The 56,924-nt window shown below is 61.0% G+C and carries 57 protein-coding genes, 1 tRNA gene and 2 pseudogenes (1 of these 60 running past the window's edge); 29 read left to right on the top strand and 31 right to left on the bottom strand.

The window, feature by feature from the left end:
- A pseudogene (locus K328_RS0110395) lies at nt 1-2,070 on the top strand (calcium-binding protein); the annotation flags it as partial.
- 17 nt (nt 2,071-2,087) lie between these two features.
- Here K328_RS0110395 and K328_RS0110400 read toward each other — a convergent pair.
- The 8 genes from K328_RS0110400 to K328_RS0110435 form a co-directional block, all read right to left on the bottom strand.
- A complete protein-coding gene (locus tag K328_RS0110400) occupies nt 2,088-3,011 on the bottom strand; it encodes a glycosyltransferase family 2 protein (protein WP_028465925.1) in 924 nt (307 codons plus the stop codon).
- Nucleotides 2,998-4,047 carry a glycosyltransferase family 2 protein gene (locus tag K328_RS23470; protein ID WP_051284781.1) on the bottom strand — a complete coding sequence of 350 codons (1,050 nt, stop codon included), beginning with the start codon at nt 4,045-4,047 and terminating at the stop codon, nt 2,998-3,000. The genes K328_RS0110400 and K328_RS23470 overlap by 14 nt, the downstream gene beginning before the upstream one ends.
- A 276-nt stretch (nt 4,048-4,323) precedes the next feature.
- Nucleotides 4,324-5,172 (bottom strand): polyamine aminopropyltransferase, encoded by an 849-nt coding sequence (speE, locus tag K328_RS0110410; protein WP_028465926.1) that lies wholly within the window; start codon nt 5,170-5,172, stop codon nt 4,324-4,326.
- A complete protein-coding gene (speD, locus tag K328_RS25785; RefSeq protein ID WP_051284782.1) occupies nt 5,169-5,678 on the bottom strand; it encodes an adenosylmethionine decarboxylase in 510 nt (169 codons plus the stop codon). The genes speE and speD overlap by 4 nt, the downstream gene beginning before the upstream one ends.
- A 285-nt stretch (nt 5,679-5,963) precedes the next feature.
- Nucleotides 5,964-6,362, bottom strand: a complete 399-nt coding sequence (locus K328_RS0110420) for a RidA family protein (protein WP_028465927.1) — start codon at nt 6,360-6,362, stop codon at nt 5,964-5,966.
- 15 nt (nt 6,363-6,377) lie between these two features.
- Entirely contained in the window at nt 6,378-6,605 is a 228-nt protein-coding gene (locus K328_RS26335; protein WP_084608231.1) for a DUF1289 domain-containing protein, read from the bottom strand.
- Nucleotides 6,606-6,715: 110 nt separating this feature from the next.
- Nucleotides 6,716-7,285 (bottom strand): DJ-1/PfpI family protein, encoded by a 570-nt coding sequence (locus K328_RS0110425; RefSeq protein WP_028465928.1) that lies wholly within the window; start codon nt 7,283-7,285, stop codon nt 6,716-6,718.
- A 366-nt stretch (nt 7,286-7,651) separates the two neighbouring features.
- A tRNA-Gly gene (locus tag K328_RS0110435) sits at nt 7,652-7,725 on the bottom strand.
- Between the two features lie 170 nt (nt 7,726-7,895).
- Here K328_RS0110435 and K328_RS26650 point away from each other — a divergent pair.
- The 7 genes from K328_RS26650 (at nt 7,896) to K328_RS0110470 (ending at nt 16,140) form a co-directional block, all read left to right on the top strand.
- Nucleotides 7,896-9,212 carry a calcium-binding protein gene (locus K328_RS26650; protein ID WP_051284783.1) on the top strand — a complete coding sequence of 439 codons (1,317 nt, stop codon included), beginning with the start codon at nt 7,896-7,898 and terminating at the stop codon, nt 9,210-9,212.
- Nucleotides 9,213-9,433: 221 nt separating this feature from the next.
- Nucleotides 9,434-9,826 carry a Co2+/Mg2+ efflux protein ApaG gene (gene apaG, locus K328_RS0110445; RefSeq protein WP_028465929.1) on the top strand — a complete coding sequence of 131 codons (393 nt, stop codon included), beginning with the start codon at nt 9,434-9,436 and terminating at the stop codon, nt 9,824-9,826.
- A gap of 89 nt (nt 9,827-9,915) precedes the next feature.
- Nucleotides 9,916-10,560 carry a GTP cyclohydrolase I FolE gene (folE, locus tag K328_RS23485; protein ID WP_084608234.1) on the top strand — a complete coding sequence of 215 codons (645 nt, stop codon included), beginning with the start codon at nt 9,916-9,918 and terminating at the stop codon, nt 10,558-10,560.
- A 134-nt stretch (nt 10,561-10,694) separates the two neighbouring features.
- Entirely contained in the window at nt 10,695-12,146 is a 1,452-nt protein-coding gene (locus K328_RS0110455) for a TrkH family potassium uptake protein (RefSeq protein ID WP_028465930.1), read from the top strand.
- 25 nt (nt 12,147-12,171) lie between these two features.
- Nucleotides 12,172-13,341 (top strand): acetylornithine deacetylase, encoded by a 1,170-nt coding sequence (gene argE / locus K328_RS0110460; protein ID WP_028465931.1) that lies wholly within the window; start codon nt 12,172-12,174, stop codon nt 13,339-13,341.
- Between the two features lie 122 nt (nt 13,342-13,463).
- Nucleotides 13,464-15,212, top strand: a complete 1,749-nt coding sequence (gene araD, locus K328_RS0110465; protein ID WP_028465932.1) for an L-arabinonate dehydratase — start codon at nt 13,464-13,466, stop codon at nt 15,210-15,212.
- A 178-nt stretch (nt 15,213-15,390) separates the two neighbouring features.
- A complete protein-coding gene (locus K328_RS0110470) occupies nt 15,391-16,140 on the top strand; it encodes a sensor histidine kinase (protein ID WP_028465933.1) in 750 nt (249 codons plus the stop codon).
- Nucleotides 16,141-16,149: 9 nt separating this feature from the next.
- Here the strand turns inward: K328_RS0110470 and otnK are convergent, their stop codons facing one another.
- A complete protein-coding gene (gene otnK / locus K328_RS0110475; protein ID WP_028465934.1) occupies nt 16,150-17,418 on the bottom strand; it encodes a 3-oxo-tetronate kinase in 1,269 nt (422 codons plus the stop codon).
- A gap of 131 nt (nt 17,419-17,549) precedes the next feature.
- Here otnK and otnI point away from each other — a divergent pair, with 131 nt between their 5' ends.
- Nucleotides 17,550-18,329: a 2-oxo-tetronate isomerase gene (otnI, locus tag K328_RS0110480; protein WP_028465935.1), complete on the top strand. Its 780-nt coding sequence runs from the start codon at nt 17,550-17,552 to the stop codon at nt 18,327-18,329.
- Complete coding sequence (gene denD / locus K328_RS0110485; protein ID WP_028465936.1) at nt 18,326-19,318, top strand: D-erythronate dehydrogenase; 993 nt, start codon at nt 18,326-18,328, stop codon at nt 19,316-19,318. The genes otnI and denD overlap by 4 nt, the downstream gene beginning before the upstream one ends.
- A 5-nt stretch (nt 19,319-19,323) precedes the next feature.
- On the opposite strand, the gene K328_RS0110490 is transcribed toward denD, so the two are convergent.
- Genes K328_RS0110490 through K328_RS0110500 form a run of 3 tightly spaced genes read right to left on the bottom strand, consistent with a single transcriptional unit; the run spans nt 19,324 to nt 21,334 of the window.
- A complete protein-coding gene (locus tag K328_RS0110490) occupies nt 19,324-20,013 on the bottom strand; it encodes a protein tyrosine phosphatase family protein (RefSeq protein ID WP_028465937.1) in 690 nt (229 codons plus the stop codon).
- Nucleotides 20,014-20,051: 38 nt separating this feature from the next.
- Nucleotides 20,052-20,345, bottom strand: coding sequence for a hypothetical protein (locus K328_RS0110495; RefSeq protein ID WP_028465938.1), 294 nt, complete (start codon nt 20,343-20,345; stop codon nt 20,052-20,054).
- A gap of 59 nt (nt 20,346-20,404) precedes the next feature.
- Entirely contained in the window at nt 20,405-21,334 is a 930-nt protein-coding gene (locus tag K328_RS0110500; RefSeq protein ID WP_028465939.1) for a VOC family protein, read from the bottom strand.
- An 80-nt stretch (nt 21,335-21,414) separates the two neighbouring features.
- On the opposite strand from K328_RS0110500, the gene K328_RS0110505 reads away from it, so the two are divergent.
- Nucleotides 21,415-22,647 carry a glycosyltransferase gene (locus K328_RS0110505; protein ID WP_028465940.1) on the top strand — a complete coding sequence of 411 codons (1,233 nt, stop codon included), beginning with the start codon at nt 21,415-21,417 and terminating at the stop codon, nt 22,645-22,647.
- 84 nt (nt 22,648-22,731) lie between these two features.
- Entirely contained in the window at nt 22,732-23,208 is a 477-nt protein-coding gene (locus tag K328_RS0110510) for a hypothetical protein (RefSeq protein WP_156901265.1), read from the top strand.
- Between the two features lie 95 nt (nt 23,209-23,303).
- On the opposite strand, the gene bfr is transcribed toward K328_RS0110510, so the two are convergent.
- Both bfr and K328_RS26350 read right to left on the bottom strand, forming a co-directional pair.
- A complete protein-coding gene (gene bfr / locus K328_RS0110515) occupies nt 23,304-23,786 on the bottom strand; it encodes a bacterioferritin (RefSeq protein ID WP_028465942.1) in 483 nt (160 codons plus the stop codon).
- Nucleotides 23,787-23,915: 129 nt separating this feature from the next.
- Nucleotides 23,916-24,110 carry a (2Fe-2S)-binding protein gene (locus K328_RS26350; RefSeq protein WP_084608235.1) on the bottom strand — a complete coding sequence of 65 codons (195 nt, stop codon included), beginning with the start codon at nt 24,108-24,110 and terminating at the stop codon, nt 23,916-23,918.
- Nucleotides 24,111-24,467: 357 nt separating this feature from the next.
- Between K328_RS26350 and K328_RS0110520 the strand changes: the two genes are divergently transcribed.
- The 3 genes from K328_RS0110520 to K328_RS0110530 are packed head-to-tail and all read left to right on the top strand — an operon-like array spanning nt 24,468 to nt 27,028.
- Nucleotides 24,468-25,937, top strand: coding sequence for a cobyric acid synthase (locus K328_RS0110520; protein WP_028465943.1), 1,470 nt, complete (start codon nt 24,468-24,470; stop codon nt 25,935-25,937).
- A gap of 49 nt (nt 25,938-25,986) precedes the next feature.
- A complete protein-coding gene (locus K328_RS0110525; RefSeq protein ID WP_036553861.1) occupies nt 25,987-26,517 on the top strand; it encodes a peptidylprolyl isomerase in 531 nt (176 codons plus the stop codon).
- Between the two features lie 46 nt (nt 26,518-26,563).
- The gene (locus K328_RS0110530) at nt 26,564-27,028 is read left to right on the top strand and encodes a peptidylprolyl isomerase (RefSeq protein ID WP_245577482.1); all 465 of its coding nucleotides are present in this window, start codon (nt 26,564-26,566) and stop codon (nt 27,026-27,028) included.
- Nucleotides 27,029-27,115: 87 nt separating this feature from the next.
- Here K328_RS0110530 and K328_RS0110535 read toward each other — a convergent pair whose 3' ends face one another.
- Entirely contained in the window at nt 27,116-27,457 is a 342-nt protein-coding gene (locus K328_RS0110535; protein WP_028465946.1) for a DUF1491 family protein, read from the bottom strand.
- Between the two features lie 159 nt (nt 27,458-27,616).
- Here K328_RS0110535 and K328_RS0110540 point away from each other — a divergent pair, with 159 nt between their 5' ends.
- The 10 genes from K328_RS0110540 to K328_RS0110585 are packed head-to-tail and all read left to right on the top strand — an operon-like array spanning nt 27,617 to nt 37,538.
- Entirely contained in the window at nt 27,617-28,609 is a 993-nt protein-coding gene (locus K328_RS0110540; protein ID WP_028465947.1) for a BMP family lipoprotein, read from the top strand.
- A 19-nt stretch (nt 28,610-28,628) separates the two neighbouring features.
- Nucleotides 28,629-30,230, top strand: coding sequence for an ABC transporter ATP-binding protein (locus K328_RS23490; protein WP_245577484.1), 1,602 nt, complete (start codon nt 28,629-28,631; stop codon nt 30,228-30,230).
- Nucleotides 30,227-31,333, top strand: coding sequence for an ABC transporter permease (locus tag K328_RS0110550; RefSeq protein WP_028465948.1), 1,107 nt, complete (start codon nt 30,227-30,229; stop codon nt 31,331-31,333). The genes K328_RS23490 and K328_RS0110550 overlap by 4 nt, the downstream gene beginning before the upstream one ends.
- 9 nt (nt 31,334-31,342) lie before the next feature.
- Nucleotides 31,343-32,320: an ABC transporter permease gene (locus tag K328_RS26655; RefSeq protein ID WP_028465949.1), complete on the top strand. Its 978-nt coding sequence runs from the start codon at nt 31,343-31,345 to the stop codon at nt 32,318-32,320.
- On the top strand, nt 32,317-33,141 hold the full coding sequence (locus K328_RS26660) for a purine-nucleoside phosphorylase (protein ID WP_028465950.1): 825 nt from the start codon (nt 32,317-32,319) through the stop codon (nt 33,139-33,141). Before K328_RS26655 ends, K328_RS26660 begins: the two co-directional genes overlap by 4 nt.
- On the top strand, nt 33,134-33,874 hold the full coding sequence (gene deoC, locus K328_RS0110565) for a deoxyribose-phosphate aldolase (RefSeq protein WP_028465951.1): 741 nt from the start codon (nt 33,134-33,136) through the stop codon (nt 33,872-33,874). The genes K328_RS26660 and deoC overlap by 8 nt, the downstream gene beginning before the upstream one ends.
- A 12-nt stretch (nt 33,875-33,886) precedes the next feature.
- On the top strand, nt 33,887-35,200 hold the full coding sequence (gene deoA / locus K328_RS0110570) for a thymidine phosphorylase (protein ID WP_028465952.1): 1,314 nt from the start codon (nt 33,887-33,889) through the stop codon (nt 35,198-35,200).
- Nucleotides 35,200-36,423, top strand: a complete 1,224-nt coding sequence (locus tag K328_RS0110575) for a phosphopentomutase (protein ID WP_028465953.1) — start codon at nt 35,200-35,202, stop codon at nt 36,421-36,423. The genes deoA and K328_RS0110575 overlap by 1 nt, the downstream gene beginning before the upstream one ends.
- A gap of 10 nt (nt 36,424-36,433) precedes the next feature.
- A complete protein-coding gene (locus K328_RS0110580; protein WP_028465954.1) occupies nt 36,434-36,958 on the top strand; it encodes a DUF2937 family protein in 525 nt (174 codons plus the stop codon).
- On the top strand, nt 36,951-37,538 hold the full coding sequence (locus K328_RS0110585; RefSeq protein WP_028465955.1) for a uracil-DNA glycosylase family protein: 588 nt from the start codon (nt 36,951-36,953) through the stop codon (nt 37,536-37,538). The genes K328_RS0110580 and K328_RS0110585 overlap by 8 nt, the downstream gene beginning before the upstream one ends.
- Before the next feature lie 9 nt (nt 37,539-37,547).
- Here K328_RS0110585 and K328_RS23495 read toward each other — a convergent pair whose 3' ends face one another.
- The 6 genes from K328_RS23495 to K328_RS0110615 all read right to left on the bottom strand — a co-directional run bounded on the left by K328_RS23495 (nt 37,548) and on the right by K328_RS0110615 (nt 42,468).
- Complete coding sequence (locus tag K328_RS23495) at nt 37,548-38,465, bottom strand: DMT family transporter (protein ID WP_156901267.1); 918 nt, start codon at nt 38,463-38,465, stop codon at nt 37,548-37,550.
- 163 nt (nt 38,466-38,628) lie between these two features.
- Nucleotides 38,629-39,804 carry a YeeE/YedE family protein gene (locus tag K328_RS23500; protein WP_051284786.1) on the bottom strand — a complete coding sequence of 392 codons (1,176 nt, stop codon included), beginning with the start codon at nt 39,802-39,804 and terminating at the stop codon, nt 38,629-38,631.
- Between the two features lie 12 nt (nt 39,805-39,816).
- On the bottom strand, nt 39,817-40,299 hold the full coding sequence (locus tag K328_RS0110600; protein ID WP_028465956.1) for a DUF302 domain-containing protein: 483 nt from the start codon (nt 40,297-40,299) through the stop codon (nt 39,817-39,819).
- A gap of 93 nt (nt 40,300-40,392) precedes the next feature.
- Complete coding sequence (locus tag K328_RS0110605; protein WP_028465957.1) at nt 40,393-40,809, bottom strand: nuclear transport factor 2 family protein; 417 nt, start codon at nt 40,807-40,809, stop codon at nt 40,393-40,395.
- Nucleotides 40,810-40,848: 39 nt separating this feature from the next.
- Entirely contained in the window at nt 40,849-41,595 is a 747-nt protein-coding gene (locus K328_RS0110610; RefSeq protein WP_028465958.1) for an SDR family NAD(P)-dependent oxidoreductase, read from the bottom strand.
- Nucleotides 41,596-41,619: 24 nt separating this feature from the next.
- Entirely contained in the window at nt 41,620-42,468 is an 849-nt protein-coding gene (locus K328_RS0110615; RefSeq protein ID WP_028465959.1) for a fumarylacetoacetate hydrolase family protein, read from the bottom strand.
- A gap of 102 nt (nt 42,469-42,570) precedes the next feature.
- On the opposite strand from K328_RS0110615, the gene K328_RS0110620 reads away from it, so the two are divergent.
- Entirely contained in the window at nt 42,571-43,488 is a 918-nt protein-coding gene (locus K328_RS0110620; protein ID WP_028465960.1) for a 2-dehydro-3-deoxygalactonokinase, read from the top strand.
- Nucleotides 43,489-43,512: 24 nt separating this feature from the next.
- Complete coding sequence (locus K328_RS0110625) at nt 43,513-44,424, top strand: NAD(P)-dependent oxidoreductase (RefSeq protein WP_028465961.1); 912 nt, start codon at nt 43,513-43,515, stop codon at nt 44,422-44,424.
- A gap of 134 nt (nt 44,425-44,558) precedes the next feature.
- Here the strand turns inward: K328_RS0110625 and K328_RS0110630 are convergent, their stop codons facing one another.
- The 4 genes from K328_RS0110630 to K328_RS0110645 form a co-directional block, all read right to left on the bottom strand.
- The gene (locus K328_RS0110630; RefSeq protein WP_028465962.1) at nt 44,559-45,611 is read right to left on the bottom strand and encodes an SDR family oxidoreductase; all 1,053 of its coding nucleotides are present in this window, start codon (nt 45,609-45,611) and stop codon (nt 44,559-44,561) included.
- Nucleotides 45,612-45,730: 119 nt separating this feature from the next.
- Entirely contained in the window at nt 45,731-48,403 is a 2,673-nt protein-coding gene (gene ppdK / locus K328_RS0110635; RefSeq protein WP_028465963.1) for a pyruvate, phosphate dikinase, read from the bottom strand.
- A gap of 10 nt (nt 48,404-48,413) precedes the next feature.
- Nucleotides 48,414-50,480 (bottom strand): glycine--tRNA ligase subunit beta, encoded by a 2,067-nt coding sequence (gene glyS, locus K328_RS0110640; RefSeq protein ID WP_028465964.1) that lies wholly within the window; start codon nt 50,478-50,480, stop codon nt 48,414-48,416.
- A complete protein-coding gene (locus K328_RS0110645) occupies nt 50,473-51,399 on the bottom strand; it encodes a glycine--tRNA ligase subunit alpha (protein ID WP_028465965.1) in 927 nt (308 codons plus the stop codon). Before K328_RS0110645 ends, glyS begins: the two co-directional genes overlap by 8 nt.
- 93 nt (nt 51,400-51,492) lie before the next feature.
- Here K328_RS0110645 and K328_RS26865 point away from each other — a divergent pair, with 93 nt between their 5' ends.
- Nucleotides 51,493-51,990: a hypothetical protein gene (locus K328_RS26865; protein ID WP_169721198.1), complete on the top strand. Its 498-nt coding sequence runs from the start codon at nt 51,493-51,495 to the stop codon at nt 51,988-51,990.
- Between the two features lie 62 nt (nt 51,991-52,052).
- On the opposite strand, the pseudogene K328_RS26360 reads toward K328_RS26865, so the two are convergent.
- The 6 genes and pseudogenes from K328_RS26360 to K328_RS0110680 form a co-directional block, all read right to left on the bottom strand.
- A pseudogene (locus K328_RS26360) lies at nt 52,053-52,211 on the bottom strand (glycine--tRNA ligase subunit alpha); the annotation flags it as partial.
- A gap of 229 nt (nt 52,212-52,440) precedes the next feature.
- Nucleotides 52,441-53,196: a class I SAM-dependent methyltransferase gene (locus K328_RS0110660; protein ID WP_028465967.1), complete on the bottom strand. Its 756-nt coding sequence runs from the start codon at nt 53,194-53,196 to the stop codon at nt 52,441-52,443.
- A 51-nt stretch (nt 53,197-53,247) separates the two neighbouring features.
- Complete coding sequence (locus K328_RS0110665; protein ID WP_028465968.1) at nt 53,248-54,318, bottom strand: phytanoyl-CoA dioxygenase family protein; 1,071 nt, start codon at nt 54,316-54,318, stop codon at nt 53,248-53,250.
- 232 nt (nt 54,319-54,550) lie between these two features.
- Entirely contained in the window at nt 54,551-54,988 is a 438-nt protein-coding gene (locus tag K328_RS0110670) for a hypothetical protein (protein WP_028465969.1), read from the bottom strand.
- A 79-nt stretch (nt 54,989-55,067) separates the two neighbouring features.
- On the bottom strand, nt 55,068-55,490 hold the full coding sequence (locus K328_RS0110675; RefSeq protein ID WP_028465970.1) for a hypothetical protein: 423 nt from the start codon (nt 55,488-55,490) through the stop codon (nt 55,068-55,070).
- Between the two features lie 5 nt (nt 55,491-55,495).
- The gene (locus tag K328_RS0110680; protein WP_036553867.1) at nt 55,496-55,870 is read right to left on the bottom strand and encodes a DUF4170 domain-containing protein; all 375 of its coding nucleotides are present in this window, start codon (nt 55,868-55,870) and stop codon (nt 55,496-55,498) included.
- Between the two features lie 164 nt (nt 55,871-56,034).
- On the opposite strand from K328_RS0110680, the gene K328_RS0110685 reads away from it, so the two are divergent.
- Nucleotides 56,035-56,924, top strand: the 5' portion of a protein-coding gene (locus K328_RS0110685; protein ID WP_028465972.1) for a UbiD family decarboxylase. The gene runs 619 nt beyond the window's last position; the window shows 890 of its 1,509 coding nt (coding positions 1-890); it begins with the start codon at nt 56,035-56,037; the stop codon falls past the right edge of the window.

The following is a 56,924-nucleotide window of genomic DNA, read 5'->3' on the forward strand; positions in this document are numbered from 1 at the left end:
GGCGGCACGGACGTGCTGGCCCTCAATGGCGGCGGTGCCTTTGACCTCTCCAGCGCAACGCTGAACAGCGTCGAGCTGATCTCCGGCTCTACCTCTGTCGATTCCATCACCGGCACAAGCGGTGCCGATACCATTGCCGGTGGCGGCGGTGCGGATGTTATCAATGCGGGTGACGGCGCCAATCTGGTCTCCGGCGGTGCAGGTGCAGACAACCTGATCGGCGGTACGGGCGCGGACACCTTTGCCGCGATTTCCGTAGACATCACAGGCCTTGCCGAGACCGTCAACGGCGGTGGCGGCACGGACGTGCTGGCCCTGAATGGCGGCGGTGCCTTCGATCTCTCCAGCGCCACGCTGAACAGCGTCGAGCTGATCTCCGGCTCTACCTCTGCAGATTCCATCACCGGCACAGGCGCGGCCGACACGATCAACGCGGGCGACGGGGCAAACCTGGTCTCAGGCGGTGCTGGTGCGGACGTGATCTCGGGCGGAACGGGCGCGGACAGCCTGTTCGGACAGAACGATAACGACACCCTTTTCGGGCTTTCCGGTAATGACTTTCTCGATGGCGGCAGCGGCGCGGACGTCCTCGTTGGCGGGGACGGCAACGACACGTTCTCCGGCAACGCGACGGAGATGAACAGCGACACGATTTCCGGCCTCGCAGTCGGCGATGTCATTATCGTTAACGGCCAGGATCTAAGCGCCTTGAACGGGACAACGCTCGGAAGCTCGATTGCCGTTACTGGTGGTGCCATCTCACTCGCTGACGCCGCCTCGAACCTTGCGATCTCCACGAGCGTGACCGGAGGCAACACGACTCTGACCTTCTCTGTCTCGGCATCAAGCGGCTCCTCCGGCGGCGGCTCTTCCGACAGCGGCCTGACGGTGACCAATCAGACCACTGCGGACACCGCCGGCACCGCCACCGGGCGCACCCTGGCGAATACCAGCGGCAGCACCGCGACTGGCGCACTCGTGCAGAATACCGGTAATGGCAACCTGGTGACGGCAACACTGCCGTCCGGCGTCTCCCTGACGACCTCCGGCACCTCCAGCGCGCAGCCGACCAGTACGGCCAGCACCACCCTGACCGGAGAGATCCAGGCAACCGAACCCGCCGCAAGCGCACAAACCTTCCTCAATGGGCACGGGCAGACCTTCATCTCCGGCTCTGGCGGCGTTAATCTCGACATCCGCTCGATCACCTTCTCCGGCGGGGGCTCCACGGCGCAGACCGTCCAGCTCACTGGCGGTACCGGGACATCTACCGGCTCGGAGGCTTTCGTCATCGATACCTCCGGCTTGCCAACGGGCTCTATCTTGCAACTCGACAATATCGAGTTCGCCGCCATCGTCGGCAATGCGACCGTCAATGGTGGCGCGGGCCAGAACTATGTGGTCGGCGACGATGCAACCCAGTTCATCTCCCTCGGTGCCGAGGACGATACCCTGGCCGGCGGCGGCGGAAACGACACAGTCGGCTCCGGCTTCGGCGAGGATATCGTCTACGGCAACCAGGGTACCGACTCCGTCTTCGGCGGCGGCGGCATGGACACCGTCTATGGCGGTCAAGGCGAGGACACTGTTCTCGGTGGCAACGATAATGACGTCGTCTACGGTAACAAAGGCAACGACACCCTTTACGGTGGAGAGAACGAAGATCTCCTCTATGGCGGCCAGAACGAGGACGTTGTCTATGGCAATGCCGGGAACGACACACTTGCCGGCAATCTAGGCAACGACACGCTCTATGGCGGACAGGGCTCGGATTACGTGGCGGGTGACAGCGGCGCAGACCTGCTCTTTGGCAATGCCGGAAACGACACACTTGTCGGCGGTGGCGGGGCGGACACTTTTGTATTTGCGTCAGGTGGCGGAAACGATCAGGTCAACGACTTCCAGGCGGGGATTGACAGCCTGCAATTCCAGGATGGGTTGACCTACACAGCAACGGAAAGTGACGGGAATACGCTGCTCACACTCTCCGATGGTGGAACAGTCACCCTCATAGGCGTCAACCAAAGCGCCCTCGGATCTGCTGCGACAGCAGGCTGGGACCTGATTTAACGCACGTGGTTCGCGGTTTATCCGGAACGATGTGATGCACGTCCCGACATAGCGTGCATCACACCACGGCCTATTCCGGCAAGTTTCTCCAGCTTGTTGTCCTCAAGCAGGATGAGCTTGGCGAGGTCGATTGCGATCGACGCGGCCTCGAAGGCGAAGAAGGCGGGCAGGCGCAAGCCGTGTGCCCGCCAGACGCGCATGCGGTTGCGGTAGATATAGTACCGGCGGAACCCTGAATGGCTGTTGAAGCGGAAGTCACGACCAAGTAGCCGCTTGTGTTCGAACTCGCCAAGCCGGTGTTCCAGCCCGGCATCGCCGACTGCGACCAGCCCCCAGCCGAACCGCCGCATGCGAAAGGCGAATTCGAAGTCGATGTAATCGACGAAGAAATCCTCGCGCATCAGGCCGATCTCTCGGAACACTTCCGCTTTCACCAGGCTGCCCGAGGCCATGACAAAGGCAACGTTGTCGAGCACATCGCCTGGCCCGAACCGGACCCGCCGGAAATCGAAAGCATGTTTCGAGACATAGGCGCGGGCTTTCAGGGTGCATTCCGCATCGTGCAGACGCGGCGCGACAAGGCCGATCCGCTCCGGTGCCGGATGGTTGGTATGGGCAGCCAGCAGGGCCTCGACCATGCCCGCGTCGGGAATACTGTCATCGTCGAGCAGTAGAACCCATTCCGCACCTTCTTCCAGCACCAGCCGAATGCCCTGATTTTGGGCAGCCGCTAGGCCGACATTCTCGTCATTCAGGACCAGCCGGACTTTGTCCCCGTCGGCTTCAGCCACTTCCTTCAGTTTTTCCGTCACCTGATCGCCAGAATCATTGTCGACGACAATGATGCGCCCAACCTGCGGGGCCAGCGCTTCCAGCCCACGGAACAGCCGTTCATCGGGTCGATAAGAGACAATAACGGCGGCAACGCTAGTCTGCGGCATGTTCCACCCCGGTTGGCGAGACTGGTCCCGCTCTGTTTTCGCGCCGGATCGGCCGACGGTCGCCTTCGCTGGTGAAGAGTTTTGCAGGATTCCAGCTCAGCGCGGAAAGAAACGTGCAAACCCCCACCTTTCGGCTGGCCTGAATTGCGGCCCGCTGTTTCATGACGGCAGGAAAGGCGGCAAGCGCATCACGGATCGCCCGCACCCGGACAGCACTGTCGCCGCGCACAGGGCCAAGCAGCACAATGAGCGCGAGCTGTGCCAGCAGCAACGGCAGAATCAGATGGAACGCCGGCGCGGGCATCGTGCGCAGGAACGTCCAGATCCGGTTCCGTGTGATGTGGTAGCGGGAGAATTCCGAGTTCTCACCGGCAATGGCCGAGGCGACATGCCGGACCCGGGCACCGGCAAGCTGAATACAGCGCTCGCCGGCAAGCCGCAAACGCAGCCCGAGTTCGACATCCTCGTAGTAACAGAAATAGGTCTCGGCAAAACCGCCGACCTGCTCGAAGACATTTTTGCGATAGAACGCAGCAGCGGCACAGGGGCCCATCACCTCGGCATCTTCCGATATCAGAGATGCGGGCTTCAGCCGGTCACCCCGCCAGGCAAGACCGAGCGGGCTGTAATGATCCCCGGCACCGTCGAGCAAGCCCGGGTCGCTGTCGAGAAGCTGGGTCGAGCCGAAGACGGAGATGCCGTCATAGCGAGCGACAGCATCCGCGAAGGCCTGGAGCCAATCCGGCTCGGCAAAGGCATCCGGGTTCAGCAAGGCGAGCCAGGTCCCCCGCGCCTGCCGGGCAAGCAGATTGTTGCCGGCGGCAAAGCCGATATTCTCCGGGCTGCGCACCAACTCGGCCGGGACGCCGAGATCGCCCAGGTCAATATCATCTCCGTCCGGAGACCCGTTATCGAGCACCAGGATTTCGAAATCGCGGAATGTCTGCGCTTCCAGCGCCGTCAGACAGCGGGGCAGGTACGCGCCCGAGTTATAGGCGACGACAAGGACGGAGATCAGTGGCGCTCTGGCTACCATGCGAGTCTGCAATTGGCTGATTTTTCATGACCATAGCATGGCCTTATCTCCGCTTTCGAGCACGGAGACACAATCCGCGCAAACAAAAGGGGCTCGTCAGCGACGAGCCCCGTAGGGAGAGTCTCGGAAGGATCACTTCGCCAGGTTAGGGGGATGCGCGAAAACGCTCCTGGACGTGATTGCTACCGCTGGGGGAAACGGCGCTTCCTTGCAACTCAATGTAGTGCGCAGCGGTAAAGAAAGCCTTAAGCGAGCAGCAGAAAAATAGCGGTCGGGCTAAACCAGCAGCTTGCGGATGAATTGCGGCAAGCCGAACGCACCGGCATGGGCTTCCGGCGTATAATAGCGGCAGGCGATGTCGGCCGCTTCGAACCGCTTCGCAATCTCCGGGACGGGAAGCTGGCGCAAAGACTTATCGTCGCTGGCCCAGCCAAAAGCCATCAGCCCGCCCTGATAGGTCGGCACCGCTGCCGTGTAGAACCAGACATCGGCAAAATGCGGGCTGAGACGGTTGAAGCTGTTCGTCACCTCGCCGCCCTGCACAAACGGCACGCCGTTCTGTGTAAGCAGGATACCGCCGTCGGTGAGGCACCGCTTGCAGGCCCGGTAGAAGCTCTCCCGGAACAGCACCTCGCCCGGCCCGATGGGATCGGTCGAATCGACGATGATCACATCCCAGCGCCCGTCCGTCTCCTCGACGAACTTCGCCCCGTCGGCGAATTGCAGATCGAGTCGGGGATTATCGAACGCTCCGTTGCTGAGAGACGGCAGATGCTCGATGCACATGTCGACGACGCTGCGATCGAGCTCGACCATCGTCACCTGTTCGACCGATTTGTGACGCAGCGCTTCACGCGCCATGCCGCCATCGCCGCCGCCGATGATCAGCACGCGCTTCGCCCGGCCATGGGCCAGGATCGGGACATGCGTGAGCATCTCGTGATAGACGAACTCGTCGCCCTCAGTGGTCTGGACGATGCCGTCGAGCGCCATCACCCGGCCGAAAGCACGGTTTTCGAAGATGATCAGATCCTGATGCTCCGTCCGTTCCCGGAAGAGCACCTTGTCGATCACCAAACGTTGCCCGTAGCCGCTGTGGAGGGTTTCGCAGAACCACTCGCTCATACGGTCAGGCCCCGTTTCAGGTCGTTGAGCTGAATTGAGTCAGGTCGGAAGGCCCGGCGCAGCACCGCGATCGCCTTGTGCGGTTCGGCATCCCCGCACATGAACACGTCGAGCGCGGCATAACCCCGCTCCGGCCATGTGTGGATGCTGATATGCGACTCAGCAAGCACCGCAACACCCGACACACCGCCGTTCGGCGTGAAGTGATGCAGGTGAATGTGCAGCAAGGTCGCCCCGGAAACCTCGACGGCTTCGCGCAGGGTTTCCTCGACATGTGCGAGGTCATCCAGTCGCGAGGCGCCAACCAGATCGATGATCAGGTGCGTGCCGGCAAAAACCAGCCCGTCCTTCTTCACGAAATGATCGAGAGATGCATCCGAATGCGTCGGTGCCCATTGAACGACCGTGCCATCATTATTGGCCGTGCCGGTGGTGTCGGAATTGGTTCTGCTCGGTTGAGTATCCGAGTCCATCCCCAAATCAGCGAAGGCGACGTTTTTATCCATCAACCCCTCCTATCCAGTAGATGTCCCAGTTACCCCGTCGCATCCCGCTTGCCGCAACACCGTTGGGCGGAATGGTCTGGCGTTCCTTTCGCTCCGCACGAAGCGGATATAAGCGCGGCGTTCTGAGGCTTTTAGCCCCCCGTAGCAAGTTAATTCTGACCCGCCGCTCGAAAAAGTTCGACCGGAAGCGCCCCACTTCATCGCGGTGCCCTGCCGGTCGTGTCTTTCTGGATAAAAAATGCGCAATAAGTGCGCCCGCGTCAAGAGGAGAACCCGACAAATTTTTCAGCGCGGCCGCAAGGCGATGCAATCGATTTCGACAAGCGCCTTCCGGGCCAGCCCGGTGACCCCGATACAGGTCCGTGCCGGCCGCGTTTCGGCCCCGAAATACTCCGCATAGACCGCGTTCATCGCATCGTAGTCACGCTCAAATTCCGTCAGGAACACGCGGGCGGAAACAACGTGACTGAAATCGAGCCCGAGCCCCTCAAGTACCAGCCGCAGATTTTCCATGGTCCGGCGGGTCTGCGCCTCGACGCCATCCGGCAGCAGTCGCGCATCATCGTCGGGATCGGTCGCAAGCTGACCCGTAATCAGACACCAGTCATCGACCTCGACGGCATGGCTGTATGGCGCAACCGGAGCGGGCGCCTGATTGAACAAATGAAATACCGGTCCCGCCATGATGCGTCTCCCCAATCACTCCGCGCTGGTCGCCGTACCGGCCCTGCGCCGGTTTTTGCGCCTTTGCCGAGGCACGGTCGCGCCGCGTCGATCATGCAGTTCGGCAATGATCTGAAGTCTGCGATCACTGTCATACCGTGACCAGCCCGAAATCTCCTCGATCGTTCGCCAGCAGCCGAGACAACGACCGCTCTCGCGGTCGATCTGGCAAACGGCAACGCAGGGAGATGGAATATCGGGCATGACGAAAATCTACCGACCACAGTTTCAGAACATCGAAGCATTGCAGAAAAGAAAACGGCGTGGATCAAAAATCCACGCCGTCTGCGTCGGTTTATAGTCCGGAAGCGGCGTTAAGCTGCTTCGGTCACATTGCTTTCGAAAGCATTGATCAGGGCTGCGAAGCTCTGGATCATCTCAGCGATACCTTCGGTGCCGCTGGCGGTGACCAGGTTGCCTTCGGTCACGGAAGCGACCTCTTCCCAGCTGGCACCGGCGGCTTCGAGAGCCTCACGGGTGTCGGCGGAGGAGGTAACGGTCCGGCCCTTGGCATCCTCGATGGTGATCATCAGGGACGTGGCATCGCCGATCAGGGCAACCGGCATACCGGCGCGCATGAAGGCCTTCAGGACGCGCTGGGCATGGGGGTCTTCAGCCAGCTTCTCAACGCCACGGACACCGCCCGGGACAATGAGGCCAGCATAATCGACGGCCAGCGTGTCAGCCAAGTCCGCGTCAACCGGGAAGAAATGGCCCCAGGAACCGTCGTACCAGCCATTGACGAGGCCGGTGGCGCGGGAAACGGCTTTGACCGTCGCGCCGGCGGCAAGCAACTGCTTTTGGGGCTCGACGAATTCGACTTCATCGAAACCGTTGGCGACCATGATTGCAATATTTTTTCCGGTGAGCGGCTTGTCCTGCATTTAGTTCTCCTTTTTCTAGCGTCTCGTCGGGTGCGGCGGGGCCGGAACGGTCCTGGATCAAGACACTCCCGGGATGCGCCGAAAAATCGGACTCCAGAAAGCAAGTCTCATCAAAACGCCGAATGTGGGCTGGATCCCTCAACACCCGGTCAAGGCCGGGAGCGGGATCGAAACAATTGAAACCGACGAGCATTAGCTCGCGGCGTCGGAGATAGCGAAAATCCAGACGAAATTCAAGTCAAGAGATGTGCATGGCTGCGTTGCGCGGATAATTCCGGGCCGGGATGCTGGCAAATTCCCAATCCGCCGAACACCTGATCATCTCCACGCCAACTTCAACATAAGTTGAGGCGCGATTGGCATCACTGGAGCGGGTGAAGGGAATCGAACCCTCGTATTCAGCTTGGGAAGCTGATGTTCTACCATTGAACTACACCCGCGACACCGCCAAAGATGCGCAAGCAGCGCCCTGCTTACAAGTGAAATCGTTTGTTAAGCATTTCTCTCTAAGTAGATGCATATTGAATTGAAAATCGATAAAGGTTCTCACTGAACTTACGATTGGCAGATTTGCGGCAGCCGAAGAAATCGACTGCAGCGGAGGTAATAGATGGTCTCCACAACCGTTGAAGATATCGGCTCTCTCACAGAGCTTTCATCGGACTCCGGAACGCTGACGATTACGTCCGGCACTCTTGAGGCCAGCTCTCTGGATAGCGCTCGCGGCTACGGCACCATTGCCGTCAACAGCAATGCGGCGCACGAGATTACCTTCGTACAAAATTATCTTTTCTCGTCGTCCGGGACGATTTCGATAACGTTCGGCAGCACGCTCGGCGTGACCGTCTCCGGCGTCAATCTGCTGGGCACACAGACCAAGATCAACGCCTCGCTCACAGAAGCGGCGGATACATTTACCGGCGGGCCGGACAATGACACCGTGTCAGGCGGAGGCGGCCTCGATGTTCTCTACGGCGGAACCGGACTTGGACAGGACCTGCTCTATGGCGGTGCATCCAATGATCTGGTTTACGGCAATACCGGCAACGACATTCTGTACGGAGATTCCGGGGTCGACACCCTGTTCGGGGGGCAGGGTAATGACGCCCTGTACGGCGGGGCGGACAATGACAGCATTCTTGGCGGGGCTGGGAACGACCTGATTTCAGGCGAGGACGGAGTCGATACCCTGTTCGGTAATTCCGGCCTGGATTCCATGTACGGCGGCAACGGGGATGATTTTATTTACGGTCACGCCGAAGCAGACTCCCTGTTTGGCGAGAACGGAAACGATTTCATCTACGGCAATACCGGGGCAGACATTCTTGTCGGCGGGGCCGGAAACGATGCTCTCTATGGCGGCCAAGACGCCGATATGATCACAGCCGATGCCGGCAACGACACCGTACTTGGCGGATCCGGTGACGATGTAGTCTCCGGCGTCGACGGCAACGATCTGATTTATGGCAATCAGGGCAACGACACTTTGTCCGGCGACACGGGTACGGACACCCTGCATGGCGGGGCCGGTAGCGACCTGCTGGCTGGCGGTGGAAACGCCGACCGGCTCGCCGGGAACAACGGGACCGATATTGTCTACGGCAATGCCGGCGCTGACCTGATCTACGGCAATCAGGGTAACGACACTCTCTACGGCGGAGCGGACGCTGACACGCTTTATGGTGGGGCGGGGGACGATTTCCTCAATGGCGGCCTCGGCGCCGACGTCCTCGCAGGAAACTCGGGGAACGATACGATCCTCGATTTCAATGTCTCCGAAGACCGGATATTGCTCGCCAGCGGCACGACCTATTCCAGCACCGCTTCCGGGGCAAACACGATCCTGACCTTGAATGACGGTAGTACGATCACACTCGTCGGCGTCTCAACCGGTTCTGTCTCGGACGGACTTTTCCTCTTCGGTTAGCCCCCTGCGACGCGGGCAATTCCCGCCCTTCCGACGCTTTACAGTCCCATATAGTCACGACATGGTGAGAGATTGTGCGGCCGCTGGCGCTTGCCCGACTGTTGGCGGTGGCGCACGCTGCGCTCTATGTAGACTCTTCGGAGTTTCGCTCCACATATAGCGTTGGCACCGGGGACACCGGTAGCAAAGGACAGCGGCGGCGCGAGTGAAGGGTGAAAAGAGTGTACAGCGAGACCACGGGCGCGATCAGGGTATTTGTTCAGCCCCACTATCTTCCGGATCATTCGGATCCGGAGGAACATCGTTTTGTCTGGGCCTACAAGGTCACGATCGAGAATCTCGGAGATGAGGAAGTACAGCTGCGAGCACGTCATTGGGAGATTACGGATGCCCTCGGACGCCAACAGAAGGTCGACGGGCCAGGCGTCGTCGGTGAACAGCCAGTGATCCGCCCGGGCGAAAGTTTCGAATACACCAGTGGTACGCCGCTCGGAACGCCTTCGGGCTTTATGAGCGGTCACTATGACATGACCGGCCCGGACGGGCACATTTTCACTGTTTCGGTACCCAGTTTCTCGCTGGATCTACCGGAAGCGGCCGGACGGCCGAACTGAGCGGATGCGCAAATCGGGCATTCATTGGGAACACTGAGGGCGTAACCCCATCACAATTCATGCGCCCTTGACCGAGAAGGAATTCAAGAATGTCGCCTTATGACAACGCACTGCGCGCAGAGGCCGCGGCGGACCACGATGTCGACGTTAAGGTCGGCGGACCGCGCCCCTCGCGCGAAGACGCGGAAGCGGCGGTTCGTACTCTGATCGAATGGGCCGGGGACGACCCGGACCGGGAAGGATTGCTGGAGACGCCGGCACGCGTCGTGCGCTCTTACGAAGAACTGTTCAAGGGGTACCACAGTGATCCACGGGTCTATCTCGAGCGCATTTTCGAGGAGACCGAGGATTATCACGACATGGTCCTGTTGAAGAATATCCGCATGGAATCCCATTGCGAGCACCACATGCTGCCGGTCATCGGCCGGGTTTCAATCGCCTATATGCCAAACAACCGCGTGGTCGGCGTCAGCAAGCTGGCCAGGGTCGTCGAGACTTTTGCAAAGCGGCTGCAGATCCAGGAAAAAATGACCGCGCAGGTCGCCAACACGATCCAGGACGTGCTTCAGCCCAAGGGCGTTGCCGTCATGGTCGAGGCGGAACATCAGTGCATGACCACCCGTGGTGTGTGCAAGCCAGGCGCCAGTATGGTCACCAAGACGTTAACCGGCTGCTTCAAGGAGGATGCCGAGCTTCGCAAGGAATTCTTCGACCTGGTTACGAAAGGCAACTGACCACTTCATAGCCGGGACCGGAACATCGGGGGCGCGTCCACTGGGCAGCGCCCCTTTTCCGTTTCGGTACTGGACATCGGGCTCCAGCCAGTCCAATGATCCCCGCTCTGTGCAAATGGATTTGGAGCGCGGACTTGGTCGCCATTGGTCCGGTCCTTCACATCGTCGGTCTTCTCATGTCGATCATGGCCGTGGCCATGTTGCTGCCGGCCGGTGTGGATCTCATCGTCGGCAACTCCGACTGGGAAGTTTTCACCGGCGCGTCCGCGTTGTCCCTCTTCATCGGCGTTTCGATGATGTTGAGCACGTCGAGTCCGTCGGTAACCAATCTAAGCCTGCGGCAGGCGTTCCTTCTGACCACGCTCAGCTGGCTGACGATCGCAACAGTCGCCGCACTGCCGTTTGCCTTCTCCCAGCTCGACATGACTGTCGCCGATGCTTTCTTCGAGAGCATGTCGGGTGTGACCACCACCGGTGCGACCGTTATCGTCGGGCTCGATCACGCACCACCGGGAATCCTGCTCTGGCGCGCCCTGCTGCAGTGGCTCGGCGGCATCGGTATTATCGTCATGGCCCTGGCCGTGCTCCCGATGTTGAGCGTCGGCGGCATGCAGCTGTTTCAGACCGAAGCGTTCGATGCGCCGGACAAGGTGGTGCCTCGCGCGGCGCAGCTGGCAGGTGGGATCAGCGGCATCTATCTGGCCTTCACCGCAATATGTGCGACCGCACTCTGGATCGCCGGCCTCCCGGGCTTTGACGCAATCACCCACGCCATGGCAACGATCGCGACGGGCGGCTATTCGACCCGCGACGATTCCATCGGGCACTATGATAGCGCCCTTGTGGACTGGATCGTCTTTGTTGGCATGATCGCGGGCAGCCTGCCATTCGTCTACTACCTGCGAATGATGCGCGGATCGCTCCGCCCGCTGTTCCAGGACAGCCAGGTGAAGTGGTTTCTCGCCATCGTGGCAATCGTGGTCTCCGCCGTCTCGCTGTGGAACTGGCATGTGCTTGATTTCGCGCCGATGCAAGCGCTGCGGTATGCCGCCTTCAACATGGTCTCGGTGATGACCGGGACCGGGTTTACCACGACCGATTACGGAAACTGGGGAGGCTTCCCGGTCACCGTCGTCATGTGCCTGATGTTTGTCGGCGGATGCGCCGGATCGACGACCTGCGGCATCAAGATCTTCCGGATCCAGGTCCTCTATGCCACCGCACAGGTCCAGATCGAGCGGTTGCTGCGCCCGCACGGCGTTTTCATCCCCTACTACAACCGCAAACCGATCCCGGAAACGGTCTCAGAATCTGTGATGGGTTTTTTCTTCCTCTACATGCTGTGTTTCGCGGCGTTGGCGGCCCTGCTTTCCTTCATCGGCCTAGACTTCATCACCGCCGTATCGGGAGCGGCAACCGCGATCAGCAACGTCGGCCCCGGCCTCGGCCCGATCATTGGTCCGGCGGGGAATTTCGACTCACTGCCAGATAGTGCAAAATGGCTCTTGTCATTCGGGATGCTGCTCGGCAGGTTGGAGCTGTTCACCGTTCTGGTGATGCTCTCTCCCTCCTTCTGGCGCCGCTAGGCGCTGCCCGGAAAGGTATCGCGACATGAGCGAGATGCTCGCCCAATCCATTTCCATGCTCGACCGCCTGGTCGCGTTCGACACCACGTCCCGGCTGTCCAACCTCGCACTGATCGACTTCGCTCGGGACTATCTGGAAGGCCACGGCATTCCGACGCGGACAACCTTCAACGAGGACAAGACCAAAGCCAATCTCTGGGCCACCATCGGCCCTGAAGACAAGGGCGGCGTCGTGCTCTCCGGTCATGTCGACGTGGTTCCGGTCGACGGCCAGGACTGGAGCAACGAGCCGTTCACCATGTGGGAAGCCGACAAGAAGCTGTTCGGACGCGGCACCGCCGACATGAAGGGCTTCTGCGCCATCGCGCTGGCCATGGCGCCGGAGATGAAAAAGCGCGGCCTGAAGACGCCGATCCATCTCGCATTCTCCTACGATGAAGAGGTCGGCTGCATCGGCGTGCGCGGCCTGATCAAGGACATGACAGAGAACCTGCCGCTGCCGATCGCCGTTGTGGTCGGCGAGCCGACCGGCATGAAGATCATCGGCGGCAACAAGGGCAGCCGGAGCCTGATGGTGACGGTGCGCGGCGTACCCGGCCATTCCAGCGAGCCGCACCGCGGCGCCAACTCCATCATGTTCGCAGCCCGGATTATCAACCTGCTGGAACAGATCCAGACCGAGCTGCGCGAAAATGCCCACGAGGACAGCCCGTTCGACCCGCCTTACACCACAATCGATCTCGGCATCATCGAAGGCGGTACCGCGCATAACATCATCCCGGAATTCACCAGGTTCCGTTGGGGCATGCGGTTGCATCCCGGCGATGACGGCGAGGCCATCGAGCAGCGCGTCCGCGACTATATTGAGAGCGAACTGAACCCGGCCCTAAAGGCCGTCTCTCCGGAAGCCGGCGTGACCATGGAAATGGTGAATGACGTGCCACCACTCGTGCCGGACACGGAATCCGCGGCCGAAGACCTGATCCGCCACCTGACTGGCCTCAACCAGTCGGGTGCGGTGTCCTTCGGAACCGAGGCCGGCTTCTTTCAACAGGCCGGCGTCCCGGGCGTGATCTTCGGCCCTGGCTATATCCAGCAAGCGCACCAGCCGGACGAGTTCATCGAGATCTCCCAGGTCCAGGAATGCGTCGATTTCATGGCCAAGCTGACGGACTGGGCCGCTCAAAACGGCTGACCTGGAACGGCTCTCACGCCAGTCACCACCTTGACCGCGTCGCGAACCGGTGAGACGGTTCGCGACAGTTAAAAAACGTCCGGCACCAAAACCGGACGATGGTCAAGGGGGAGACCGGCATAATGGCCGAGGACAATTCGAACAAGGACGATCCGAACAAAGGCAAGCGACGCTCGTCCGACTGGTATGGCAAAACCGACAAGGATGGCTGGGCGCATCGGTCCTGGATGAAGAACCGGGGCATACCCGCCGACATGTTCGATGGGCGCCCGGTGATTGGCATCTGCAACACCTGGTCTGAATTCAATCCCTGCAACGCCCACTTCCGTGACATCGCGGAGCGGGTGAAACGCGGGGTCTACGAGGCTGGCGGCCTGCCCGTCGAGTTCCCGGTCTTTTCCACCTCCGAAAGCCAGCTCCGCCCGACGGCAATGCTGTACCGGAACCTCGCCTCTATGGACGTAGAAGAGGCGATTCGCGGCCTGCCGATGGATGGCGTCGTGCTACTTGTCGGCTGCGACAAGACCACGCCGTCGTTGATGATGGGGGCGGCAAGTTGCGATCTTCCGACCATCACGGTTTCCGGCGGCCCGATGCTGAACGGCCATTACCGGGGCGAGCTGGTCGGCAGCGGCACCCATGTCTGGAAATTTTCCGAGATGGTCCGCGCCGGCGAGATGACGCTGCAGGATTTCATGAATGCGGAGCAGGACAATGCGCGTTCCGCCGGTCACTGCATGACCATGGGCACCGCCTCCACCATGGCTTCCATGGTGGAATCCCTCGGCGCCGGCCTGCCGCACAACGCGGCCATCCCCGCTGTCGATTCGAGGCGCAATGTGCTGTCCCAAATGGCCGGCCGCCGCATTGTCGACATGGTGCGTCAGGACATCAAAATGTCGGACGTACTGAAGCGCGAGAACTTCGAAAACGCCATCATGGTCAATGGCGCCATTGGCGGCTCCACCAATGCCGTGGTCCATTTGCTGGCTATCGCCGGGCGTATGGGCATCGACATCACGCTGGACGATTGGGACCGGCTGGGCCGGGACGTGCCCTGCCTGCTCAACCTGATGCCGTCCGGCGAGTTCCTGATGGAGGATTTCTTCTATGCCGGCGGTCTGCCGGCGATCATTCGCGAGCTGGAAGGTTTCATCCACAAGGACGCGCTAACGGTCAACGGCCGGACCATCTGGGAAAACAACAAGGACGCGGAATGCTGGAACCGGGAGGTTATCTTCCCGCTCGACAAGCCGTTCAAGCCGAATGGCGGCATCGCCGTCCTGCGCGGCAACCTTGCTCCCGACGGCGCCATCATCAAGCCATCAGCCGCCTCACCGGACCTGATGAAGCATCGCGGCCGGGCCGTGGTGTTCGAGACCATCGAGGATTACAAGGAGAAGATCGACGATCCGAACCTCGATATCGACGAGACCTGCATCATGGTGCTGAAAAACTGCGGCCCGAAGGGATATCCGGGCATGGCTGAGGTCGGGAATATGGGCCTGCCGCCGAAAGTTCTGAAGAAGGGCATCAAGGACATGATCCGGATTTCCGACGCCCGGATGAGCGGGACCGCCTACGGCACTGTGATCCTGCATTCGGCACCGGAAGCCGCTGCAGGCGGGCCACTCGCCTTCGTGCAGAACGGTGACATGATCGAGGTCGATGTCGATGCACGGCGCATGCATCTCGATGTTTCAGACGAAGAGATGGAGCGTCGGCGGGCCGCCTGGCCCGGGTTCGAATCGCCCTATGACAGGGGTTACTCCAAACTCTACGTTGAACATGTGGAGCAGGCCGACAAAGGGGCGGATCTGGATTTCCTCGTCGGTCGCAGCGGAACGCCGGTCATGCGCGAGTCGCATTAATAAAAATTTCTGATTTCGGTGCGTGCATGACAGATGCGCTTTAATACGAAAGTATGCAATGATTGATGAACAATCGTTCTGTAGCGCGTCGGCATGCATGCACCGAAATTGAAGACAAGAACACTCTAATGCAGCGGCGTCGTTACCATAAAATTGGTGGCAAACGGCGCGTATCGGCATGAGAAAGACGCAAATACCGGATGAATCCCGTATTTCGGATGTTCCGGAAACAGAGGTAACGCCTAATGGCGACAAGGAATTCCTGACCGACATTGCGCATGAAATGCGTAATGCGCTGAGTGCGCTTCGGGCTTACACACATCTCCTGAAAGTCGAGAAGCACGGGCCGCACAGCCACCCGCAATATCATCGTTATTCCACCGTGGCCCACGATGCTGCCGAAGCCCTGGTACGCATCTGCGACCGGTTGCTAGACGGAGATGAAACGGGAGCACCGGTTCCTGTTTCACCGACGGATGCGACGGCGGTCTCCAAAAAAACTGCCGAACGCTATATGGCTCTGGCAGGAGAGAAAAACATCTCTCTGTATGTCCAATTCGAGCGGGATTTTCCGTCTCTGCCAATCCCCCAGGCAATCCTCGAAGACGTACTTGGCAATCTGATCACGAATGCAATCAAGTTCACACCATCGGGCGGAACCGTCGCAGTGATCGGCAAATGCGATCCGAAATCCGGTGGCGCTATCATGGTGATTCGCGATACCGGCACGGGGATGTCACCCGAGAAACTCTCGGAAGTTCTCCAGTTTCTGCCGGTCAAACCGGCGGAAGGTTCGGATGGCGAGCTTGGCACCGGCCGGGGGCTGTCGATCATGAAGAGCCAGCTCGCCCCCTACGACGTGGGTATTGAAATCAGGAGTAATCCTAATTTCGGCACCTCCGTCGCGCTTGTCTTCCAGAACGATTAGCCGCCCCCATCACGGCATTGCCGCCAGCGCCTTGGCAAAAAAGTCCGGGCCGCCAAAGTTACCGGACTTGAGCGCCAACGCGATGGGCTCGTCGCCCAGTGAGACTGTCGCCGGGACTCCAGGATCAATCTGCGTACCGATGCGAAGTCCGGACACGCCGAGCGCGGAAACAACAGCACCGGAAGTCTCACCGCCCGCCACTACAAGGCGCCGGACCCCCGACGCAACCAGTCCTGTCGCAATCGCGGCCATCGCCTCTTCGATCAGCGCGCCAGCCTCCGCACGGCCCAGACGATCCTGTATGGCACGCACCGTCTCCGCTGGCTGGCTGGCATAAACCAGCACCGGGCCCGCCGGAACCTTCTCGCGCGCCCAGTCGAGCACTTCCTGAACCACATTCTCGCCATCCGCCAGGCGCAGCGGGTCAATACCAACGGACGGATGATCCGCCTTGAACCGGTCGATCTGCCCGAGCGTCGCAACGGAACAGCTCCCGGCAAGCACCACAGCATGACCAGGAACCGCCGGAACAGCATCCGCGCCGCCGGTTTCGCCCAACAGCCCCTGCCGCCGGTAGTTCTCCGGAAGTCCCAGGGCGATTCCTGAGCCACCGGTAATCAACGCAAGGTCAGACAGGGAACAACTAATTGAAAATAAATGGCTATCCAGAACCGCATCGACGATAGCGATACCACCGCCAGTCGATTTCAACGCCTCTATTTCAGCCGAGATGGCGTCCGTGCCAGCTTCCACCGTAGCGAATTGGATCAATTTAACTGGTTTTTTAGTTTGTCGTTGCAAGACCGACACGAGATTGCTGTCGGTCATCGGCGTCAGAGGATGATTTCGCATTGGACTGTCGGAAAGAAGCTGGTCGCCGACGAACAGATGCCCCTTGAAAATCGTCCGCCCCGTCTCTGGGAAGGCCGGGCAGGCTATCGTGAAGTCGGTTTTCAGATCAGCCATCAGCGCACCCGTCACCGGCCCGATATTGCCCTCATCGGTCGAATCGAAGGTGGAGCAATACTTGAAGAAATACTGCCGGCAGCCCGCATCTTGCAGCCATTTCAGCGCGGCGCGTGACTGAGCGACAGCCTCCTCTGCCGGGTTGGTCCGCGACTTCAGGGCGACGACTATGGCATCGGCCTCGGGAACAACCGTGTTCTCATCGGGGACACCGATCAGCTGCACGGTCCGCATGCCTCCGCGTACAAGCATGTTCGCGAGGTCCGTGGCTCCGGTAAAATCATCTGCGATGCAGCCAAGAATAGGCGCCATAATCGCATGTCTCCCTTGGAAAATCAGTTTCTGGATCGGGCAGAGCAGTCTGCTGTAGGCTGCCTCTCCAATCAAGCGCGGGTCCGCGCAACAACCGGCAATTTCAAGGACCGGCAACCAAGGGGGTGTTCATGCCAAAGCTGGCAGCCAATTTATCCATGATGTTCCAGGAGCATGCGTTCCTCGACCGGTTCCAGGCCGCGGCCGATGCCGGCTTCAAGGGCGTCGAGTTCCTGTTCCCTTATGATTTCCCGGCCGAAACAGTCCGGGCGCGCCTCAAGGAGGCTGGCCTAGAGCAGGCTTTGTTCAACCTGCCGCCGGGCGACTGGGAGGCAGGCGATCGCGGTTTCGCGGCGATCCCCGGACGGGAAGACAGTTTCGGTGAGGCGCTGGAACTGGCGCTCGATTATGCCGATGCGCTCGATTGCCCGCGTCTGCATGTGATGAGCGGCATGGTGCCCGACGGCGTCTCCCGCGAGGCTTGCACGGAAACCCTGACGGCCAACCTGCGGAAGGCAGCACCTCTGGCTGCCAAGCGCGGTAAGACGCTGATCATCGAGCCGATCAACAACATCGATATGCCTGGCTATTTCCTGAATTATCAGGCTCAGGCCAAGTCGATCCTGGAAGCTGTTGGCGCGGACAATGTCCGGCTGCAGTTCGATCTCTATCATTGCCAGATCATGGAAGGGAATCTCGCGGTCCACATGCAGGATTATCTCGACCTGATCGAGCATATCCAGATCGCGGGCGTCCCGGGCCGGCACGAGCCCGATATCGGCGAGATCAATTATCGTTACCTGTTCGATCTGATGGACGAGCTTGGCTATGAAGGCTGGGTCGGCTGCGAATACCGGCCGGAAGCCGGGACCGTCGACGGTCTCGGATGGAAGAAGGAGTGGTCCCTATGAAAATCACCATCACCGGGGCTACGGGCTTCATCGGCCAGAAACTGGCTCGCCGCCTGCTCGATTCCAACGCGATTGTCGCTGCCGACGGCAGCCGGCAAAGCGTCACTGAACTAACTCTTCTGGATACAGTGCCGGCGCCTGCCACGCTGACGGACGATAGCCGGGTGCGCAGTCTCTCTGGCGACATCACCGACAAGGCCCTCTTGTCCGAGGCCATTCCGGGCGACACGGACAGCGTCTTCCATCTTGCCGCCATTGTCAGCGCCGGGGCGGAGGAAGATTTCGAACTCGGTATGGCCGTCAATCTGGATGCCACCCGCAACATTCTGGAAATCCTCCGGCAGGCCGAAGGCACGCCGAAAATGGTCTTCGCCAGTTCCTGCGCTGCTTTCGGCGGAGACCTGCCCAATATCGTCGAGGACATGACGGCGACCACGCCGCAAACCTCCTACGGCACCCAAAAGGCCATCGGTGAGCTGCTGGTTTCGGACTACAGCCGGCGCGGTTTCGTGGATGGCCGTTCCCTGCGCTTCCCGACCGTCGTGGTACGCCCAGGCAAACCGAACAAGGCCGCCTCCACCTTCGCCAGCTCGATCTTTCGCGAGCCGCTGCAGGGCCAGCGCGCCGTCTGTCCGGTCGCCGGAGACGCCAAGATGTGGCTCGCCTCCCCGCGCAGCATCGTCGAGAATACGATCCATGCCCACAACCTGACGGGCGAAGCCTGGGGCGCGTCGCGCACGGTGTCGCTTCCGGGCTTCTCGCTCACCGTTGCGGAGATGGCGAAAGCGCTGGAACATGTCGCCGGCCCGGCCGTCGCCTCCCGCATCGACTGGGAGCCCGATCCCTTCATCGAGAAGATCGTGCGCGGCTGGCCGCCCGCTTTCAACACCAAGAAAGCGGCCGCGCTCGGCTTTACGCAGGATGAGGGCATGGAAGCCGTGATCCGGGCCTTCATCGAGGATGAGCTGAACGGTAAGATCGCCGCTTAACCGGATTACTCCCGGCGCAGCACCTTGTCGACGATCAGGGAAAAGAACCACTGATCGGGGAAGGAAGCCTGCAATGCATCGGGATCATATTCCGTCTCGACCCAGTCACGGAATGTGATCCCGGTTTCGTCGTGTCGGTCGGCAAAGGTTTCGAAGACGAAATCGACAACACCGGTCCTGCCCTGCCGCAGGTGACCAAAGCGAAGCGACAGCTGGTCCATCGCCTCACGCATCGGCACGTCATGCTTCAGATGCAGATAAAGCGTACTCATCAGCCCGGTACGGTCCGCACCGGACTTGCAGTGCATCAATGTCGGACCCTCAAGCTGGTCCCAGACATTGATCGCGTCGATCATGGTCTCCCGCTTCAGCGGATTGCGGGAACGGACCGGCAGGCTGATCAGCTTCAGTCCGAGCCGCTCGCAGGCTTCCCGTTCCAACCGATAACGGTAATTGTCCTGCTCCGAGCCGCGCAGATTAAGGACGGTTTTGAACCCGGCCGCGGCGAAGCGCTCCAGATGCCACGGAGAAGGCTGGGCCGAGCGCCACAGGTCATCCCGCACCCGATGCTTGTTCAGATAGATCGAGCGGACGATTCCATGATCCTGCGCCATCAGGTGCCACCAGGCGCGCAGACGCTCAAAGCCTTCAAGGCGCGGAAGAGAGGGGCTCTCGGGCACGGAAGCGTCGGTCATCAAATCTCACTCACGGCTGTCGCGGTCGGGATCATGGATTAGTCCCGCGCCCCGCGCTCACCGATCATCAGGGTAAAGGGAATCCGGCCACGCTCGAACACCATCTGCCCCATTGCGGTTACGCATTTATGCTCTTCGTTCTTGAAGGAGGCGTTAATTTCGAAATCCACCATTTCGTCGGGGAACACCTTCTCATCCACATATTCCGCGAAAGCCCGGATAATCTTGATCGGTGTCTTCGACCAGATCGCGTCGTCATCGACGGTGAATGTGTAGTTTTCCTGCGTATGACGCGTCGCGCTCATCATTGTCGCGACCAAAGTTTTAGACATGACCAAACTCCTCTAAACTCGAGGCTCTTCTACACGCATTTTCTGGCGATTTTATGATTCTATCCCTGTATCCAGGGTAATTTCGCCTCATCCTCCGCAATAAACAGTGTACCGCCTATGGTCTCGGGCAGCGAGAGCCGGAGATAGCCATCCAGCGCCTCCGGCTCAAAACCTCGCTCGCGCAGAAATGCCTCCGTCTTGGCGAGATCTTTGGACAACAGCCCATACCCAACAATCAGAGGGCCGTCCCCCGGCAACTCGGCGTCCGGCACGAGTTCGTCAAGCCCGGCCTCATCCACAACCACCACACCACCGCGATCAAGCGGAATGCGCCAGACATGTTCGCTCATCGGCTTCGGGCCGCCACGGTTGAGGAACCAGCAATAGCGCGCGGCCACCTTGTCGAGAGTCTCGACGCCGACCACCACATCGCGCAGCGCGACAATGCCATTGCCGTGATGTAGCCAACGGTCCTGCCAGACGATCTCCTCGGTATGATGCGCTACATATTGCACCCGGCCCTCAGGCATGTCCTGCGGCCGTACCCGGCAAACGGTGAAGGAGGCTTCGTCCTCACCGCCGCTGGCCAGACTGACCGGGCGCTTCAGGTTTACCAGGGGCTCCGGGTGGAAGCCCGTCAGGGTCAGCCGGCCTTGAACGCTTTCCGGATCGGCACAGGAAAAAGCGATCAGATGCAATCCGACATAACGTTCCATCTGGGCTGCCGAGCGCTCACCAAGCGGCGTTGTGGCATCGGAGACCGTGATCACCTCGATATAGCCCTCGGACAGCATGATGCACCGATTGGCCGTTCCGGACGGCACTGGCTCCGTCTCCTCACCGACGATATGGCGGTGCTCGGTATAGGGCGTCTGCACGAAACCGAGCCGATTAAACTGGCGATGCGCCTCCGCCATGTCCGGCACGAAGTGCGCGATATGATCGAAGAAGATCTCCTCTCCGACTGGCAATTGCCGCGGCTGTTCCATGTTCCGTTCTTTCCCGGCTTGCTTTCCGAATCTGCGGCGTCACTATGCGGAGAAATCAAAGCACTGAAAAGTAACGGTTGATGCGTATTTTATTCGGATGGGAATTCGGGGCCGGGCTAGGCCACATCAACAGGATCAAGCCAATCGCCCGTGCGCTCCGGGAACGCGGCGCGGAGATCTTCCTCGCCCTGCAGGAAACGGAACGCGCGGACGCCTTCTGGGACCCGGGCACGGGAAAACTCCCGGACGGCTATCACCTGCTGCCGATCCCGCGCTGGAACATGCCGTCCGATCCAAAAGCACGGACGGTGCCGACCCATTCCTTCGCCGATGTGCTGAACCTTATCGGCTACGGCAACGAAGGAGGCTTCGCAGCCCGGCTCGAAGCCTGGAGCGGATTATTCGACGCTGTGCGCCCGGATCTGGTGATCGGCGATTTCAGTCCGACCATGAACATCGCGGCGCGCGGCCGGATCCCGTCCCTGACCATCGGGAACGGCTACACCATGCCGCCCGGTGGCCGGCCGATGCCGCCAATCCGGCCCTGGCAGGACACACTGGAGGATTTTTCGAAAGAGCATGAGGCGAAACTGCTCGCCATTATCAACAAGGTGCTCCGGTTGCGCGGCGAAGGACAGCTCCCCTATCTGAGCGATGCCTTTCACGGTGATCGGTCCTTTCCGCTCACCCTTTCCGTCGTCGATCCCTACGCAGCCTACCGCGAGGAAAAGACAGTCGCGCCCTTCAATATGCCGACGGACATCACTCCCTTACCGAAGGACCAGCGTCCGACGGACGGGGTGTTTTTCTACATGCCACATTCCCATCCGCAGCTGAAGCTGGCGATCGATTCCCTGAAGCAAAGCGACCTGCAGGTTCTGGCCTATATCAGCGGCATCAACGCCGAAGCAGCACGCTCGAATTCCACCGCTCAGTTCCGGATCAGCCCGACGCCCCTGCCCTTCAACGAGGTCATGCCTAAGGCCCGACTTCTGGTGCACCATGGCGGCCTCTCGACAGCGGTTGCCGGCACCATGGCCGGGACCCCGCAAGCGATCATGCCCTGGAACCTGGAACATCTGGTGACCGCCAAGCGGATTGAAACGCTCGGTGCGACACGTGTGCTGAACAATCCGGCAAAAGAACTTCCCGGCAAGGCGCTGACACAATTTTTTGTCCGAGCGGCCCGCGACGATGCCCTTCTCGAAAAAGCTATCGGTGCAGCCAGATCGGTCGAACTGGGGAGCCCGGATGCCGGGCTCCAGACCATCGTCTCCGCCTGTTTCGAACTGGCGGGGAAAAACGGTAAATAATCGCCCTTGAGGTGAATTGTTTTAATTGCAACTCATTCTCATAATCACTACTCTGTCCTGACCATGCGATGGGAGGGATAAATCGTGCAGCATTTGCTCACAGCACAAACAGGTATTCAGGCGCGGACCGGAAGCGGGCCACTCCCTTCGCCATTGACCACTCCGGCATTGGACGAATTCGAAACCTTGATCCTCTGGGGCATGCGGCAATGGATGCGCGCCCATAAGGAGCGCCGCTGCGCAACGGGCTCGGTTCTCGACGCGTTTGAGTTCTCGGGGCTTGTTCCGGCTCTCGCGCCGCTTAACCGGATGATGACACTCCTGGTTCTCGGCAGCCGCCGGCGCCTCGCCATTGCGACAATAGAGACCGCACCGCTGAGCATTGATGAGCAGCTGCTCCTGCGTATCCTGAACGCAGCCCGGCAGCGCCAGGCTGATCTGGTGGAATCCCGCCTCGGAATGTGGATGGAGCAGGTCAGCGTCCCGGCAACGGCCCAGGCAGCGATGCTCCTGGCGAAGGCCGCATTCTCATCCCGCACGGCAGTTGCTGCGGCGGTTTAAGGCAAGCCGGCACGCTTGCCCTAAGAAGAAAAAGGACACCCGCCCGCGCGGCAGGGTGTCCTAGCATTCAATGCAAATCCATGGATGGATCTGCGTCAGTCCATCTCGTTCGCTTCGGACTGCAGCAGCAGATAGTTCTGGATACCCATCTTGTCGATCATGCCGAGCTGGGTCTCGATGTAATCGACGTGGCCTTCCTCGTCCTCGAGGATCTCGGCAAAAAGATCGCGGGTTACATAGTCCCCGACCGCCTCGCAATGCTTGATGCCGGCCTTGTAATTGGCAATGCCGTCCAGCTCGAGCTTCATGTCGCCTTCGAAGATCTCCTTGACGTCCTCGCCGATCAGCAGCTTGTCGAGATACTGCAGATTTGGCACGCCTTCGAGGAAAAGGATGCGCGCCATCAGCGTTTCCGCATGCTTCATCTCGTCGATGGATTCGTCGTACTCGTGCTTACCAAGCTTCGAAAAACCCCAGTCCTGCAACATCTTCGCGTGTAGAAAATACTGGCTGATGGCGGTCAATTCGCCTTTCAGTCCATTGTTCAAAAACTCGAGAACCTTGCTATCGCCCTTCATAGGCCTTGCTCCAGATTGAATGTCCCGGAGCTGAAGATAGCACTGTTTAGAATAATTCCAAGTATGTTCGCCAAATCAATATTGCGAACTATACTCAATATAACAAATAGTTAGCGCTTAATTCCGGTTCTACGCAGCATCCGTAGAAGACATTTCAATCTCGCCGGTCCGCGCCGAGAGCTGTTCACGAATGGTATTCATGCAGGTTCCACATTGCGGACGGCAGCCCACATTCTGATAAACCTGACCGACTGTGCGCGCACCGGCCTCAATGGCCTTGTCGACACAGCGATTCGTAAATCCATTGCACAGACACACATACATGGCGCGCTACCCGCAATTAAGAGTCATTCGCATATGAAGCTTCTTGCGACTGATTGTCAATACAAAATAAAGGACCAAAATAGGTCTGTATTAGAATTTGATGAGAAACGCGCGGAAACCTCATGATTTCAGTCGGGATCAAATAGATCGGGCGGCCCCGAAGGACCGCCCTAGCTCGAGCCGAGAGGGAGGGAGCGAAGTCGAAAGGCTCGAGTGTTCCGTTGCTGGCGTCGTTCCGAAGGACAACGCTGGCTTGATACTTTTTTTACCCGTTAAACCTGAACATTTCGTAAACAGGACAAATAATTTCACCTGCGGTATTAGCCTGTACCGGTGTGCATGGGACGCGTGGCGAAGATGACGGCAAAAGCGCTGATGTTTCAGGGAACTGGCTCGGATGTCGGGAAATCCGTTCTGGTTGCCGGCCTGTGCCGTCTGGCGGCCCGGAAAGGCATTAGAGTCCGGCCGTTCAAGCCGCAAAACATGTCCAACAATGCTGCGGTCACGGTCGATGGCGGCGAAATCGGCCGGGCGCAGGCGCTTCAGGCGCGCGCCTGCGGTCTCGAGCCGCACACGGACATGAACCCGGTGCTGCTGAAACCCGAAACCGATCTCGGCTCCCAAGTGGTCGTGCAGGGCAAGGCGCGCGGTCATGCTAAAGCCCACGCCTATCAGGCCATGAAGCCGAACCTGCTGGGAGCGGTCTGCGAAAGCTTCGCGCGCCTGAAGGAAGAGGCTGACCTCATCCTCGTCGAAGGCGCCGGGAGTCCGGCGGAAGTCAACTTGCGGGCCGGTGATATCGCCAATATGGGCTTTGCCGAAGTCGCGGGATGCCCCGTGGTTCTGATCGGCGATATCGACCGTGGCGGCGTCATCGCCTCCCTCGTCGGAACCCACGCCGTAATAACCGAGGCAGACCGCCGGCGTATCGCCGCCTACCTGATCAACAAGTTTCGCGGCGACGCCTCGCTGTTCGACGAAGGGTTGCGCATCGTCACGGAGCGGACCGGCTGGCCGTCGCTCGGCGTGGTGCCGTATTTTCCCGAGGCTCAGAAACTCCCTGCGGAAGACGCCGTTGCCCTTGAAACCGCGATCAGGGAGACCGCGGGGCCAGTCAAGATCGCCGTTCCCCGGCTTTCCCGCATCGCCAATTTCGACGATCTGGACCCGCTGCGGCTGGAGCCGGACATCACGGTCGATATCGTGGAGCCCGGACGCGCCCTGCCCGGCGATGCCGCGCTGATCCTGATCCCCGGCTCGAAATCGACCATCGGCGACCTTGCCGACCTGCGCGCCCAGGGTTGGGACGTGGATATCTCCGCCCATGTCCGGCGCGGCGGCCGGGTGCTCGGGATCTGCGGCGGATATCAGATACTCGGCCACAAGGTGCATGACCCGGACGGACTGGAAGGCCCCGCCGGATCGGCTGACGGCCTCGGGCTGCTGGACGTGGAGACCGTGCTCTCCCCTGAAAAAGCCCTGAAACGCGTCACCGGCACCTCAACCACAGGTGAGCCGATTTCCGGATACGAGATCCATATCGGCCGGACTGACGGACCGGACAGAAGCCGGCCCTTCGCCACCATCGACGATGGAGATGGCCCGCATGAGGACGGAGCCGTCTCCACATCGGGGCAAATCGCCGGCAGCTATCTGCATGGCATGTTCTCGGACGACGGCTTCCGCCGAAGCTTTCTTGCCGATCTCGGCGCCACCCGCTTTTCAGACATGAATTTCACCGCCGAGATCGACGGCGTTCTGGACCGGCTGGCCGATCATCTGGAAGCCTATCTGGACACTGAAACTCTGTTCGGTCTTGCCCGCTGAGCGCGGTCGTTTATGGTGCCGCCGGAAACGCTCAATCTCGGAGGCATACATGGCCCATCGCCTTTGCGCCCTGTTGGTGCTGCTGACGGCAGTCCTTTTGACTGGCCCGGCGCGCGCTGCGGATCTTGAAAACACGCTCTATCTCGACCTCGATTACGGACGGGTCGAAATCGAGTTGCGCCCCGATATTGCGCCGAAGCATGTAGCGCGGGTCAAAGAGTTGGCCCGCGAGGGCTTTTATGACGGCATCATCTTTCACCGGGTGATCGACGGCTTCATGGCTCAGACCGGTGATCCGACTGGCACCGGCATGGGCGGGTCCGGCCAGAAGCTGAAGGCAGAATTCAGCAATGCGCCTTTCGTGCGCGGCACCGTCGGCGCAGCTCGGGCACGCAATCCGAATAGCGCGGACAGCCAGTGGTTCATCTGCTTCACGGACTGCCAGAACCTCAACGGCCAATACACCGTTTGGGGCGTAGTCTCTAAAGGCATGGAATATGTCGACCAGATCAAGCGCGGCGAGCCGCCCCGCAACCCGGATCACATCGTGAAACTGCAGGTCGCCGCGGACGCTCAGTAAGTCCAACGCTCACCTCTTCCCAGAAACTCAGAGAAGGATCGAAACCTTGAGCGATCAGGAAAACACCCTCTTCATCGATCTCGACCACGGCCGCGTGGTCATCGAACTCAAACCCGACCTGGCCCCGAAGCATGTGGCACGGGTCAAGGAATTGGCTCGCGAGGGCTTTTATGACGGCATCGTCTTTCACCGGGTGATCGACGGCTTCATGGCACAGACCGGCGATCCGACCGGCACCGGCATGAGCGGCTCCGGCCAGAAGCTGGACGCCGAATTCTCCGACGCGCCGTTCCAGCGCGGTACCGTCGGCGCGGCTCGCTCGCAGAGCCCGAACAGCGCCGACAGCCAGTTCTTCATCTGCTTCAAGGACGCCCGTTTCCTCGACGGTCAGTACACCGTCTGGGGCGAAGTCACCGAAGGCATGGAATTCGTCGACATGATCAAGAAGGGCGAGCCGCCGGTCGACCCTGACAAGATGATCAAGGTCCAGGTCGCGGCAGACGCCGAATAACCTGAACCAACATCGCTCCAATCCAGGACCAGCCCGTCGGGCGGTCCTGGATCCGGCCTGGAAGAGCCTGGCTAAGAAGAACCCGCCTCAAAAAAACATCGCGTCTTCAAGCGGATTGCGGCCTTCGCGATCCTCGATTTCAAGCACCCAGATGTCCGGATCTATCCGCCGCTCATTCTCCAAAATCGCATCCGCGTCAGCTTCCGGCACAGGCTCCTCGCCTGTTCGCGACCGCCATTTCAAGTTGCCGTCCAGCTCACGGGCCAGCGCCAGGATGGTGAAGCCGGGCCCAAGCCGGTTGATCTTGAGATACACCGTACCCGCATCGTCATCCCCTGAGCGCACCACGGTCGCCATCAGGCCAAGCACCATGCACTGGCGCAATCCGGCCTGAACCAGCATTTTCGACTTGAGACGCGGTCCACTCATCGGCTATCCCCGGCGGTCGCTAAAATCTGCGGGCTTTCCGCAATTTTACTGATCGGTAAAAGCAGCAGGACTCCGACCGGTTTCTTTTTTAGACTACAGCCACGGATTGAAATCCGCGAACAGGCCCTAAGCGGCCTTAATAAACAGGGGTGGCACAAAATGAAACAGTGGGTAATCGCGGCGATCGCCGCAATCGGTATCGGCGCCGCTGCCGATGCCGCCGAGTTCAAGCCGGCCGTCGTATTCGATATGGGCGGTAAATTCGACAAGAGCTTCAATGAAGGCGTCTACGAAGGGGCCGAGCGTTTCGCCAAGGAATCCGGCGTCAAATATCTCGAATTCGAGGTGACCAACGAGACCCAGCGCGAGCAGGCGATCCGCCGCATGGCACGCAAGGGTGCCAATCCGATCCTCGGTGTCGGCTTCGCCCAGGGTCCGGCCATCGAGAAGATCGCCAAGGAATATCCGGACACCAGCTTCGCCATCATCGACAGCGTCGTCGATGTGCCGAACGTTCAGTCAATCGTGTTCAACGAGCATGAAGGCTCGTTCCTGGTCGGCGTGCTGGCGGCGAAAGCCTCCGAGACCGGCAAGCTCGGCTTTGTCGGTGGGATGGACATTCCGCTGATCCGCCGCTTTGCCTGCGGCTATGTCGGTGGCGCCCAGTGGGCGAACAAGGATGTCGAGGTTCTGCAGAACATGACCGGCAGCACCCCGGCCGCCTGGAACGATCCGACCAAAGGCGCAGAGCTTGCCCGCAGCCAGTTCGACCGCGGCGCGGACGTTGTCTTCGCAGCAGCCGGCTCCACCGGCCTCGGCGTGCTGCAGGCTGCAGAAGATGCGGGCAAGAAAGCCATCGGCGTCGACAGCAACCAGAACTACCTGCATCCGGGCACCATGCTGACCTCCATGCTGAAGCGCGTGGACATCGCCGCCTACAATGTCTTCAAGAGCGCCAAGGCGGGCGAACTGAAGCCGGGCATCAATGTCCTCGGTCTCGGCGAGAACGGTGTCGGCTGGGCGCTGGACGAGCATAACAAGGACATGATCAGCGACGAGATGAAAGCTGCGGTCGCAAAGGCCGAAGCGGGCATCAAGTCCGGCGAGATCAAGGTGCATGACTACATGGCCGACAATACCTGCCCGTACTAAAGGCCGCGCATCAGAAAACATGACCTCCGATCATCAACAGTCCATGGCGGGCGGCGGCGAGCCGCCCGCCATCGAGTTGAAGGGCATCAGCAAGAGTTTCGGACCGGTTCAGGCGAACCGGAACGTAACGCTGCGCGTCATGCCGGGCACAATCCACGGCATCGTCGGCGAGAACGGGGCGGGGAAATCGACCCTGATGTCGATCCTGTACGGCTTCTATCATGCCGATGCGGGGGAGATTCTGGTCGACGGCACACCGGTAACCATCGCCTCCAGCCGGGCCGCCATCGATCTCGGCATCGGCATGGTGCATCAGCACTTCATGCTGGTCGACACCATGAGCGTGCTCGACAATGTCATGCTCGGCTCCGAGGGCGGCGCTCTGCTCGACAAGGGGGAGCGGGCGGCACGGGCTGAGCTGGCGCGGCTGTCCCGGGATTACGGGCTGACCGTCGAACCAGACGCGCTTGTCGGCGACCTTTCGGTCGGCCAGCAGCAGCGGGTCGAAATCCTCAAGGCGCTCATCCGCGGCTGCCGCATCCTGGTACTGGACGAGCCGACCGGGGTGCTGACCCCGCAGGAAGCCGACCGGCTGTTCGAGATCCTGGATGCCCTCCGGGAGCGCGGCGTCACCATTATCCTGATCACCCACAAGCTGCGTGAGATCCTGGCCGCCACCGACAGCGTGTCGGTGATGCGTCTTGGGGAGATGGTCGCGCACCGGAAGACACCGAAGACCAGCGCCGAGGAGCTCGCCGAGCTGATGGTCGGCCGCAAGGTCCTGCTCCGCGTAGACAAGCCGGAGCCGAAAATCGGCGAGACCATCCTGCAGGCCGACAATGTCACCGTCACTGATGCACAGGACGTTGACCGCGTCAAAGCGGTGAGCTTCACGGTCCACGCGGGCGAGATCGTCGGCATCGCCGGCGTTGCCGGGAACGGGCAGAGCGAGTTGCTGCAGGCGCTGGCCGGTATCCAGCGACTCTCAGGTGGCTCTTTTTCGATAAACGGCACCCGCACGGTGTCCGCCGCGACACCCTACAATCCGCATGAGGCACGCGGTCTCGGCATCGCCCATGTGCCCGAAGACCGGCACCATATGGGGCTGGTCACCGCCTTCCCGGCGCATGAAAACCACATTCTCGGCCACCAGGACTGGGATCAGTACAACAACGGGCTGCTGCTGGACCGGGAAGCGGCCATCGCCGACTGTGCGGCGGAGATGGAGCGCTATGACGTCCGCCCACCGAACCCGCATCTCCCGGCAGCCAGTTTCTCCGGAGGGAACCAGCAAAAACTCGTGCTGGCCCGGGAGCTGGAAACCGAGCCGAAGCTGCTGCTGGTCGGCCAACCGACGCGCGGTGTCGATATCGGCGCCATCGAGTTCATCCACAACACCCTGGTCGCCATGCGCGACCAAGGCGCCGCGGTCTTGCTGGTATCCGTGGAGCTGGAGGAGATCATGTCTCTCTCCGACCGCATCCTCGTCATGTCCGACGGCCGTATCGTCGGCGAGATGATGGCCGCCGACGCGGACCCGCAACGGATCGGCCTGATGATGGCGAACATTTCAGAAGACGATGCCCCTCAGGGCAGTCCCGAGGGTGACAAAGCCGCATGAGCCAGCCGATAAAGCTCCCGAAATGGGTCGATGTCGGGGTTATCCCGGCTCTGAACATCCTCGCCGCGCTCGCGGTCTCCGCTCTTGTCATCCTGTCGCTCGGCGAAAACCCGATCGAAGCGCTGGACGTCATGCTTTACGGGGCTTTCGGCTATGATGAGGCCATCGGCTACACGCTTTATTACACGACCAATTTCATCTTCACCGGCCTTGCCGTCGCGGTCGCCTTCCATGCCGGGCTGTTCAATATCGGTGGCGAAGGGCAGGCCTATATCGGCGGGCTTGGTGTCGGGCTTGTCATCCTGGCGCTGGACGGGCTGCTGCCCTGGTACGCACTCCTGCCGCTGGCCATGCTCGGCGCCGCAGTCTTCGGCGGGATCTGGGCGGCGGTGCCGGGCTGGCTGCAGGCCTATCGCGGCAGCCACATCGTCATCACCACCATCATGTTCAACTTCATCGCCTCGGCGCTGATGGTCTATCTTTTGGTCAATGTGATGATCAAGCCGGGGCAAATGTCTCCCGAAAGCCGGGAATTCGCCGAAAGCGCCTGGCTGCCGATGGCGCACCAGATGTTCGCCGTCATCGGGATAGACGTCTCCCGCTCGCCGCTGAACCTCTCCTTTGTCCTTGCCCTGATCGCCTCCGTCCTCGTCGCCATCTTCATCTGGCGCACCCGGTGGGGCTATGCCATCCGCACGGTTGGCCGGAACGAGACGGCCGCGATCTATGCCGGGATCGATCCGAAGAAGACGATCTTCTGGACCATGGCACTTTCCGGAATGCTGGCCGGCATGGTCGGCATCAACGAGATCATGGGCGTGCAGCACAAGCTGCTGCTGAACTTCACCGCCGGATACGGCTTCACCGGCATCGCCGTCGCCCTGATGGGACGCAATCATCCGATCGGCATCGTGCTGGCCAGCCTGTTGTTCGGTACCCTCTATCAGGGTGGCGCGGAGCTCGACTTCGAGTTCGAGCAGATCACCCGCGACATGGTGATCGTCATCCAGGGCTTCATCATCCTGTTCTCCGGCGCGCTCGCCTACATGTTCAATCCGCTGGTGGCACGGCTGATCGGCCGGCTCATGCCGGCGCGGGGCTAGGGGGCGATCATGGCGGACACCTATCTCCTGATCCTGCTCACCCTCGACGCCACGCTGCGCGTCGCCACGCCGCTGATCCTGGCCGCCATGGCCGGTCTGTTCTCGGAACGCTCGGGCGTGATCGATATCGGACTTGAGGGCAAGATGCTGGCGGCCGCCTTTGCCGCCGCCGCGACCGCTGCCGTCACCGGCTCGGCATGGGCCGGGCTCGGCATGGGAATTTCCGTCTCCATCGGTCTGGCGCTGCTGCACGGATTTGCCTGCATCACCCACAGGGGCGATCAGGTGATCAGCGGCGTTGCCATCAATGTCGTGGCCGCCGGGCTGACAATCGTGCTCGGCATCGCCTGGTTCCATCAGGGTGGCCGGACGCCGACCCTCGATGCCTCCGCGCGCTTCACCGAACATGCCCTGCCTTTCGCGGATGCCGCACGCAGCATTCCGGTGATCGGGCCGCTCTATGCGGAAGTGATCAGCGGGCACAACATCCTCGTCTATCTCGCCCTTGCCGTCGTGCCGCTGACCTGGTGGGTGGTCTACCGCACCCGGTTCGGGTTGCGACTGCGGGCTGTCGGCGAAAACCCGGCAGCGGTCGATACTGCCGGGATCAGCGTCACCGGCCTCCGCTACAGCGCACTGGTGATCGCAGGGACCCTCTGCGGCATTGCCGGGACCTACCTCTCCACCGCCCATTCCGCCGCCTTCGTGCGCGACATGACGGCAGGCAAGGGATACATGGCGCTGGCGGCGATGATCTTCGGCAAGTGGAAGCCGGTGCCGACCCTGTTCGCCTGCCTGCTGTTCGGCTTTCTCGACGCCATGGCTGTCCGCCTGCAGGGCGTCGAGCTGCCGGTAATCGGCATCTTCCCGGTTCAGCTGCTGCAGGCCCTGCCCTATATCCTGACCGTCGTCCTGCTGGCCGGCTTCATCGGCAAGGCCATAGCACCGAAAGCCAGCGGCACCCCTTATGTGAAGGAGCGGACGTGACCCCTTACAGTATAGCGGCCAAGGCCATCCGCGCAGCTCTGCCGGGCCGAAGCGCCCGGATCGCGTTGGTGCTCGGCAGCGGGCTCGGCCCCGTCGCCGATGCGGTGGAAAACCCGGCCTCGGTTTCTTTCGACGACATCCCCGGCTTTCCGAAACCTGCTGTCGAAGGCCACCACGGCCGCCTGATCCATGGCACGCTTTCGGGCCGCGAAGTCTTCGTCCTGCAAGGCCGGGCGCATGCCTATGAAGGCCATCCGTTGTCCGATGTCGTTCTGCCGGTGCGGGCGCTGGCCCTGCTCGGTGTCGAGACGCTGGTACTGACCAACGCCGCCGGAAGTCTTCGGGAAGACATGGCGCCAGGCGGCCTGATGATGCTGACGGACCATATCAACTGGTCCGGCGCCAATCCGCTGATCGGCCCGAACGATCCGGCCCTCGGGCTGCGCTTCTTCGACATGACCCAGGCCTATGACATCGGCCTGCGGGACGTGCTCCGGCGCAGCGCCGAGGCGGAGGATGTGGCGCTGTATGAAGGCACCTACCTCTGGGCCCTCGGCCCGAACTTCGAAACCCCGGCGGAAATTCGGGCTTTCCGTATCCTCGGCGCCGACGCGGTCGGCATGTCGACGGTACCGGAAGTGCTAGCCGCCCGGCATGCGGGCCTCAAGGTTGCCGCAATTTCCGGTATAACCAATTTCGGCGCGGGTATGGTGGCGAACGAAATCCTCGATCACGAACATACGCTGGCACAGGGCGCGACGATCGCGGAATCCATGACCCGCCTGCTGCTGGAGTTTCTGAAGGATCCGATCCATGGCTGAATCTGGAAGCGAAGCCGCCCGTGCATTGTCCATGCTCGATCTGACCAGCCTTGGGGACGATGACACCCCGGCGTCGGTCGGCGCCATGCTGAAACGGGCCGTGACGCCCGCTGGTCCGGTCGCCGCCGTCTGCGTCTGGCCGGCATTCGTGGCGCAGGCCAAGAGCGCACTTGCCGGAACGACTGTCCGCGTTGCCACGGTCTCGAACTTCCCGCACGGCCGCCCGGATATCGCGGGCGCTGTCGCGGTTACGAAACAGGCCGTTGCCGATGGCGCGGACGAGGTGGACGTCGTCTGGCCTTATGACAGCTGGCTGAATGGCAATACCGCCATCGCCGGGGATCTTGTCAGCGCGTGCAAGAAAGCCTGCGGACCCGATGCACACCTCAAGGTCATTCTGGAAACAGGCCGGTTGCAGACCGCAAATGCCATCGCCGGCTCCAGCCGGGACGCGATTGCGGCCGGTGCGGATTTCATCAAGACCTCCACCGGCAAGACACCCGTCTCCGCCACTCTGGAAGCTGCCCATATCATGCTGGAAGCCATCCGGGAGAGCGGCAAGCCGGTCGGCCTGAAACCCTCCGGCGGCATTCGCACAACGGAGCAGGCCATTGCTTATCTGCGGCTCGCCGACAAGGTCATGGGACCGGGCTGGGCCACACCGGAGACGTTCCGTTTCGGTGCCAGCAGTCTGCTTGACGCTCTGTTGAAGACACTCGGGCACAAAGAGTGAGAGACTACCGCCATGCTGACCCAGGAAATCATCCGCAAGAAACGTGACCGCGCCACTCTCTCGGAGGCCGAGATTGCGACCTTTGTCGAGCGGATTACCAACGATGAAGCGAGCCCGGAACAGATTGCCGCCTTCGGCATGGCCGTCTTCCTGAATGGCATGGAAACCGAAGAGACCGTCGCCCTGACCCTGGCGATGCGGGACAGCGGTAATGTGATGGACTGGGATGCGGAAACGCTCGGCGGGCCGGTTCTGGACAAGCATTCGACCGGCGGGGTCGGCGACAAGGTCAGCCTGATGCTGGCCCCGATGGTCGCTGCCACCGGCGGCTTCGTGCCGATGATATCCGGACGCGGGCTCGGCCATACCGGCGGCACGCTGGATAAACTGGACTCAATCCGTGGCTACGAGACAGCGCCGTCAGTCTCCCGCTTCCGCAGAGCGGTCGAGCAGGCAGGCTGCGCCATCATCGGCCAAACTGAAGATCTGGCCCCGGCGGACAGGCGCTTCTATGCCGTGCGGGACGTGACGGCGACAGTGGAATCCATCCCCCTTATCACAGCCTCGATCCTCTCCAAGAAACTCGCCGCCGGGCTGCAGGGCCTCGCCATGGATGTGAAGACCGGCTCCGGTGCCTTCATGGAAACGCTCGACGGCTCCCGCGCCCTTGCCCGCTCCATCGTCGATGTAGCGAACGGCGCCGGACTGCCGGCCACCGCAATCATCACGGACATGAATCAGGTGCTCGGCCACAGTGCCGGCAATGCCGTGGAAGTGCGCGAGACCATCGATTACCTCACCGGCGAACGGCGCGACGACCGTCTGCATGAGGTTGTAATCGCGCTCGGCGCGGAAATGCTGGTCACCGGCGGACTCGCACCGGATCGGGAGAGCGCCCGGGAAAAATTGCTGCGCACCCTCGCCTCCGGCGCGGCGGCCGAACGGTTCGAGCGCATGGTCTCCTGCCTTGGCGGGCCGACCCATCTGTTGCGCGACACCAAAGCTCTTGCCAAGGCTACGCATGTTGTTGCTGTCCATGCCGACCGCACCGGAACGGTGACGGCAATCGACACCCGTCGCATCGGCCTCGCCGTGGTCGAGCTTGGCGGCGGACGGCAGCGGGCGGAGGACCGGATCGATCATTCTGTGGGACTGACCGAAATCGCCGGGCTCGGCGATACCGTCGACGGCGAGCAGCCGCTGGCGGTCGTTCATGCGAAGGACGAGGAGGACGCCGCCCGCGCGGCCGAAACACTGAAGCAGGCTTTCAGCATCGGCAATGGTACGCCGGATGAGGCCTCCCCCATTATCGAGATCGTCACCTGATGGCCCGGGCATTCCTCATCGTTCTCGATTCCGTCGGCATCGGCGGCGCCCCCGATGCCGAGGCGTTTGGGGATACCGGCTCGAATACAGTCGGCCATATCGCGGAAGCCTGCGCTGACGGACGCGGAGACAACGAACAGCGCTCCGGTCCTCTTTGCCTTCCCAATCTCTGCCGGATCGGACTCGGAAGTGCGCTCGAAGCCAGTACGGGAAAGCCCGCGCCCGGCCTGACAGCGGCCTCGCCGGAGGCAAGCTGGGGATATGCCTCGGAGATCAGTAACGGCAAGGACACACCGAGCGGGCACTGGGAGCTGACCGGTGTGCCGGTCAGCTTTGACTGGGGATATTTCCCGGAAACCGAACCCTGCTTCCCGCGCGACCTGATGGAGCGGCTGATGGAGGCCGCCGATCTGCCCGGCTGGCTCGGCGACCGGCATGCCAGCGGCACTGTCATCATCGAGGAGCTTGGCGAAGAACACATCCGCACCGGCAAGCCGATTTTCTATACGTCCGCCGACAGCGTGATGCAGATCGCTGCACACGAGGAACATTTCGGGCTCGACCGGCTACTGCGTCTCTGCGAGACGGCGCGCGATCTTGTCGACCCGCTGAAAATCGGCCGGGTGATCGCCCGCCCCTTTGTCGGAGAAGACAGCGCCAGTTTCCGGCGCACCGCCAACCGCCGCGATTATTCGGTACTGCCGCCTGCTCCGACACTGCTGAAACGCCAAACGGATCGTGGCGGCTCTGTCATCTCCATCGGCAAGATCGGCGACATCTTCGCCCATGACGGCACCGGCCGGGAGGTCAAGGCACCGGATAATGATGCGATGTTCGACCTGCTCCTAAAGGAGACACGCGCTGCCGGGTCCGATAGCCTTATAGTCGTCAATTTCGTCGATTTCGATGTGCATTTCGGCCACCGCCGCAATCCGGCTGGATATGCCGCAGCGCTTGAGGCCTTCGACCGGCGCCTGCCGGAATTCGAAGCCCTGCTTGGCCCCGGCGATCTGGCCGTCATCACTGCCGACCATGGTTGCGATCCGACCTGGCGCGGCACAGACCATACGCGTGAGAATGTCCCTGTGCTGGCCCTCGGCGGTGCCAGACCCGATGTCGCCTTCGGGCATCTCTCCAGCTTCGCCGATGTCGGCCAGACATTGGCACGGCATCTCGGGATAAACGATATGCCGCACGGCCAGTCTTTCGGCCAGGCGGCGTAGGGGACCAGCGATGAAAATGTTACGGGACCTGATCCTTATCGCCATGATCGCCGCCGGCGGCATTGGCGGCTCCCAGATCCCGCAACTCGTCCAGGAATATGAACAGCGCCTCGGCGGCGCGCGGGACGAGGCCATGGCCGCGCACAAGAAGGACGTTGAGGATGCAGGCGCCTTCGGCCTGTCCCTCAAGGAATTCGCGGACCGGTACCGGGCGTCGGAGGATGAAGCGATCCGGTCCGGGGCCGACAACATGCTGCGCCGGCGCGACCGGGCCGAGGCGCTCGACGAGGCGCTCGTCGAGCTCGCCAAAGCGCCCTACATGATGCGTCCCTGGATCGCTTTCCAGCATCTCGATCCCGTGGTCGGCCCCGCCACATGGCAGGCCTTCAAGCCGACACTGACAATCGATCCGAGATTTGCCATCGTCGGCGTTCTGGTTGCCTGGATTTTGCACGCCCTGTTGGCCCTGATCTGGCGTCTGGTCCTCAGACGGCCATACCGGGAACGGCGCCGCTTCGACCGCCGCCGTGCCTGATCCGCTTGAAATTCTTGTCACGCGGATTTCCGCCTGCCGCAGCTGCGCCGACCATTTGCCCCTCGGCCCGCGCCCCGTCGTGGTGCCGCGTCCCGGCGCCCGCATCCTGATTGTCGGCCAGGCGCCCGGCACCCGGGTGCACGAGAGCGGTATTCCCTGGAACGACCGCTCAGGCGACCGGCTGCGGGAATGGATGGGGCTGGATCGGGAGACTTTCTACACCTCCGAGCGGATCGCCATCATGCCGATGGGCTTCTGCTATCCCGGCGTGCTGCCCAATGGCGGGGACGCGCCGCCAAGACCTGAATGCGCACCGCAATGGCATGAGGAACTGCTCTGCCACATGCCGCGGATAGATCTGATGATCCTGGCCGGCATGTATGCCCAGAAACATTATCTCGGGAAGGCGCGAAAGAAGACCCTGACGGAAACCGTCCGGAGCTGGCGCGACTATGCACCACTCTATCTGCCGATGCCGCACCCGAGTTGGCGCAGCGGCAATATCCTTAAGAAAAATCCCTGGATCGAGGGCGAGATCCTGCCGCACCTCCAGGCGGAAGTGGCGCGGCTCATCCGGTAGGCGGCATGCCTAAAGGCTGGAGCGCTTCAGCTTCGGCTTTTTCAGGCCGAGCTTGGTCTCACGATAGAGGATGAAGAGGCCTGCGCAGCAAATAATGCTTGCGCCCGCGATCACCTGGTTCGACGGGATATTGCCGAACACCAGATAGCCGAGGGTCGCGGCCCAGAGCATGGCCGTGTAGTCGAACGGAGCGATCACGGAAGTCGGCGCCTGACGGAAGGCTTCCGTCATGAACATCTGCGCGACACCGCCGATCACGCCTACCCCGATCAGCAAGGCGAGATCGACAAAGGTCGGCGTCACCCATTCGAACGGCATGATGGCGCCGCCGACAATCACGCCCGCGAGGGTGAAATAGAACACCGTCGCCGCGCTCCGGTCGATGCTGCCGAGCTTGCGCATGACCACCATGATGGAGCCATAGGCAAAAGCCGCGGCCAGCGCGAGCAGAGCATAAAGGCTGACCCCGCTGCCATCCGGTGCGGCGGCCAGCGCTACACCGGCGAAACCGGTCAGCACGGCGGCGAGCCGCTTGATGCCGACTTTCTCACCCAGAAACGGGATGGCCAGCAACGTGCCGAACAGCGGTGCGGAGAAGCTGATTGTGACGTAGGTCGCGAAATCCATCTGGGAGAGCGCGTAGAAGCCTGCGAACATGGAGACGACACCGACGGACGCCCGGATGAACTGCAGGTCGGGCCGCCTGGTCAGCAGCGCGCGCCAGCCGCCTTGTGCCGGGAGATAGAGGAATAACGGCAGCAGCGCCGGCAAGCTCCGGAAAAAGATGATCTGCGATGTCGGATAGGAGTCGCCAAGGCCCTTGACCAGAATACCCATGATCGCGAACAGGAAGACGGCGGTGAGCTGGCAGGCAATGCCGCGCCCATATCCGGCAGAGGCGACAACAACGGGAAGAGCGGCAGGCATCAGATAGACTTCCGGACGCGGAAACAATCTGTTCACGCTACGCCCGCAACCACCGATTGAGGCATGCAAAAAACGACTATCTGACGGCTAAGGAATCGATAACGCCTTAATAAATCTATAATTTTTGTCGCATGTGAAACACCCAGTCGGATTCAGAGCATTTTCAGGCGAGGCGAAATAGCGGCCGCAACCTGACCCCGATCACGTTCCCCGCCATCGCCACGAAGATCCAGACCCAGCCATGCAGGCTGGTCGAGGATATACCTGCGAAGAATGCCCCGATATTGCAGCCATAGGCCAGCCGGGCACCGTAGCCGAGCATAAGCCCGCCAATAACAGCCGCGATAAACGGACGCCAGCCCATGCGCAGGTTCGGCGCGATCTTTCCCGCAAGGGATGCCGCCATCCCGGCGCCGAGAATGATCGCGATATTCATCAGCGACGTTGCTTCCATCAACAGATCCGCACGCAGCGCGCCCTGCCGCCAGGCCGGTGTCCAGAAACTGCTGCTTGCCGGGTCCCAGCCAAGCGCCATTGCGGCCTTGGCACCCCACAGCGTGAAGCCCCAGGTCACCCCCCAGGGGAAACCCTTTGCCAGCAAGGTGGCAAAGCCGAGCAGCGCCAGCATGATCGCGCCCAGCAGCAACGGCCAGGGACCATGAACGAGAGTCCGCCAGTTCAGCGCCGTCGCTCCGCCCCATAGCGGCTGCCTGATCCGCGCACCCCAAAGCCAGAGAGCGCCGAGAATGGCGCCAAGCATCGCAAGCTGGATTGCGACGCCGCCCACATAGCCGAACTCCCGGCCGAGAGAGACCGCACCCAGACTGGGCAGCGTGCGCCAGAACGGCAGGTCGAGCGAGCCCCAGAAGGATCCGGCACAGAAGAACACCAGCACCACGACCATCCGGACATTGCCGCTGCCGGCGGTAAAGAGCGTTCCGGAGGCGCAGCCGCCCGCGAGCTGCATGCCGAGACCGAAGATGAAAGCGCCGGTAACAAGGGAGACATTGAGCGGCGCGATCGCCGGGCCCGCCTTCAGACCGAAGGCACCGCCCGCGCTCAGCACCGGCGCGAACAGTATCATGGCGATGGCAAGCATGACCGCCTGGGCGACGATACCGCTCAGATCACGCTCCACCAGCAGCTTGCGATACGCGCCGGTAAAACCGAACGCGGCGTGATACAGCGCGACGCCGAGCCCGCAGCCGATCGCCAGCATGGAGAAACGGCGCCAGTCCGCATACTGCAAATGCAGGACGGCAATGGCTACAGCCGCACAAGCGAAGATCAGGAAGAGCGGGCGTTGCGTAACCGGGAGAGACGGAACGGCAATGGTCATGACTGCATCAGCTCAGCTGTTGGTTTTCGCAGCGGAAATAATGGCCTCCACATCCGCGTCCAGTTCCGCTCCAAGCACATCAAGGTCCGGTACTTCATAGGCGCCGAAAACATGGGACGGCAGGCGGTACGTCACCTCTGCCGTGCCGTCGCCGGCCTCCGTTACATAGACGCGGATCGGCGCCTCAATCCCCGCCGCTTCCGAGGCGGCGAGCATACGCACTGCGTAGGCCGGTTTAAAGAAGAAGAATACCCGGTTGCCAGGGACCGTCACTCCCTGGGATTTGGCAGCACATGTCGCGCAGGCAATCCCGACGATGTTAAATCCTTTGGCCTTGATCGCGCCGGACAATGCTTTGATGAACGGGATAAAGGGTTTTCCCGTGGCAATGGTTTCCGTGCCGGAGTAAGGCGCCTGCACCGCCGCATGGGCCGGTGCTACGGCCAACCCGAGCGTGACGCAAAGTGCGAGCAGAACTAGACGCAACCGAACCATGTCTTTTCTCCCTGACCGTTATCTTTGGCCGGGGTGACACAGATTGGTGCTCTCGGGAAATGAACACCCCGTGACGGCCGGGCCGCCGTCGCTCTATTGCAGCAACCGCGGTGCCGGAATATCCGCCCGCGCACTGACCTCCGACGCAACCGGTCCCGACTGGTGGTGGATCAGCACCCAGTCGGCGCTCTCGAAGGCGAAAATGTTCGTCGCGGTCAGGGTTTCGTTGCCGTGCCGCTCGAAGCACACGACAAGGGCCAGATCTTCGCTCAGGAAATGAGCCTTCGGCTCCAGGCATTCCAGCGAGGAGCGGACCGGGCTGGACAGGATACGCACCCAGCTCTCGATCACGGCCTCCCGGCCGAAAAGCGGCGTGCCGCCCGGATGGATGCAACTCACATGCATTTCCGAGGCCCACAGGCTTTCCATCGCCGCCAGATCACGGGTGGTGAAGGCCGTGTAGAAAGCCTCGTTCCGCATCAATATCTCTGCCTGCCGGGCCCGGCTCATGGTCTGTCGCCTTGATGTTACACGCCTCGGGAGCGGACCTCAGTAGGTCGCGCGCCCGCCCGAACAATCGAATACGCCACCGGTGCTGAAGCTGCAATCCTCGGAGCTCAACCAGGTCACGAGATTTGCGATTTCCTCGACCTGACCGAACCGCTTCATCGGAATTTTCGAGAGCATGAAATCGATATGCTCCTCGGTCATCTGGTCGAAGATATCGGTCTTCACCGCCGCCGGGGTAACGCAGTTCACGGTGACACCGGTTTCTGCCAGCTCCTTGCCGAGAGACTTGGTCAGGCCGATCACGCCGGCCTTGGCCGCGCTGTAGGCAGGCGCGTTGGGATTGCCTTCCTTGCCGGCGACAGAGGCGATATTGACGATGCGCCCGTAATCGTTGCGCAGCATGTAGGGCACCGCTGCCCGGCAGCACAGGAAAGTGCCGTTCAGATCGATATCGATCACCTGGCGCCAGTCGGCGACGCCATATTGCCAGGTCGGCACGTTAGGGCCGGTGATGCCGGCGCTGTTGACCATGATGTCGAGGCGCCCGAACTCCCGCTCGACCTCCGCCGCCGATCGGTCAACGGCGGAATCATTTGTGATGTCCACCACGGAGGTATGGATGTTGCCACCCAGTTCCGCCGCGGTTTCCGCCAGCTTGTCCCCATCCGTGTCCCATAGGCTGACGGACGCTCCGGAGGCGGCAAGACGGGCTGCAACCGCCTTGCCGATACCGCGTGCACCGCCGGTGACCACGGCGGCACGTTTTGCAAAATCGTAACTCACCATGGCCAACTTCCCCGTTCGGCTGTCTTAGCTGTCGGCAACGCAGGTCTGGCGCTGAACGCCGAGACCGTCGATACCGAGTTCGACCACATCGCCGGCCTTCAGATATTTCGGGTCCGGCTTGAAACCCATGCCGACGCCTGGCGGGGTGCCGGTCGGGATCACGTCGCCCGGCTCCAGGGTGAAGAACTGGCTGAGATAATGCACCAGGAAGGCCGGGCCATAGACCATGGTGTTGGTGTTGCCGTCCTGCCGTGTCTCGCCATTGACCTTTGCCCAAATGCCAAGCGCCTGCGGGTTCGGGATCTCGTCCTTTGTCACCATCCACGGGCCGGTCGGGCCGAACGTGTCGCAGCTCTTGCCCTTGGTCCACTGGCCGGAACGCTCCGCCTGGAATTCACGCTCGGAGACGTCGTTCACCACACAGAAACCGGCGACATAATCCAGCGCATCGACTTCGGAGACATATTTCGCCTTCTTGCCGATGACGATGCCCAGTTCAACCTCGTAATCCAGCTTCTTCGAGCCACGCGGCACGACAGTGTCGTCGTTCGGACCGCAGATCGCGGAGGTGGCCTTCATGAAGATGATTGGCTCCGGCGGCACGTCCATGCCAGACTCGGCGGCGTGATCGCTGTAGTTCAGACCGACGCAGATCATCTTGCCGACCTTGCCGACGCAGGCGCCGAGACGCGGGTCACCGGCAACAACGGGCAGAGACGCGATGTCCGCCGCCTTGATTTTCGCCAGACCCTCGGGGCTGAGCGCCACGCCGTCGATATCGCCGACAATGCCGGAGAGATCGCGGATCTTCCCGTCGGCATCCAGAATTCCCGGCTTTTCGGCACCCGGCGCGCCATACCGCAACAGCTTCATGAGGGTCGTCCCTTCCCTTAGGTTTTCTCATTTGGTGGCGGCGAGGGTTACAATCGGTCAAAGCCAAGTCAAGGGACAGATTAACCCGTGGAGGAAATGCGAATGATTGAGAACGGGCTTATCGCAATCGACTGGGGAACCACCTGGCTGCGGGCCTACAAAATGTCCGCGAGTGGCGAAATTCTGGACACCCGCCATCCGCAGGCAGGCATCCGTAATCTGATGCGCGGAGAGCACGAGAGAATCTTCAAAGGAGTAACGGCCGACTGGCTGGGAGACGATCCGGACAACGCTCCGTTTATCGTCCTCAGCGGTATGATCAGCAGCCGGCAAGGTTGGGTGGAGTCGCCATATGCTCCATGTCCGGCCGATCCCCGCAGTCTGGCGTCGCTCGCCGTTCAACACCGGACACAGACCGGGCACCGTATCTGGTTCGCGCCAGGTCTCTGCACGACGATTGGCGGACGCTATGACGTCATTCGTGGTGAAGAGATGCATATTCTCGGTGCGCTGGATAAAATCGGCCCCGGCAGACACATCGTCTGTTTACCGGGAACCCACAGCAAATGGGCCGTTATCGAGGACGGCGTCATCCTCGACTTCAGAACCTACATGACAGGAGAGCTTTTCGAAGCGACACGCCGGCACACCATCATCGGGAAAATGATGGAGCACGACGCCTGGTTTGATTCAGGTTTTGACTTGGGACTGGAGGCCGCCGACGCGGATCGGGGGCTGCTTGGTGAGCTTTTCTCGATCAGATCGCGCACGCTGCTGGATTCCCTGCCGGTGGAACAAAGCGGCTCCTATCTGTCCGGACTTCTCATCGGCACCGAAATCCTCGAAGCCCGCCGGTTTCACGACATCGGGGAAGAGGTCTGCATTATAGGCAACCCTGCTCTCTCCGAACTCTATGTGCGTGCCAATACCCACCATGGTATACGCTCGCTCCAACTCGCGGAGACTATGGCTGCGCAGGGAATGTTCCTGTTAGCGAAGAGTCTTCAGGAACGCATGTGAGTGCGGAGCGACGAAGGGACGGGTATGACACCGAATGTCACCTTTCTCGGCATCGGGCGGATGGGTCTTTGCATGGCCACCAACATCGCCCGCGCCGGATTTCCACTGACGGTCTGGAACCGGACCTCTGGCAAGACCGACTCACTTGTCACCCACCACGCCACGATTGCTGAAAGCGCCGCGGAAGCGGTCGCCGGGGCGGATATCGTCTGCACCAGTGTCACCGACGCGAACGCCGTACGGGAGATCCTGTTCGAGCATGGCGTCGCCGATGCCATGAAGCCGGGCACGATCTTCTGCGACATGAGTTCCATCGCGCCCCAGGCCGAACAGGAATTCGATACCGCCCTGACCAAGCTCGGCATCCGTCATCTCGATGCGCCGGTTTCCGGCGGCACCCAAGGCGCCGAACTCGGCAGCCTTGCCATCATGGTCGGCGGCGAGAAAGATACCTTTGTCGAGGCGACCCCCGTGCTCGCCTCCATGGGCCGCCCGTTCCGGGTCGGTCCCTGCGGCGCCGGACAACTTACCAAGCTCTGCAACCAGGTGATCGTCGCCATCTCCATCGCCGGACTTTCCGAAGCGATGCTGCTGGCCGAGGCCGGCGGCGCCAATCCCGAGTCGGTACGCGACGCCCTGCGCGGCGGTTTCGCCGAAAGCCGCGTCCTGCAGGAACATGGCAACCGCATCATCGAGCGGAACTGGGGCCCGGGCGCCCAAATCAGCAATACGCTGAAGGATCTGGACACCGTGCTCCGCACCGCCAAGGAATGTGGCCTCGACCTGCCGTTTCTCAATCTCGCCCGCGATCTCTACAGCTCACTCAGCGCCCGCGGGCTTGCCGAGTACGACCAGACCGCCCTGCTGCTCGAGCTGGAGCACCGCAACGCCCCGCACCGGATCGGCGACAAGCCGGACAGCGGTCCGGGCGCGTAAGCGCTGCCAAGCTCACTGAACGACCGTCATCCCTGCGCACGCAGGGACCCAGCGACCGTAGAGCGACACCCGATGATCCCTGGGTCCCCGCATTCGCGAGGATGACAGGTTAGGGGTGGCGACAGGCGGATATCCTACGGGATCGCTTTCCGCGCCCGGAATTCGTCGAACAGTTCGATGAACATTTCCTGCGATCGCACATAGTCGTTGAAGCCCGCCATGCGGATTTTCAGGGTGTCGGTCATCACGTCCCAGTCGGTGCCGAAAACGTAGTCCGCAAAGGGCCACGCCGCGATATCGGCATAGGGCGTGTGCATCAAACCGTCGCGCTCCACGATCCGCTCCCAGAGCGGTGCCTTGTCCGCCATGAACTCGGTGAGCGGAATGGTCTGCACGTCCCCAAGGTCCATCTCGAAAAACTCGGCAAAACGGGGCCAGACATTCTTCCAGCGGAAGAAATCGCCGTTGGTGATGTTGAACACCTCGTTCTGCGCGCTGCCTGCCGTTGCCGCCCAGACCATCGAGCGCGCCAGCAGGGCCGAGTCCGTCACCTGATAAACGGCATCATAAGCACCCGGCTTGCCGGGGAAGCGCAGCGGCAGGCCGAGCTCCTTCGAGATCGTCGCGTAGACGGCGATGCAGGTAGTGATGTTCATCGGATTGCCGACGGCAAAGCCGCAGACTGTGTGCGGACGGAGAGCGGACCAGGTCCAGCGTTGTCCTTCCTGGGCCGCGCGCAGCCAGCTTTCCTGGGTGTGGTAGAAATTCGGCAGCATGTGCGGCGGATCTTCTTCCCGCGCCGGGGTCCGGAAGGGCCCGAGATGGCTGCCATAGATCTTGTTGCCTTCCATCAACTGGACATGCTCAAGCACGGGAGAGACCGCCGCCACAGGCTCCACCGTGTTGACCAGCATGGCGAGGTTTGGAGCGTCATGCGCCGCCCATGTCGGCCGGGCCTGGAAGGCTGTGTAGAAAATATGCGTGACGTCCGTCAGGTGTGCGAGCTTTGCTTCCGCGTCCGCACGGTCAAGCAGATCGACGGAAATGTAGGTCGCCTTGCTTGGAAAATCCGGGGCCCGGCGGCTCAGGCCGACAATGTCCCACCCGCCAGTTTCCTCGAGATGCTGGATCAGCCGGCGCCCGATAACCCCGAGCGCGCCAACCACCAATGCTTTCTTCCGCCCCATACCGTCCTCCACAATATTTTTGCGGGCAGTGTGAGAGGCATACACTCCGGCGTCAACGCAACAGGGCTGCGCGTCAGCGCTACCAGCCGGCTAACAGTCCCGGAGACATAAGCATTTCGTCAGGAAACTGTTGCCTGCTCGATCGTCGCCTGCGCCGCCGCAATGCGGGCCACCGGCAAGCGGTTCGGGGCACAAGACACGTAGTCGAGCCCAATGGAGTGGCAAAAGCGGACAGTCTTGGCATCGCCGCCATGCTCGCCGCAGATACCGATCAGCAATTGCGGATTCTCCGCCCGGCCGCGCTCGGTCGCGATCCGGACCAGCTCGCCGACTCCCTCGATATCGAGGGTGACGAAGGGGTCGAGATCGACCACGGAATTATTCATGTAGGTGGTCAGGAACGCGTCGGCATCGTCGCGTGACATGCCGAAGACAGTGCGTGTCAGATCGTCCGTGCCGAAGCTGAAGAAGTCCGCGCTCTTGGCGATCTCACCGGCGCGCAGGGCGGCGCGGGGCAGCTCGATCAGGGTACCGACCCGATAGCTGATGGTGCAGCCGGTCTCCTGCTCGACTTCCGCCGCCACCCGGTCGACGATGATCCGGACGAAATCGAACTCCCGCTTGCCGACGACCAGCGGCACAGTGATTTCCAGCGTTACCGTATCGCCAAACTCCTTCAGCACGTCGCTCGCGGCCACGAACATGGCGCGGACCTGCATGTCGGTGATTTCCGGATAGGAGATCGCCAGCCGGCAACCGCGATGTCCCAGCACCGGCACGATCTGACGCACCGCCGCGACACGCTTGCGCACGGCCTCGACCGGCAGGCCGAGAGCCTCCGCCGTTTCCTGATAATCCGCGTCGCTCTCCGGCAACACTTCGTCAAGCGGCGGATCGAGCAGGCGCACCGCGACAGGGAAGCCGCGCAACTCGCGGAACAGCTTGGTGAAATCCGCACGCTGCAACGGGAACAACCGGTCAAGCGACGGGCGTCGCTCCTTCTCGTTCCGGGCCAGGGTCAGCTCCCGCACGGTCATGATCCGCGACGGCGCAAAGAAGGTATGCTCCGTGCTGACCAGCCCGATGCCATCCGCCCCGAAAGCATGGGCGGCCCTGGCATCCTCCATGGTCTCGACATTGGCGCGCACGTCGAGCTTGCGGATCTCGTCGGCCCAGGACACCAGCGTCTTCAGATCTTCCGGAAGCTGCGGCTCAACGGTCGGAATACGGCCGAGATAGATGCCGCCGCCAGTACCGTCGAGAGTAATCGCGTCGCCATCCCGAACGGTCACGTCTCCAACGGTAAAGCAGGTGCCCTCGGCATCGATCCGGACCGAACTGGCCCCGCATATACAAGGTCGGCCCATACCGCGCGCCACCACCGCGGCATGGCTGGTCAGTCCGCCGCGCGCGGTGACGATGCCAACTGCGGCGTGCATGCCGTGAATGTCGTTCGGGCTGGTTTCCTTGCGGACGAGAATAACGTCCTCGCCGTCGCGGGACCGGCTAACGGCGTCGTCCGGATCAAACACTGCGATACCGCTTGCCGCCCCCGGCGAGGCAGGCAGGCCGCGGGCAATCGGCTCCGCCCCCGAGGAGGGATCGACGGACGGGTAGAGCAGGCTGTCAAGATTGTCCGGATTGACCCGCATGACAGCATCCTGGCGCGATATCAGACCTTCCCGTTCCATATCGACGGCAATCTTCAGACCGGCCTCGACGGTGCGCTTGGCGGACCGGGTCTGCAGCAGAAACAGCTCCCCGTCCTCGGCTGTGAATTCGATGTCCTGCACATCGCCATAATGACGTTCCAGCCGATCGCAGAGTGTCTGCAATTTGTCGAACAGGCCCGGCGCATGAGCGGAAAGCGCCTCCGCATCCTCCGCCGCGCCATGCATAGCGCTTTCCACGAGCGGCAACGGCGTGCGCAACCCTGCGACCACATCCTCGCCCTGGGCATTGGGCAGATATTCGCCGTACGGCTCTTTCACCCCGGTAGAGGGATTGCGGGTGAAGGCAACGCCGGTGACACTCTCCTGGCCGAGATTGCCAAACACCATGGCCTGCACGGTGACGGCGGTACCGGTTTCGTCCGGAATATCGTGGAGGGAGCGGTAGATCACCGCACGCTGGTTGTTCCAGGACCGGATGACCCCGCCGATCGCCCCCCAGAGCTGTTCGAAAGGATCTTCCGGGAAGCACTCACCGGACTCGTCCTCGACGATCTGCTTGAAGCGTACCGCCATCTCGGCAAAGGCATCGGCGGTAAGGTCGCGATCGAAATCCGCGCCGTGGTCTTCCTTGATCTCGTCGGCGGCCTCCTCGAACAGGAAACCGTCCACGTCGAGCACGACCTCGCCGTACATGTTGATGAAACGGCGGTAGCAATCGTAAGCAAAGCGGCGGTCATCGGATTTCCGGGCCAGCCCCTCGACCACGGCATCGTTGAGGCCGAGATTGAGTACCGTATCCATCATCCCGGGCATCGATGCAGCACCGCCGGAGCGCACGGAGACGAGCAGCGGGTTTTCCGGATCGCCAAACCGGGCGCCCCGTGCTTTTTCCAGCTGCGCGAGCCCTTCCCGGACCGACGCGTCCAGCGTGTCCGGGAAAGTGCCGTCATGGCTGTGATAATAACCGCAGACATCGGTGGTGATGGTAAAACCGGGCGGCACGGGCAGCCCGATAGCACTCATCTCGGCGAGATTGGCGCCCTTGGAGCCAAGCAGATCTTCCATACCGGCGGAGCCTTCTGCCGCTCCCCCGCCGAATGTGTAGATCCACTTCTCCATCGCGCCGCCGTCAGGCCTCTATCTTCGAGAAATCCGCGATCCTGTGCGCAGCCGACCCAACCCGCGCCAACAGCGCGAGGCGGTTCCGGCGCACCGCCGGATCATCGACATTGACCGTCACCTTGTCGAAGAAGGCATCGACCGGTCCGCGCAGCCCTGCAAGAGCCGCCATGGCCGCTTCGAAATCCTCACCGGCAAGCGCCTTGTCGGCTCCATCTTCGGCCACAATCAGGGCTTGTGAAAGCGCCTTCTCCTCGTCCTGCGCAAGCAGAGCGTCGTCGGTGGCGCCGTCATGGGTCGCACCGTCCTTCTTTTCCTCCGCCCGCACAATGTTGCCCGCCCGGCGAACGCCCGCCAGAAGGTTGGCGCCGTCATCGGTGGAAAGCACGGACTGCAATGCCGTCACACGAGCAAGCAGGCGGACCAGATCGTCCTCGCCGCCAAGCGCGAAAACTGCGGACACCAGATCGTGCCGCACACCGCCTTCGCGCAAATGAACCTTCAGGCGGTCGGCAAAGAAATCGAGAAGACCGTCCGGTGCACCAAGCCCCGGATAGAGCCCGGCAGCCTTCGTAAAAGCATCGCCCAGCGGCAGCCGCAGCTTGTTCTCGACGATCAGACGGATGACCCCGAGCGCTGCACGGCGCAGGGCGAACGGATCCTTGGAGCCGGTTGGTTTTTCATCGATGGCAAAGAACCCGGCAAGCGTATCCAGCTTGTCCGCGAGCGCGACAGCGATGCTCTCAGGCGCAGTCGGGCACCGGTCGTTCGGGCCCTGCGGCGCGTAGTGATCGGCGATGGCATCGGCCACTTCCGGTGCCTCGCCGTCATGCAATGCGTAATAGCGGCCCATGATGCCCTGCAGCTCCGGAAACTCGCCAACCATCTCGGTGACAAGGTCCGCCTTGCAGAGCGTCGCCGCGCGCTTCGCCTTGCCGGCATCGGCACCCGGCACATACGCCGCGAGCCATTCCGCCAGCGCTTCCAGCCGCCCGGCCTTGTCGGCGACAGTGCCAAGCTTCTGGTAGAACAGGATGTCGGACAACTTGCCTGTCCGGCTTTCCAGCTTCACCGCCCGGTCCTGATCCCAGAAGAATTTTGCGTCCGACAAGCGGGCGCGCAGAACCTTCTCGTTCCCGGCCCGGATGGTCGCATCCCGTTCCGGGTCCGCCGCCATGTTGGAAACGGTAATGAAGCGGCTGGCCAGCGTGCCGTCGGCATGCTCGGCGGAGAAATATTTCTGGTGGCTGCGCATGGAAGTCACCAGCGCTTCCGCCGGTACGTCCATGAAGGCATCGTCGATCCAGCCCATGATCGGCACCGGCCATTCGACCAGCCCGCAAACCTCTTCCAGCAGACCCTGATCCGGCTTCACCGTCAGACCTTCGGCCTTGGCGAGCGCGGCTGCGCCTTCCTCGATGATGCGCTTGCGCTCTTCCCGGTCGATAATGACGAAAGCCGCACGCAGCTTCGCCTGATAGTCCGCGAAGTCGCTGACCACAACGGCATCAGGCGCCAGGAAGCGATGGCCGCGCGTCTGGTTCGTGAAAGTCAGCGCGCCGCCGCCGAGATCGACAGCGCCATCCAGCGTCTCACCGCCGAACACCGCCAGCACGCCATGCATCGGGCGCACCCAGCGGAAGGCATGACGGCCCCAGCGCATGCTTTTCGGCCAGGCCAGTTCCTTCACCGCCTCGGCAAGAATGCCCGGCAGCACGGCACGGGTTTCCGCGCCCTTGGTTTCGACCACGGCATAGAGGAACGTCCCTTTCGGGGTTTCCCGCTTCTCGCACTGGTCCAGCGTCAGGCCGACGGACCCGAGGAAACCCGCCAGGGCTTTCTCCGGCGCATCGGCTTTCGGGCCACGGCGTTCCTCACTGGTGTCCGGCTGCTTGTCCGGCAGACCGTCGATCACGGCGATCAGGCGGCGTGGCGTGACATGCGCGGTGGCGGAGCTGTATTCCAGACCGGCTTTCTTCAGCTTCTGGGTCAGCAGGGAGAGCAGGTCGTCCGCCGCCTTCTTCTGCATCCGGGCCGGAATTTCCTCACTGAAGAGTTCGACGAGCAACTCAGACATTGGCCGCCTCCGTGCTCTCGGCCTTACCGGCCTCGACCCACCGCTCGCAACAGCGCTTTGCCAGCGCCCGGACCCGGCCGATATAGGCCTGCCGTTCGGTCACGCTGATCACCCCGCGCGCATCCAGAAGGTTGAAGGTATGGCTGGCCTTCATGCACTGATCATATGCCGGCAGCGGCAACGGCCGCTCGTCAGCTAGAATGCGCTCGCACTCGGCTTCGGCGTCCTTGAAGTGCTGGAACAGGGCATCCGTTCCGGCGATCTCGAAGTTCCAGGTGGAGAATTCACGCTCGGCCTGCTGGAAGATATCGGCGTAGGTCTTGCCGCCCTCTTCCTTCGGCACGCCGTCCCAGTCGAGCTCGAAGATCGAATCGACGCCTTGGATATAGGTCGCAATGCGCTCCAGCCCGTAGGTCAGCTCCAGCGGAACCGGATCGCAATCGATGCCGCCGACCTGCTGGAAGTAGGTGTACTGGGAGATTTCCATACCGTCGCACCAGATCTCCCAGCCAAGCCCCCAGGCGCCCAGCGTCGGGCTTTCCCAGTCATCCTCGACGAAACGGATATCGTGCTTCATCGGATCGAGGCCGATGGCTTTCAGGGAGCCGAGATAAAGCTCCTGGCTGTCCGCCGGAGACGGTTTGATCAGCGCCTGGAACTGGTAATAATGCTGGAGGCGGTTCGGGTTCTCGCCATAGCGGCCATCTGTCGGACGGCGCGAGGGCTGCACATAAGCCGCCTTCCAGATATCGTCCGGACCGAGCGAACGCAGGGTCGTCGCCGGGTGGAACGTACCCGCGCCGACTTCCATGTCATAAGGCTGCAGGATCACGCATCCCTTGCTCGCCCAATAGCTCTGCAAGGTGAGAATGAGAGACTGAAAATCCGTCCGCGGCGCGGATTCGGCCGAACTCGACATCGGGTATGGCTCGCTTGCTCGAAAGTTTTGCAGTGCGGCAACGTAATGGAACCGTCATGGCCCGGGCAAGCGGGAGTTTTGCAGATTTAGTAGATGGGACCGGAAGCGATAGGATTAGATGTCGGCAATCTGTTCCTCGAGCCATCTCCTTGCGTCTGCTGCATCATCGAAACGCTCCCAGCGCAAACCGACCGAATCGTAGAATTTGCGGATCTGTTCGATGATGAATTCCCGGAACTCCGTGGAGTGCACAACGAACGCCGCAGCGCAAAGCCCGCGTTCCATATGTCCTATTATCAGCTCATTGCATCGCGCCGTTGCGTCATTCGTCATGATGGCGTGATCCCCGAGCTCAACCAGAATGCCGCAAGGACGCTCACCATTCCCGTCCAGAAATCGGTCGACTTCGGCACCGATCTGATCGATCTGCTCGATATTAGTCGCACCCGCGACCCGCATATGCATGATTCCTGCGCCGCACCTGATGGAAAAGTCACCATGTGGCTCGAATTATGTCACTGTTCCGCTCCTCTTGCTGGAACGAACCGGGCCCCTTCGGAACATTCAATCGAATTGGTTGATCGAAGATGAATCACATGCATTTTCTGGATCTTGCCGATCGAATAGCCGCCGAGTGCGGCCTACCAGACGACGAGCGAGCACAGGGTCGTCGCCGGGCGGAACGTACCCGCGCCGATTTCCATATCGTAAGGCTGCAGGATCACGCATCCCTTGCTCGCCCAATAGCTCTGCAAGGTAAGAATGAGGGACTGGAAATCGATTCGCGGAACCGCTTCACCGAATATCGACATAGCAGTTCGCTCGCATTTTTAGGATTTCGCGGTGCAGCAAAGTAATGGAAGCTCCGCCACCACGGCAAGCGGTGAGTGCGCAGATCCCTGCAAAGACAAAAAAATGACCGGAACAAGCGGTGTCCGGAAACCGACCAAGAGCGCCCGCATTGCGCTGCCTCATGTCGTAAAATTGAGGTCACGGGTTCCGAAACCCCTGAAAACCAATATGTTTCCCCCAGCGGATTCGTCAGGGCTTCCTAATAACAAGGTTCTTGGGCATCCCCAATAATCGGGCGGTACGCCGAGACTCGTCCCACATAGTGTCTTTTTCGATCGAAGCTGAAATTTTCATTTTATCACAAATATCAATCAGAAATTTCCCAGGATAATAGAAATTATGAACTCCTTGAAACACAATATCGTCACCGGCATCCGTAAATGACGCAATAAAAACGCCACCTTTTCGCAACAATGAATGAACATATCGGATTATTTTCATCATGACTTCAGGCGGACAATGCGTGAATACGGAAAGCGCCACCGCAATATCAAATGAATTCTCCGGTAATCTTGGGAAAACACCATTTTTTATATGATACAAATTTGGTTTTTTTTCAGCCAGCCGGGGTAGATTGACACGCTGGGCTCCTATCTCGATCGCTGCCTCGGAGATATCCATGCCGACGTAGCATGATTCGTTGAGGTACTTGATGACATGCTGACCAGACGCGACTGTTGCGCACCCGTAATCGAGATATCTATGTTCCGGCTTCAGGCCAAAATCTTTCTTCAAAAAACCGAGTTCAGGAGAGCGATCCGCGCCATCGAACAACCTAGGTTGTCCCTTGAGAATGGCGCTCTGACGCACGTCATAAAACTGCTCCCATCCCGCGAAATCTGATGCCACCATGTTGTCAAAGAGCTGTTGCTCGCCCCCGACTAGACTGAGGCCCGGGTATTTAAACGCCTGACGATCTTCAACATGCACAATTTTGTAAGTCACGAGTTCTTCCCATTCGGGGTTAGCTGGGTAATTAGACCGAGATAAAGGCCACTATTTCAGATACCTATGAAACAGATGACGGAAACGCGCCTCGTCCAAGGGCGAGCCCGGCTTGAGTTCGTCAGGCAAATCTTCAAAAGCAATTCTGTCCGGCTGGTCCAGCGTGGACAGATCAAGGCACCACTGAATCGTCAACATCAACCGATGCCCCGTTCCCAGCTTTGTCGCCCGGTGAAGCCCCCGGGTATCTTCAAGGATGACTGTGCCGGCAGGTCCCCCGAAAAAAACGGCCCTGTCCGGAAAGACCTTTTCCACAGCCCAGTCATCCCACCGCTGGATGTTCACCAGTGCTTTCTTTTGTGCCTCGGTGAAAACTCCGGATTTGTTTGCGGCCTCAGAGATTCCCTCGGCTGTCTGGCTTCCGGGGACAAATCCGTGCGGACCGTTGTCGTTCCCTACATCCGAGAGGTAGACGAACATCTTCATGAACGCGATGGAATCCTTGTCCGAATGCCAATCCCCTGAAGCAACGTCTTCACCATTTCCCGCAATGTTCAATGTGAACTCGAAGCCGCCGACATATGGCAACGCACCGAGATATTGCTCCACAACCCCCAAAAACCCGGGATTGGTCGCGAGCTTGGCCACCGCAGGATAGGCTAGGATATTGGCTGCGCCTGCTTTGTTCGCATAAGTCGTCGAATAGGACGTCCAGCCGGGATTGGTCAGTACTTCGTTCAGGTCCATGATAGAGTCTGGATCCTTCGCAGCGCCAAATGGCGCACTCTCCGCGGAATGCCTCAGAGCGTCCGTCACCGGCTTGGGAAGTGCTGCTTTCGCGAAGCCATTGCTTCTGAGAGATTGCAGAAGCGCTTCTCCTGATTGTGAAGAGGATATTTCGGCGCGTGACAGGTTCCGGGTATACCAGCGGGTGTGCTGAGCCAGTATCTTCGATAGCTCCTGCTTCAGGTAACGGTCGTTTGAGCGCTGAAGATGAGTCAAAAGCCCGGCATGCCATTCCGGGATCGTCTCATCCGGAAAGATCGCCCGCTCGCCAGCATATATTCGCTTCAATACGATATCATCGCTTGGATCTTGCTGATTTTTCTGCTTCTCATTCATCGAAATAAACCTTCTGCGCTCCGCTGCAGGCAAGTTCCAAGCGCGGAGCATCGATTAACTACTTCGGAATACTAGAAGGGTCCGCTGCGCGCATAAAGCAAAGAAGCACCTCCCTAGTCCGAGATAAACCCCAGCCCGTCACGAGCCGCCCAAGCCAGCTGGCGCCAGTCCCGGCCTGATCCCCACTGGCGGAGTCTCACCCAGCAACAGCGCTCTGAACCGGGACAGCTTGTTATTCTTGTCGAGCTAGTTTCTCACCCCTAAACCCAGCCTCTGCGATCCTAGCCTCAAGCCACGGTTTGGCCGCCTCGTAACTGTCGACCGTGCACCAGGGCACACCCGCTTTGTTGTACAAGCCGCCAATCTGTGCAGAGATAATGAGACGGTGATCTGAATTGACGAGATTGAGTGCGGACGCACACAGCCCCTTCTCAACACGCTCAGTAATGCTCCGCGCCAGCAGCGCTTCAGCCTCTGGAGTGAGAATTACATGCTGATCGTAGACCGAATACATAGCAAACGGGGCTCCTGCAAAAGCCTCGACCAGAGAGCCAACCTCCCGCACATATACTTCGATGGTTTCCCTGTTTACCGCGCCGGAAGCAACAAGTTTGATAATGTTTCCATCAATCTCGAGAGTATATTCACCATGACGCGCGAAGGCAGGCATAACAAAAGCTCCCGTCGTTTTCCATTACGATAGGTTCTGGACAGAAAACGGTTAAGAAACACCACCATTCTGAAGATCATCAACCATATGTCTTTTCGAGCATTTCCAGAGCCCGGATCATTGCGTCGCCTTCATCTTCCACTTCTTGCCATGGCACCCCGATCGCATCGAGAACGCGCGTTACCTGCGCCCGCACCAGCGTCTTGAACTCGGCCTCGCTATCAAAGAAAAAGGCGACTCCAGCCCACCCTCGGGCGACGCGGCCGACGGCACTGGTGATCCAGGCATCCTCGGCCTCGGGGGTCATCACCATGCCGCCATTGAAGTTGCAGATCATGACGTAAGGGCCGCCTTTGAAGCCCTCCACGATTTCGTTCGCGCGGTGATTGTGGAGGCGCAGCATCTCAAGATTGACGAAACCTGACGCGGCAACACGGATCACTCGGTCGTGTTCCGGATCCAGCCAGATTTCGTAATTCCCGTGAGGGGCATAATCGGGCACGTGCGTTACCCACTGACTTTTTCGATCCGATAGCGGGTATGGGCGTCATCAACGCTTTCCCAAGCCCGCTTCTGCCATTCGGCCTTGGCTTCCTCGTAGGATGTGAAAGGCCCCACCCGGTTCTCGGGAGAGCCATCCACCGTCTCGCTGAAATCCGTCGACTTGTAGGTTCCGCCGACAACCCAGAACTGCTCCGAGCCATCGTCCCAGATCCGGTAGCGGGTGTGGGCGTCGTCCACATGCTCCCAGGCCAGCTTTCCCCAAACGGATTTCGCCGTTTCATAGTCCGGGAAAGGACCGATCTTGGTCTCCGCGTCACCGCCCTTGATATGCGTGAAGGAGGTGTCCGTGTATTCGCCGCCAATTACCCAAAAGGCCATGACAAAACTCCGTGCCATATTTGTGAGTCTGGTATACCGCGACAGACCAGCGCTATCAATCGCAGTGCACCATACTCACGACGCTCGCCGCTGGTCGCGGCCCTGCCTCCCGGTTATATCTGACGACGCGTCTGCAAGACGCACAGAACCGACGGAGTGCTTTCATGCCCTTTTCTTCCCTGCGCGACTTCATGGCCCAGCTTGAGAGCAAGGGACGACTGGTCCGGGTCAGCGAGCCGATCTCGCCCGTCCTGGAAATGACGGAGATCCAGACCCGCCTGCTGGCTGAGGGTGGCCCGGCGGTGCTGTTCGAGAATGTCATCGGACCGGACGGGAAAAAGTACGACATGCCCGCGCTGGCCAATCTGTTCGGCACGGTGGAACGGGTCGCCTGGGGTATGGACCGGGAGCCGGACCAGCTCCGCGAGGTCGGCGAGACCCTGGCCTTCCTCCGCCAGCCGGAACCGCCAGGCGGATGGCGAGAGGCGCTGGACATGCTGCCGTTGCTGAAAACCGTGATGGCGATGAAGCCGCGCACGGTCGGCTACGGCCCCTGCCAGGACGTGATCATGGAAGGAGACGACATCGATCTCTCCTGCCTGCCGATCCAGAGCTGCTGGCCGGGTGAGCCCGCGCCACTGATCACCTGGCCGCTGGTGGTCACGAAAGGGCCTGGCCAGCGCAAGGAAGACGATTTCAATCTTGGCATCTACCGCATGCAGGTGCTGGGCAAGGACAAGACCCTGATGCGCTGGCTGAAGCATCGCGGCGGCGCCCAGCATTATCAGCGCTGGAAGAACGAGAAGCCGGAGCCGCTGCCCGCTGCCGTGGTGATCGGCGCCGACCCGGGCACGATCCTCGCCGCCGTGACGCCGGTGCCGGATACGCTCAGCGAGTACCAGTTCGCCGGATTACTGCGCGGCAAGAAAGTCGATCTGGTCGATTGCAAGACGGTGCCGCTGAAAGTGCCTGCCGAAGCCGAAATCGTCATCGAAGGCTATGTCTCGCTCGAAGAGTATGGCGACGAGGGTCCCTATGGCGACCACACCGGCTA

The sequence above is a fragment of the Nisaea denitrificans DSM 18348 genome, assembly GCF_000426505.1.
GTDB lineage: Bacteria > Pseudomonadota > Alphaproteobacteria > Thalassobaculales > Thalassobaculaceae > Nisaea > Nisaea denitrificans.

Coding starts and splice junctions, on each gene's coding strand:
- ppdK (WP_028465963.1), bottom strand. CDS start 48,403: ATGGAGAAGTGGATCTACACATTCGGCGGGGGAGCGGCAGAAGGCTCC.
- araD (WP_028465932.1), top strand. CDS start 13,464: ATGGCCGAGGACAATTCGAACAAGGACGATCCGAACAAAGGCAAGCGA.
- K328_RS0110495 (WP_028465938.1), bottom strand. CDS start 20,345: ATGTCTAAAACTTTGGTCGCGACAATGATGAGCGCGACGCGTCATACG.
- K328_RS0110490 (WP_028465937.1), bottom strand. CDS start 20,013: ATGACCGACGCTTCCGTGCCCGAGAGCCCCTCTCTTCCGCGCCTTGAA.
- K328_RS0110425 (WP_028465928.1), bottom strand. CDS start 7,285: ATGCAGGACAAGCCGCTCACCGGAAAAAATATTGCAATCATGGTCGCC.
- K328_RS0110420 (WP_028465927.1), bottom strand. CDS start 6,362: ATGGCGGGACCGGTATTTCATTTGTTCAATCAGGCGCCCGCTCCGGTT.
- K328_RS0110615 (WP_028465959.1), bottom strand. CDS start 42,468: ATGAAGCTGTTGCGGTATGGCGCGCCGGGTGCCGAAAAGCCGGGAATT.
- K328_RS23495 (WP_156901267.1), bottom strand. CDS start 38,465: ATGCCTGCCGCTCTTCCCGTTGTTGTCGCCTCTGCCGGATATGGGCGC.
- argE (WP_028465931.1), top strand. CDS start 12,172: ATGAGCGAGATGCTCGCCCAATCCATTTCCATGCTCGACCGCCTGGTC.
- K328_RS23470 (WP_051284781.1), bottom strand. CDS start 4,047: ATGGTAGCCAGAGCGCCACTGATCTCCGTCCTTGTCGTCGCCTATAAC.
- K328_RS0110535 (WP_028465946.1), bottom strand. CDS start 27,457: ATGAGTGGACCGCGTCTCAAGTCGAAAATGCTGGTTCAGGCCGGATTG.
- K328_RS0110540 (WP_028465947.1), top strand. CDS start 27,617: ATGAAACAGTGGGTAATCGCGGCGATCGCCGCAATCGGTATCGGCGCC.
- K328_RS0110605 (WP_028465957.1), bottom strand. CDS start 40,809: ATGAGCCGGGCCCGGCAGGCAGAGATATTGATGCGGAACGAGGCTTTC.
- bfr (WP_028465942.1), bottom strand. CDS start 23,786: ATGAAGGGCGATAGCAAGGTTCTCGAGTTTTTGAACAATGGACTGAAA.
- K328_RS23500 (WP_051284786.1), bottom strand. CDS start 39,804: ATGACCATTGCCGTTCCGTCTCTCCCGGTTACGCAACGCCCGCTCTTC.
- K328_RS0110500 (WP_028465939.1), bottom strand. CDS start 21,334: ATGGAACAGCCGCGGCAATTGCCAGTCGGAGAGGAGATCTTCTTCGAT.
- K328_RS0110665 (WP_028465968.1), bottom strand. CDS start 54,318: ATGAATGAGAAGCAGAAAAATCAGCAAGATCCAAGCGATGATATCGTA.
- K328_RS26650 (WP_051284783.1), top strand. CDS start 7,896: ATGGTCTCCACAACCGTTGAAGATATCGGCTCTCTCACAGAGCTTTCA.
- K328_RS0110580 (WP_028465954.1), top strand. CDS start 36,434: ATGAAAATGTTACGGGACCTGATCCTTATCGCCATGATCGCCGCCGGC.
- K328_RS0110670 (WP_028465969.1), bottom strand. CDS start 54,988: ATGCCTGCCTTCGCGCGTCATGGTGAATATACTCTCGAGATTGATGGA.
- otnI (WP_028465935.1), top strand. CDS start 17,550: ATGCCAAAGCTGGCAGCCAATTTATCCATGATGTTCCAGGAGCATGCG.
- K328_RS0110600 (WP_028465956.1), bottom strand. CDS start 40,299: ATGGTTCGGTTGCGTCTAGTTCTGCTCGCACTTTGCGTCACGCTCGGG.
- K328_RS0110645 (WP_028465965.1), bottom strand. CDS start 51,399: ATGTCGAGTTCGGCCGAATCCGCGCCGCGGACGGATTTTCAGTCTCTC.
- K328_RS26350 (WP_084608235.1), bottom strand. CDS start 24,110: ATGTATGTGTGTCTGTGCAATGGATTTACGAATCGCTGTGTCGACAAG.
- K328_RS0110470 (WP_028465933.1), top strand. CDS start 15,391: ATGAGAAAGACGCAAATACCGGATGAATCCCGTATTTCGGATGTTCCG.
- K328_RS0110400 (WP_028465925.1), bottom strand. CDS start 3,011: ATGCCGCAGACTAGCGTTGCCGCCGTTATTGTCTCTTATCGACCCGAT.
- K328_RS26865 (WP_169721198.1), top strand. CDS start 51,493: ATGGGACCGGAAGCGATAGGATTAGATGTCGGCAATCTGTTCCTCGAG.
- K328_RS0110630 (WP_028465962.1), bottom strand. CDS start 45,611: ATGGGGCGGAAGAAAGCATTGGTGGTTGGCGCGCTCGGGGTTATCGGG.
- K328_RS0110625 (WP_028465961.1), top strand. CDS start 43,513: ATGACACCGAATGTCACCTTTCTCGGCATCGGGCGGATGGGTCTTTGC.
- K328_RS0110505 (WP_028465940.1), top strand. CDS start 21,415: ATGCGTATTTTATTCGGATGGGAATTCGGGGCCGGGCTAGGCCACATC.
- K328_RS0110520 (WP_028465943.1), top strand. CDS start 24,468: ATGACGGCAAAAGCGCTGATGTTTCAGGGAACTGGCTCGGATGTCGGG.
- K328_RS0110620 (WP_028465960.1), top strand. CDS start 42,571: ATGATTGAGAACGGGCTTATCGCAATCGACTGGGGAACCACCTGGCTG.
- deoA (WP_028465952.1), top strand. CDS start 33,887: ATGCTGACCCAGGAAATCATCCGCAAGAAACGTGACCGCGCCACTCTC.
- otnK (WP_028465934.1), bottom strand. CDS start 17,418: ATGGCGCCTATTCTTGGCTGCATCGCAGATGATTTTACCGGAGCCACG.
- denD (WP_028465936.1), top strand. CDS start 18,326: ATGAAAATCACCATCACCGGGGCTACGGGCTTCATCGGCCAGAAACTG.
- K328_RS0110610 (WP_028465958.1), bottom strand. CDS start 41,595: ATGGTGAGTTACGATTTTGCAAAACGTGCCGCCGTGGTCACCGGCGGT.
- K328_RS0110680 (WP_036553867.1), bottom strand. CDS start 55,870: ATGGCCTTTTGGGTAATTGGCGGCGAATACACGGACACCTCCTTCACG.
- speD (WP_051284782.1), bottom strand. CDS start 5,678: ATGGATAAAAACGTCGCCTTCGCTGATTTGGGGATGGACTCGGATACT.
- K328_RS26335 (WP_084608231.1), bottom strand. CDS start 6,605: ATGCCCGATATTCCATCTCCCTGCGTTGCCGTTTGCCAGATCGACCGC.
- K328_RS26655 (WP_028465949.1), top strand. CDS start 31,343: ATGGCGGACACCTATCTCCTGATCCTGCTCACCCTCGACGCCACGCTG.
- folE (WP_084608234.1), top strand. CDS start 9,916: ATGTCGCCTTATGACAACGCACTGCGCGCAGAGGCCGCGGCGGACCAC.
- K328_RS0110550 (WP_028465948.1), top strand. CDS start 30,227: ATGAGCCAGCCGATAAAGCTCCCGAAATGGGTCGATGTCGGGGTTATC.
- K328_RS0110575 (WP_028465953.1), top strand. CDS start 35,200: ATGGCCCGGGCATTCCTCATCGTTCTCGATTCCGTCGGCATCGGCGGC.
- K328_RS0110525 (WP_036553861.1), top strand. CDS start 25,987: ATGGCCCATCGCCTTTGCGCCCTGTTGGTGCTGCTGACGGCAGTCCTT.
- deoC (WP_028465951.1), top strand. CDS start 33,134: ATGGCTGAATCTGGAAGCGAAGCCGCCCGTGCATTGTCCATGCTCGAT.
- K328_RS23490 (WP_245577484.1), top strand. CDS start 28,629: ATGACCTCCGATCATCAACAGTCCATGGCGGGCGGCGGCGAGCCGCCC.
- speE (WP_028465926.1), bottom strand. CDS start 5,172: ATGAGCGAGTGGTTCTGCGAAACCCTCCACAGCGGCTACGGGCAACGT.
- glyS (WP_028465964.1), bottom strand. CDS start 50,480: ATGTCTGAGTTGCTCGTCGAACTCTTCAGTGAGGAAATTCCGGCCCGG.